Origin of the sequence: Teichococcus oryzae, from assembly GCF_008386565.1 — a bacterium.
In the GTDB taxonomy this organism is placed as follows: Bacteria; Pseudomonadota; Alphaproteobacteria; order Acetobacterales; family Acetobacteraceae; genus Pseudoroseomonas; species Pseudoroseomonas oryzae.
The window spans coordinates 112,932-169,924 of record NZ_VUKA01000003.1 but is presented as its reverse complement, the minus strand read 5'-3'; the positions used below and the strand labels follow the sequence as shown (position 1 = coordinate 169,924).

Genomic DNA, 56,993 nt, shown 5'->3' with positions numbered 1-56,993 from the left:
AGCGTGGCCCATTGTTCCGTGCCGCGCCCCGGCGGCGGCACGCTGGACCTGAACGAGGCCATGGTGCGCTCGGGCTACGCCTTCGACTGCCCGCGCTTCTCCGATGGCCGCTATGCCGCGGCCGAGGCGGCGGCGAAGCGCGAGAAGGCCGGCGCCTGGGCCGGGCGGTTCGACTATCCCTGGTCGCACCGCAAGCGCTCCGGGGCCTGCGACCGCTGATGCGCTGGCGCGCCTGGCTGCGGCGGGCCGTGCTGCTGCTGCTGGCCGGGCCGCCGCTGCTGATCCTGTTGTTCCGCTTCGTGCCCGTGCCGATGACGCCGCTGATGCTGATCCGCGCCGCGCAGGGCCATGGCTTCTCCAAGGACTGGGTGGCTTATTCCGAGATGGCGCCGGCACTGGCCCATTCGGTGATCGCCGCCGAGGACAACACCTTCTGCGGCCAGTGGCTCGGCTTCGACATGCCGGCCCTGCAGGGGCAGATCGCCGCGGCGCTGCAGGGGGAACGGCCGCGCGGCGCTTCCACCATCACCATGCAGGTGGCGAAGAACCTGTTTCTGTGGCCGGGGCGCGACCCGCTGCGCAAGGTGCTGGAAGCCTGGCTGACGCCGCAGGTGGCGCTGCTGTGGCCCAAGCGGCGCGTGCTGGAAGTGTATCTCAACATCGTCGAGTTCGGCCCCGGCACCTATGGCGCCGAGGCGGCCTCGCGCGATTTCTTCAACCGGCCGGCGGCGCGGCTTTCCTCGGCCCAGGCGGCGCAGCTGGCGGCCGTGCTGCCCAGCCCGCTGAACTGGTCCGCCGCCGCGCCCGGCCCTTATGTGCGGGAGCGCGCCGGCACCATCCGCCGGCGCGTCGGCCAGCTCGGGCCCTTGCTGGATTGCGCCGGCTGAGGCGGCTCAGGCGCGCTCGACCCGCGCCAGCAGGCAGCCCGGCCGGGCGGTGTGGATGTTGACGAAGCGGGTGCGCGGATCGTCCAGGGCGCGGGCCAGCGGCGCCTCGGCCTCCCGCCCGGAACAAACCTGCCCCAGATCGTAGAGGCATTGGTCCTCGGCATCATAGGCGCGCACGGACACCAGCGGGTTGGCGCGGATGATCGGCGCCACCTCGTCCGCCATGTCGTAGCGCGGGCAGGGATCGGCATGCAGGAAGACCGGGCTGGGCGTCCAGTAGATGCCGCGCGGCGCCGGCAGGTCATAGGAGCCGAGCAGCATGGCCTCCCCGGCTTTGGCGAGTTGCAGGCAATGGCGGCAGGGGAAGCCGCCATTGCCGTCCGCGGTGCGGCGGCGCAGCGTGTTGCCGCGGTCATCCTGGCCGGTGCGGCGGAAGCGTTCGGCGGTGGCGGTGTCCACGGGGATGCAGCGGAAGCGGGGCATCGGGTTCTCCTTTGCCGCCATGCTGCCGGGGGGAGGGGCAGTTCCGCACTCCGCCGCTTGCTCGGCAATCCCAGCGGGGCCTTCAGGCGCGGCGCAGCGCCCGTCGCACGGCCCACAGCCCGGTCAGCAGCAGCACCGCCAGGATGCCGCCATAGAAGGCGCCGCCGGCTTTTCCGTCAGGTCGCAGCATCTCGCCCAGGGTGGTGGTGAGCAGGGCCAGCATCAGCGCCGAGAAGCCGCCCCAGGCGCCGGCCAACAGGGCAGGGCTCGGGCGCAGCGCGGCGAGGCCGAGGCACAGCGCCACCGCCACCTCGTCCAGCGCCTCGATGGCGCCGCCGGTCATGGCGCGGCGGGCGATCTCGCTCCCCGCCAGCAGCACCGCCATGCCGGCGGTGAACAGCCGGAACGCGCGCACTCAGACGCGCATCGGCATCAGCACGTAGAGCGCCTCGGGCTTCGCCGCGTCCACCACCACGGTGGGCGCCGAGCCGTCGGCGAAGCGGAACTCCACCTTGTCGGCGATCTGGTCGGTGATGTCGGCGAGGTAGCGGGCCTGGAAGCCGATCTCGATCGGGCTGGAGCCATAGGTCACGGCGCCGCCATCCAGCTCCTCCTCCGCCTGCCCCTGGTCGGGGGATGAGGCGGTCAGCGTCAGGCTGTCCGGCTTGATCGACAGCTTCACCGGGCGCGAGCGCTCGGAGGAGATGGCGGCGACGCGCGCCACCGCCTCGGCGAAGGCGCGCTTGTCCACCGTCATGATCTTGTCGTTGCCGCGCGGGATGACGCGCTCATATTCGGGGAAGGTGCCGTCGATCAGCTTGCTGGTCAGGTGGACGGAACCGAAGGCGAAGCGGATCTTGGTGTCGGACAGGCGCACCTGCACCGGCTCGCTGGTTTCATCGGCCAGCTTGCGGATCTCGTTCACCGTCTTGCGCGGGATGATGACGCCGGGCATCCCGGCGGCGCCTTCCGGCAGCGGCTCCTCGATGCGGGCGAGGCGGTGGCCGTCGGTGGCGACGGCGCGCAGCACGGGCTGGCCCTCGGCCTCCGTCGCATGGACGTAGATGCCGTTCAGGTAGTAGCGCGTTTCCTCGGTGGAGATGGCGAACTTCGTCCGGTCCACCAGCTCGCGCAGCATGGTGGGCGTGATGTCGAAGCCGTGCGGCAGCTTGCCCTCGGTCATGGAGGGGAAGTCCTCGACGGGCAGCACCATCAGGGAGGTGGCGAAGCGGCCGGCGCGCAGCGCCAGCGGCGCATCGCCGCCGGGATGGTCCAGCTCCACGCGGGCGCCGTCCGGCAGCTTGCGGACGATCTCGTACAGCGTCGCCGCCGGGGCGGTGGTGCGGCCGGCGCGCGCCACCGTCACCTCCGGCACCGCCTCGACAATGGCGATCTCCATGTCGGTGGCGGTCATGGTCAGGGTATTCTCCTGGGCCGCCAGCATGACATTGGCCAGGATGGGGATGGTGTTGCGCCGCTCCACCACGCTTTGCACATGCGCCAGCGCCTTGAGCAGCACCGCCCGGTCCACCGTGAATTTCATGGCTTCAACACCCCCGCGCGGAAAAGGGCGCGGCCCGCACCGGCCAAGCGCCCCGAATCGGAAAAACAGTTGCCCTGTCTACCAGCGCGGCGAAGGCCAGGAAAGGCCGCGCCCCTCAGAAAGGCCAGCAGGCGCAAGGCTTTCGCGGAACTCTCCGCCGCCTGCGGGGTTTTTCCAGCGCCATGCAAGAGCAATCCCGCCTGCCCCTCGATCTTCCCCGCACCGCGAAGCGCCGGCCGGCCGCGACCGATGGCGCGCAGCGGAAGCGAAGCAAAGGCGCCGACGCGCAACCGCAGGACGAGCTTCCCACGGCCCAGGCGGAGCCCGCGGAGGCCGCCCGCGCCCGCCTGTCGGACGAAACGCCGGCCGAGGCGCGGGGCGATGCCGGGCATGACCGCCGCCCGGCCGATCATGCCGCCCTGCCGCCGGTGATCCCCGCCCCCTGGGCGGAAGGCCGCGCCCCGGTGCTGGGCGAGGGGCCGCTCGACGCGCCGCTGATGCTGGTGGGCGAGCAGCCGGGCGACGAGGAGGACCGGGGCGGCCGCCCCTTCATCGGCCCGGCCGGGCGGTTGCTGGACCGGGCGCTGGTGGAGGCCGGCATCGACCGTTCGGCCTGCTACGTCACCAACGCGGTGAAGCATTTCAAATACGTGCAGCGCGGCGCGCGCCGGTTGCACCAGACGCCCGATGCCGGCGACATCGCGCATTACCGCCCTTTCCTGATGCGGGAGATCGTGCATGTCGCGCCCGGCCTGCTGGTGGCGATGGGGGCCACGGCGGCGCAGGCCCTGCTGGGTCGCAAGGTCGGCATCATGAAGCTGCGCGGCCAGGTGCTGTCCGGCCCCGGCGGCATGCCGATCCTGCTGACCGTGCACCCCAGCTTCCTGCTGCGCCTGCCGGACCCGGACGCCAAGCGCGCCGAATACGGGCATTTCGTGCATGATCTCGGCGTGGCGCTGCAACGCGTGCCCGAGATCCGGGCGGGCTGACAGGCGGTGTTCGCGCAGGGCCGCTGGCTGAACCCGCCGCGGCAATGGTCCCTGGCGGCGCGAGGCCTGTCGGTCACCACCGACCACGGCACGGATTTCTGGCGGGAAACGCATTACGGCTTCATCCGCGACAACGGCCATTTCCTGGGCTGCGACACGCCGGGCGACTTCACCGCCAGCCTCCGCATCCGCGCCCGGTACGAGGCGCTGTACGACCAGGCCGGCATCATGCTGCGGCTCGGCCACGATCGGTGGATCAAGGCCGGCCTCGAATGGTCGGATGGCGTGGCGATGCTGGGCAGCGTGCTGACGCTGGATCGGTCGGACTGGGCCACCGGACCCTTTGCCGGCGATCCGGGGGATTTCTGGCTGCGGGTGACGGTGGCGCGGGGCGTGCTGCGGTTGCAGGCCTCCGCCGACGGGCGGCATTGGCCGCTGGTGCGGCTTTGCCCCTTTCCGCAGGCGGAGCGGTATCAGGTCGGGCCGATGTGCTGCACGCCGGAACGCGCCGGGCTCCGGGTGCTGTTCTCGGACTTCGCCCTGTCGGCGCCGCTGGGGCGCGACCTGCACGACCTGTCCTGAGGGCGTTCAGCGCGGGGCGTGGCGGTCCAGCACCGCGTCGGGCAGTTCCATCACCCGCCCGGCCCAGGTCCAGAGCAGCCAGCATTCCACCCGACGCTCCGGGAACACCTGCCGCAACAACCCGCGATAGGCCGCCATCTGCCGCAGGTAGAGCGGATCGACCTGCGCCACATCCTCCGGCGGCGGGCGGTTGGTCTTGTAGTCCAGCACCACCACGCGGTCCGGCTGGATCAGCATGCGGTCCACCTGCCCGGCCAGCGGGTGCCCGGCCAGCCGGCCGGCGATCGGCGCCTCCGCCAGGGAGTCCGGGCCGAAGGCGTCCGCGAGGCTGGGATGGCGCATCAGCGACAGCACCTCGCGCGCCGTGGCCTCCTGTTCGGCGCGCGGCAGGCCATGGCCCGGGCGCGACAGGAAGCGCAGCGCCACCGCTTCCCGCTCGGCATCGGGCGTGTCGGGCAGGTGCTGCAACAGGGCGTGGATCAGCCGGCCACGGCGGAACCGCTCACCGGTCGGGTCGTTGCGGCCATGTGGCGCGGCGGTGGGCGTCTGCTCCTCGCCCGGCAGGGCGGAAGGGGAAAGCATCAGCGCCTCGCTTTCCGGCGGCGCGGGGCGGCCGATCCATTCCGGCAAGGGCCCATGGACATCCCCCGCCACATGCGGGGCATCGGAGCGCGGCGCGGCGGATTGCGGGCTGTCCAGCCAGCGCAGGGGGCCGCTGAAGCTGGCGAGCGGCGGGGCGTTGAACGAGGCCGGCTCGAACGGCGCTTCCCGGGCGCCCTCCAGGCGGGTGAAGCCCTGCGCCACCAGGTCGTACCAGGAGCCCGGCTTCGGCTCGCCCCAGGCGCAAACCAGCAGCCGGTCCTCGGCGCGGGTCAGGGCGACGTAGAGCAGCCGGTTCTCCTCCGCGTCGCGCGCCGCGCCGTCGCGCTCCATCAGCGTGTTCCAGGCGGGGGCGAAGAAATCCTTGCGCGAGCGCGGCGCCCAGAGCGGCAGGGCGGGCGACACCGCCTCGTCCCAGCGCAACGGCTTCTCGCCGCGGCCGCTGCCCACATCGGGCAGGATCACCACCGGCGCCTGGAGGCCCTTGGCGCCATGGGCGGTCATCAGCCGCACCGCGTCGACGCCGGATTCCGCTTCCCGCTTCACCTCGGCGCCGCCGCGCCGCAGCCAATGGACGAAGCCCTGCAGCGAGGGCGGGTAGCGCGCCTCGAAGGTCAGCGCGGCGTTCAGCACCTCGTCCAACGGGTCGGCGGCGTCGGGGCCGAGCCGTTCCAGCATGCGCGCCCGCCCGCCATGCTCGCCCAGCACCTCGGCCAGGATGGTGTGCGGCGTGGCGAGGTCGGCACGGTCGGACAGGTCGGCCAGCCATTCGGCGGCGCGGCCCGCGGCGGTGTCGCTGCCGCGCTGGGCCATCACCCGCCACCACAGCGGCTTGGCGCCGCGCGTGGTGGAAAGGGTGAACAGCTCCGCCTCATCGACGCCGCAAAGCGGGCTTTTCAGCACGGCGGCGAGTTGCAAATCGTCCTCCGGCAGCAGCAGCACGTCGCACAATGCCAGCAGGTCCTGCACCGCGATCTGCTCGATCAGCCGCAGCCGGTCGAGCCCACCCACCGGCACGCCGCGCGCCTTCAGGGCGCGCACCAGCAACGCCGAGAACGCCGTGCGGCGGCGCAGCAGCACCAGGATGTCACCCGGGCGGATCGGCCGGTCGCCGCGCGCGGGGAGGCGTTCCTCGCGGATCATGCGGGCAATGCGGGCGGCCAGCGATTCGGCCAGCAGCGCCATGGCGTTGGCCTCGGCCACCGGCTCGTCCGGCACCTGCCAGGGTTCCAGCTCCGCCTTGTCGGGCGGGGCGAGGGGCGGCCAGATCTCCACCAGGCCGGCCTCGCCCTCGCGGTCGGCGCGGTGCGCCAGGATGCCGTCCCCGCCGATCACGCCGCGCCGCGCCGCGCCGTCGGAGAACACCGCGTCCACCAGCGCCAGCACGGGCGCGGTGGAGCGGAAGGACACGTTCAGCGGCACCGAGGTGAACTGCGCCTCCGCCTCGGCCACGGCCTGGGCGAAATGCTGTTCCCAGCGCGCGAAGCCGGCGGCGTCGGCGCCCTGGAAGCTGTAGATCGACTGCTTCTCGTCCCCCACGGCGAAGATGGTGCGCTGCGTGCCGTCCTCGCGCGTGCCCTGGCCGGCGAAGAACTCCTCCGCCAGCCGCGCGGCGATGTCCCATTGCGCGGAATTGCTGTCCTGCGCCTCGTCGAGCAGCAGGTGGTCGAGCCCGCCATCCAGCTTGTACAGCACCCAGGCGCTGCCGGGATCCTGCAGCAGGCGGCGCGCAGCCTGGATCAGGTCGTCGAAATCCACCGCGCCGATGCGGCTCTTGCGCGCCGTGTAGCCATCCAGCACCGGCTGGGCGAGGGCCAGCAGCGCCAGCGTCGCGCGGTGCAGCCGCCAGGCCTTGCGCGCTTCCTCCACCTCGCGGACGCGCTCGGCTTCCTCGGCCAGCAGGGACTGGCATTCGGGATGGTTCCGGCCGAGGCCGCCCTTGGTGGCGAGCGATTTGCGGCAGGTGCCCTCGGCGGTCAGGAAGATCGCCGACCAGTCCTCCCACCGCGCCACGCGGGATTCCACCGGCAGCGCCACCCAGGCGCGGATCAGCGCGCCGCGCCGCTGGTCGTTCTCGTTGGAGCTGCCGGCCAGCATCCCGGCGGCGCGCACCATGGCGGTGTCCACCCGGGCGCAGGCGGAATGCAGGGCTTCCTCCTCCTGCCCGTCGCGCGGCAGGCCAAGGCGGCGGCGCAGCGCGGCGTCGCAGCCGGCCAGCCCGCCGGAAGCGCGGATCGCCTCGGCCAGCTTCTCGCGCTCGGCCACCAGGGTGCGCAGCGTGTCGGCGAAATCCTCCGGGGAGCCGAGGCCGGCCATGGCCTCGATGGCATCGAGCGGCAGTCGGCCGGAGGACAGCGCCGCCTCGCGCGCCTCGGCCAGCATGGCGTTGGCATCGCTTTCCTCCACCAGCCGGAATTGCGGCGGCAGGCCCGCTTCCAGCGGAAAGCCGCGCAGCAGCGATTGGCAGAAGGCGTGGATGGTGTTGATGCGCATGCCGCCCGGCAGGTCCAGTACGGCGGCGAACAGGCCGCGGGCGCGGCGGCGCAGCTCGGCATCCGGCGCCTGGCCGGTGAGCGCGAGCAGGCTGCGGTCGAGATCCATTTCCTCCGCCACCGCCCATTCGCCGAGGCGGCGGGCGAGGCGCGTCGCCATCTCGGCGGCGGCGGCCTTGGTGAAGGTGAGGCACAGCAGGCGGTTGGGCCGCGCGCCGGGGCGCAGCAGCAGGCGCAGCACCCGGTCGGTCAGCACCTTGGTCTTGCCCGAGCCGGCCGAGGCACCCACCCAGGCGGAGAACAGCGGATCGGATGCGCGGCGCTGCGCGTCCTGCGCGGCGGCTCGCGGGGAAAGGGTGGTGCTCATTCGTCGCCCGCCGTGCCCCATTCGGCGACGCGCGCCAGATGGTCGTGGTCGGAGCGTTGCGGGGTGCGGCGCGGATGCGGCCGCGCCACGAAGCGCCTGCGCTCCAGCAGGAAGCCGCGCACCAGCGCTTCGGTGTTGTCCAGCGCATCGGCGGCCAGCGCGCCAGGGTCGCCCTTCACCGGCTTCACCTCGCCCGGCGTGGCGCCGCCGGTCAGGCGCCAATAGGTCAGGGCGGAAACCGGGCGCGCGGGCACGGCGCGGCCGGGCCGCTGGAAGCCGCCGGCCGCCGCGATGGCCGCTTCCAGCGGCATCTGCGGCGCGCGGCCTTCCTCCACATCCTTGTTCCCGGGCGGCGTCCCGGTCTTGTAGTCGATGATGGCGAGCGTGCCGTCGGCCAGCTCGTCGATGCGGTCGGCGCGCACCTTGAGGTCCACCGCGCCGCCGGCGATCGACAGGCGGCCGGGCATCTCGGCATGGCGGCGGCGGATGCGCTCGCCGGATTGCGCGGCGTCCTCCTCCGCCACCACGAAGCCGCCGATGCGGCGCAGGCGCGGGCGCCAGAAGGCCAGCAGGCCGGGGCGGGCGGCGGCCTCGGCCAGGGCTTCCTCGGCCGCCTCGTCGAACCATTCGCGGGCGAGCGCGGTGCCGGGCCAGCCGCCGGGCGTTCCGTCCAGCCGCTGCGTCCAGCGCGCCATGGCGTCATGCACCAGCTGGCCGTAATCGGCGGCGCCGACCTCGGCGTCGAGCGGGTCGAAGGGGCTCAGCTTCAGCACGCGGCGGGCGTAGAAGCCGTAAGGGTCGGCCATCAGCTCGGCGACCTCGGTGACGCTGATCTCGCGCGGGCGGGCCTCGGGCGGCGGGGCGGGGGCGGGGCGGGGGCAGGGGCGCACCGCGTCCGGCATGTCGAGCCGCGAGGCCCAGAGGGTCGCCGGGCTGCGCGGCAGGGACAGGCCGCTGCCCGGCGTGTTGCGGCGCGGGTCCCATTGCCCGGCCAGAAAGGTTTCCAGCCGCGTCAGCCAGCGCGAAGGAACGGTGGGCGCGCCCGCCCGCTTGCGCGCGCGGGACAGCACCACGCACGGGGCGGAGGAAGCGGCCAGCATGAAATCGGCGGCGACGCGGCCAATGCGCGCCTCGGGCTCCGGCAGGCCGAAATCCTTGCGCATCGGCCGGCTCATCCAGGGCCCCGGATCGGTGGCCTGCGGCCAGACGCCTTCCTCCAGGCTGCCCAGCACGGCGAGGTCGAAATCCTGCAGCCGCGCTTCCAGCAGGCCGAGGATGGCGATGCGCGGATGCCGACCGCCTTCCTTGCCGCGGCTCATGCGCACGCTGGGCGCGGCGGGGCCGGCCAGCAGCGCGTCAAACAGCGCGGGCCAGCCGGCGCCGCCCATGGGCGGCAATTCGCGCAGCGCCGGCGGCAGGTTGGCGAGGTGCACGGCCAGCGGCTCGCCTTCCTCCCCGGCGTAAAGGCGCATGCCGCCGGGGCGGCTGTCGGTGGACGCCAGGCGCTCGGCGGCGGCCAGGTGGCAGGCGAGCAGGTCGGCGGGCGGCCGCGCCGGGCTGTCCGGCAGCTCGGCGAAGCCGTCCAGCGCCGTGTCCAGCGCATCAAGCAGGGCGTTGACGCGGGCCAGCAGGGCGGCGTCGCGCTCGCGGCGGAAGGCCTCGGCGGCGCGGGCGCGCAGGCCGGGCAGGCCGGGGGCGGGGCGGGGGCCGCGCAGGGCGCGCCGCTCCAGCAGGCGCACCGCCTCCATCCAGTCCTGCCGGGCCATGCCGCCGGCGGCCAGAGGATGCTTCAACAGGGCCAGCAGCGGCACGGGCGCGAAGCCCTCGGCCACCGCCTGGGCCATCAGGCGCAGAAAGGCGCCGGTCGGCGTTTCGCCCAGCGGCTGGCCGGCGGAATCATCGGCCAGCACACCATGCCGGGTCAGCTCGGCGGCGACGCGGCGGCCCAGCTCGCGGTCGGGGGTGATCAGTGCGGCGCGGGCGCCGGGGGTTTCCAGCGCCTCCCGCAGCAGCAGGGCGATGGCCACGGCCTCGGCCTGCACATCCGGCGCCTCGATCAGCGATAGGCCCTGAAGCGCCGGCTGCCAGAATTCCGGGCGGCGCTTCAGCCAGGCCTCGATGCCATGCGCCGGGCGCAGCGAGCAGCACAGCAGCTCGGCCCGGCGGTGCAGCGCCGGGTCCTCGGCGCCGAGGCCGGGCCACAGGACCAGGTCGTCCGGCGTCGCGTCCATGGCGGACAACAGCCGCACCTGCCCGGCCAGCGGATGGGTCGGGCTTTCCTCGATGGCTTCCCAGAGCTGCGAGGAGGTGACCTCCCCCGCGCCATGCATCACCACCGCGCCATTCGGCATGTGGGCGACCACGCGCAGCAGCTCGGCGGCGGCGGGAATGGTGCCGCCGGCGCCGATGCCGGCGGCGATCACCGGATGCTCGGGCGGCGTCTCGCGCCACAACGCGGCCTGCGCCTTCAACGCGGCGACGCGGCGCGGGCCGATATCCATCAGCCCCTGTTCCCGCAGCCACGCTTCCCAGGCATCCAGCACGCCGCGCAGAAAGGTCAGCGTCACCTGCCAGTGGGTGGCGAATTCCTCCGGCACCAGCTCGGACAGCTTGCCGTCGTCGCAGCCTTCCAGCGCGGTTTCATCCATCAGCTCGGCCAGGGCGGCGGCGAGGCCCCAGGCCTGTTCCGGCGTGTTGGGGCCGCCGAAGCGCGCCGGCAGGCGCAGCACCATCGCGGTCAGCGCCGCCTGCCGCCGCGCCGCGTCCACGGCCGGCGGCAGGTCGAGCAGGATGGGGAGGGAAAGCTCGTCGGCTTCCTCGGTGGACAGGCCGGACAGGGCCCGCATCCGCGGCAGCAACAGGGTCTGGCCGTTGGCCTGTTCCAGGAAGGCCTCGCGCAGTGCCAGGGCGGCGCGGCGCGTCGGCAGCAGGATGGTGGTGCGGGAGAGGGCCAGCGGGTCATCCGTGCCGACCATTCCCAGCACGCCGCGCGCCAGACAGGGCAGAAAGGGCTGGTGCGCCGGAATCTCGTAAAGCCGCATGGGCGCGCAGCATAGCGGGGCCGCCCGGCCCGTGCCAGCGTTTCCGCTTCGTTCCCACCTTCTTCGTTGCCTATGAGAATGAATTGCATTAATCGGACGGCCTCGCCGTTCCCAGGATGCCCAGCCATGCCCCATGCTTCCCGCGCCCTCCGGCGCGCTTCGCTGCTGCTGTGCGCCACCGCGCTCTGCGCGCCCGCATGGACCCGGGCGCATGCCCAGGGGATCGGCAGCATGCCCGAGGCGGGCGGCGCGCTGGTGCTGCCGGAGATCAGCGTGGAGGCGCAGGGCGAGCGCGCCCTGGACCCGATCCGCGGCTATGTCGCCAGCCAGCAGATCACCGGCACCAAGACCGACACGCCGCTGATCGAGAACCCGCAATCCATCTCCGTCATCCCGCGCGACCAGATCGACGCGCGGCAATCCCAGACGCTGGGCGAGGCGCTGCGCTACACCGCGGGTGTGCGCGGCGAGAATTACGGCACCGACAGCCGCACCGACTGGTTCCAGCTGCGCGGCTTCAACGCGCAGGACAACGGCATCTTCCTGAACGGCCTGCGCTACAACACCGGCTATGCCGGCTCGATGTTCGAGACCTATGGGCTGGAGCGCTACGAGGTGCTGCGCGGCCCGACTTCCGTGTTGTACGGCCAGATCGCGCCGGGCGGCCTGGTGAACATGGTGCAGCGCCGGCCGACCGATTTCGAGCAGGGCGAGGTGCGCCTGATGGCCGGCAGCAACAATCGCTGGCAGGGCCAGGGCTTCGCCAGCGGCAAGCTGACCGAGGATGGCTCGCTGCTCTACGGCTTCACCGGCCTTTTGCGCGATTCCGACACCACCGTGGACAATGTCGAGGATGACCGCATCTTCGTGGCGCCCACGGTGACGTGGCGGCCAACCGACAACACCTCGCTCACCGTGCTCGGCTACTACCAGCGCGACCGCACATCGGGGAACCAGTTCCTGCCCTATGAGGGCACGGTGACGCGCACGCCGTTCGGCCGCATCTCCCGCAACCGCTTCACCGGCGAGGAGGATTTCGACCGCTTCAACCGCACCCAGTGGGGTGTCGGCTACGAGCTGTCGCACCGCTTCAACAATGTCTGGTCGGTGCAGCAGAACCTGCGCTACGCCGAAACCGAGATCCGCTGGGACCAGGTGTATGGCGGCGGGCTGGCGGCCGACCAGCGCTCGCTGAACCGCTTCGCCTACCGCGCCAACATCAATGTCGGCACCTTCCAGGTGGACAACCAGGTGAAGGCCGAGTTCACCACCGCCGGCATCCGCCACACCCTGCTGGGCGGCTTCGACTACAGCCAGGTGAACTACCGCAACGCGCAGTATTTCGCGAACGCTGCGCCGCTCGACCTGTTCGCGCCGGTCTATGGCAGCCCGATCCCGGCGCTGACCGCGCCCTATGACAATGTCCGCCAGGTCAACACGCAGTACGGCCTGTACCTGCAGGACCAGATCCGCTTCGACCGGCTGGTGGTCACCGCCGGTATCCGCCAGGATTGGGCTTATTCCGACATCGACGACCGCGACGCCGGCGGCGTGCGCAGCCGGCAGAACGACCAGGCCTTCACCTGGCGCGCCGGCATCCTGTACCTGACCGATGTGGGCCTCGCGCCCTATGCCAGCTATGCGCGCTCCTTCCAGCCGCAGATCGGCACGGACACCACCGGCGTCGCCAAGGGCTGGGAGCCGCTGGAAGGCGAGCAGTACGAGATCGGCGTGAAGTTCCAGCCGGAGGGCGTGCGCTCCTTCGTGCAACTGGCGGCCTTCCACCTGACGCAGCAGAACACGCTGACGCCGGACCCGAACAACCCCTTCGACCAGGTGGCGGTGGGCGAGATCCGCGTGCGCGGCGTCGAGCTGGAAGGCGTGGCGGAGCTGGGCAGCGGCGTCAGCCTGGTGGGCAGCGTGACGCTGCTGGACCCGGAGATCACCCGCAGCAACACCGCCGCCGAGGTGGGCGAGCGGCCGGCCGGGGTCGCCAAGACCAATGCCGGGCTGTATGGCGAATACAGCTTCGCCGCCTTCTCCGGCCCGCTTTCCGGCCTGACTCTGGGCTTCGGCACGCGCTATCTCGGCAACACCACGGCGACCGCGGGGGGCAATGTGGTGCCCTCCACCACGCTGTTCGACGCGGCGATGCGCTATGATTTCGGCAAGATCAGCGAGCGGGCGAAGGGGCTGAGCTTCAACCTCACCGCCTCCAACCTCGCCGACACGCGCTATGTGTCGCGCTGCTCCGGCGATAGCGGCTGCTTCTACGGCAACCGGCTGAACGTGCTGGGCAGCCTGGCCTATCGCTGGTGACCGGCGGGCGCCGCGGGGTTTCGCGGCGCTAACGCCCTCTTAAGAATTGCGCCCTAGGATCGTGGCTCCACCCCGGAGCCTGTCCGATGAGCGACGCTGCCCTGCCTTCCCTTCCGCGCGGCCTCGCCGCAGGCGGGCCCCGCCCGTCCTTCGCGAAGGGGCTGTTCATCGGCCTAGGATTGAGCGTGCCGCTCTGGGGCATGATCGGGCTGGCGGCGCGGCGCATCTTCTTCTGAGGCGGGGCGGCATCACCACATGGTCTGGCTGGCACGCTCCGGCCAGCTCCGGTCGTAATCGTCGCCGCCAACGCGGCCGGCGCTGAGATCGGCCAGGATCTGCCCCGGCGTCGGCAGGGCGGACGGCGCGACCTGCCGCGCCGCGTCCCACAATCCCGCGCGGATGATGGCGCGGGCGCATTGGAAGTAAACCTCGCGCACCGCCACCACCACCACGCTGCGCGGCGCCTTGCCTTCCACGGCGAGGCTTTCCCGCAGCGCCGGGTCGTCGTCGATCTCCGCCTCGCCATTGACGCGCAGGGCATTGCCGCTGCCGGGGATCAGGAACATCAGCGCCACGCGCGGGTCGCGGATGATGTTGCGCAGGCTGTCGATGCGGTTGTTGCCGCGCCGGTCCGGCAGCAGAAGGGTCCGTTCGTTCCGGATGAACGCCACCTGGCCACGGTCGCCGCGCGGCGAGCAATCCAGCCCTTCCGGTCCCACCGTGGCCAGGGCCAGGAAGGGCGCGGCCTCGATCATGCGGCGATAGGCCGGGGTGATGCGGTCGGCGACCTTGGCGGTGGATGCCTCGCCCACGCTGTTCAGCGGTCCGTAGATCGCCTCCAGCGCCGCGATGCTGCGGATGATGGCCATGGCGATGTCCTTGCCGCCGGTTCCCTGCCGGGAAGTATAGGCCGGCTTTCCGCGCCCCGGAAACAGGCGCGGACGTGACCGTTGCGTGTCAGCTCCCGTCCCGCAGCAAGGCCGCCAGGGAATGCATGATGGCGGCCGTGGCGCCCCAGATGTAATGCCGCGCATGCGGCCACACGGCGAAGGAGCGGCGCTCCCCCTTCCAGATGGCGGTGCGGGTTTCCGGCAGGGCCGGGTCGAGCAGCGAGGCCAGCTCGTATTCGAAGGCCAGCTCCACCTCGTCCGGGGCGGGCGTCAGGTTCAGCGGCGGCTCCAGCAGGGCCAGGACCGGCGTGATGTGGTAGCCCGTGCCGGTCACCAGTTCGGGCAGCCGCCCTGTCACCCGTGGCAGGCGCGGGTCGAGACCGATTTCCTCCGCCGCCTCGCGCAGCGCCGTCTGCTCGGGGGTTTCCCCCGGGTCCATGCGCCCGCCCGGAAAGGCGACCTGGCCGGCATGGCTGGACAGGGCAGCGGCGCGCAGGGTCAGCAGCAGCGTCGGCACGGGGTGAAGCACCACCGGCACCAGCACGGCGCTGGCCTTGCCGGCCGGGGCCGTGTTGCCGGCCGGCAGGCGCGCCGGATTGGCGAGGCGCCGGGCCACCTCCGCCGCATCCAGCGTGACGGCGAGGGAGATGGAGGCCCCGCTCACTCCGCCGCCGCGCCGATCGACGACTCGTCCGGCATCTCGTCGATCGGAAAGAACACGCCCTCGCTCCAGACGCCCAGGGTTTCCCGGCCGCCCAGCACCTCCGTCTCCGCCAGGGCCACCAGCTCATAGAAGACGGCGCGGTTGATGCGCGCCTCCAGCCCTGGCCGCACCATGATGTAGGGGCTGGGCTGCCGGGTGCGGTGGTCGATGCTGACGCGGATCGGATGGTCGGCGTCGGCCGTGACCATTTCATCCAGGTTGGTGCGGAAGGTCAGGCATTGCCGGCCCTCGCAGCGGCGCCAGAACACCTCGACGGCGACAAAGGGGGCATCCTCCACCGTGATGCGGCCACGCTCCACCGGGGTTTCCAGCCAGTAGGAGCCGTCCGGCTCGCGCCGCAGCACGGAGGAGAACAGGCAGACCAGCTCCTTCCGGCCGATCGGGCTGCCCTTGTAGTGCCAGGTGCCGTCGCGGGCGATCCGCATGTCGAAATCGCCGCAATCATGCTTGGGGCGCCCATTGGGCGCCGTCCCTCGGGGCGGCGCCTTTGGGGTCAGGCAGCCTGCGCGGCCGGGGCCATGGCTGCTGCCGGATTGTTTCAATGCTTCGTCCACACGCCCGACGGGCATAGGCTTCCCCTTGCAGGCTATACGCGAGGCCCTGGCGGACTGGCCAGATCGGCCCGCCCCCCAATGTATCGGCATGTATATAAGGAGGCCTAGGGGCATGGTTGAAGTGGTGGACCACAGCGAACCCAACATCCTTCCCAATGTCCTGCTGGCCGAGGTGGAGGCGCTGGGCGCCCGCCTGGCCCGGGTGCGGGAAGCAGTGGGCCGCGTGATCTTCGGCCAACCCGCCGTGGTGGAGCAGGTTCTCATCTCCATCCTGTCCGGCGGCCATGTGCTGCTGGTGGGCGTCCCCGGCCTCGGCAAGACCAAGCTGGTGGAAACGCTGGGCACCGTGCTGGGCCTGGATGAAAGCCGCGTCCAGTTCACCCCGGACCTGATGCCGGCCGACATCCTGGGCTCCGAGGTGCTGGAGGAGGGAGCCGATGGCCGCCGCGCCTTCCGCTTCATCAAGGGGCCGGTGTTCTGCCAACTGCTGATGGCGGACGAGATCAACCGCGCCTCGCCCCGCACCCAGTCGGCGCTGTTGCAGGCCATGCAGGAGAAGAAGGTGGCGATCGCCGGCCAGGCGCACCCGCTGCCCAGCCCCTTCCATGTCCTGGCGACGCAGAACCCGATCGAGCAGGAAGGCACCTATCCGCTGCCCGAGGCGCAGCTCGACCGCTTCCTGCTGGAGGTCGAGGTCACCTATCCGGATGAGGAGGCCGAGCGCGCCATGCTGCTGGCCACCACCGGCGCGGCCGAGGCGCGGGCGGTGAACGCCATGAGCGCGGCCGAGCTGGTGGCGGCGCAGGCCTTGATCCGCCGCATCCCGGTTTCCGCCCAGGTGCTGGACGCCATCCTGAAGCTGGTGCGCGGCGCCCGCCCCGAAACCGCCGGGCTGCCGATGATCCGCCAGCACCTGGCCTGGGGGCCTGGGCCGCGCGCGGCCCAGGCGCTGATGCTGGCGGCGCGGGCGCGGGCGGTGCTGGATGGCCGCCTCGCCCCCTCGGTGGAGGATGTGATCGCCCTGGCCGATCCGGTGCTGCGCCACCGCATGGCGCTGAACTTCGCCGCGCGCGCGGATGGGATCAGGCTGCAGGACGTGATCGGCGCGCTGAAGACCAGCCTTGGCTGAGCCGCGCGCCGTGAAATCCTCCCCAGGGGCCTCCCCGCATGGGGCGGCGCTGCGCGCAGAGGCCCTGGCCGGGCGGCTGCCACCCCTGGTGGTCGCCGCCGAGCGCGTCGCCGCCACGGTGATGCAGGGCGTGCATGGCCGCCGCCGCGCCGGGCAGGGCGATGCCTTCTGGCAGTTCCGCCCCTATGCGCCGGGCGATTCGGTGAACCGCATCGATTGGCGGCAAAGCGCCAAGTCGGACCGGCTGTTTCTGCGCGAAACCGAATGGGAGGCGGCGCAAAGCGTGGCGCTGTGGCGCGACGCCGGCCCCACCATGCACTGGCGCGGCGATGCCGGCCGGCCGGAGAAGGGCGAGCGGGCGGAGCTTCTGCTGCTGGCGCTTGCCTCGCTGCTGCTGCGGGGCGGCGAGCGGGTGCGGCTGCTTGGCGACCGGCGCGCCTATGCCGGGCGCGGCGCCATGGCCGCCCTGGCCGAGGCGCTGGGCCGCCACACCGCCGCCGCGGCGGATGACAGCCTGCCGCGCCATGCCCGCGCCGTGCTGTTCGGCGATTTCCTGCAGCCGCTGGAGGAAACCCGCGCCGTTGTCGCCGCCCTGGCGGCGCGCGGCGTGCGCGGGCACCTGCTGCAGGTGCTCGACCCGGCGGAGGAAACCCTGCCCTATGCCGGCCGCGTCCGCTTCGAGGGCCTCGCCGCCGAGCAGCCCCTGCTGCTGCCCCGCGTCGAGGGCGTGCGGGAGCTTTATGCCGAACGCCTGGCCGCGCATCGTGCCGGGCTGGGGGCGATCGCCGCCGCCGCCGGATGGCGCTTCGCCACCCACCGGACGGACATCCCGCCCGAGGCGGCGCTGCTGGCGCTGTGGACGGCCCTGGCGCCGGGCAAGGGATAGCACCATGTCCCGCAGGATGAGCGCATGAGGATCTCCAGGGCATGATGGCCTCCGCATGATGACCTTCGGCCCGGTCGGCTTCGTGGTGCCCTGGCTGTTGCTGGCCCTGCCGGCCCTGCCGCTGATCTGGTGGCTGCTGCGGGTGACGCCGCCGGCGCCGCGGCGCCAGTCCTTTCCGGCGCTGCGCCTGCTGCGCGACCTGCCGGCGCCCGAGGAAACCCCGGCCCGCACGCCCTGGTGGCTGCTGGTCCTGCGCGTCCTGGCGGCGGCGCTGATCGTGCTGGGGCTGGCCCGCCCGGTCTGGGGGCCGGGGGCCGGGGCGGCGGGGGATGGCCCGCTGCTCGTGGTGGTGGATGATGGCTGGCCGGCGGGCGCCGACTGGCCCGCCCGCATCGCCGCCGCCCAGGCCGCGCTCGACGCGGCGGCGCGCGAAGGCCGCCGCGCCGCGCTGCTCGCCACCGCCCCGCCCGAGAATGCCGAGCCGATCCGCCCCACCGCTCTGATGCCGGCGGAGGAGCTGCGCCCCCGCCTCGCGGCGCTGCGGCCGAAGCCATGGGCACCCGACCGCGCCGCCGCGCTGGCCGCGCTGGAGGCCTGGCGACAGAACAATGCCGGTGGCTTCTCGGCGCTCTACCTCGCCGATGGCGTGGAGCATGCGGCGGAAGGCGATGGCTTCACCCCGCTGGCCCAGGCGCTGGCCGCTGCCGGCCCGCTCACCGTGGCGCGGGCCGAGGGGCGCCCCGCCCGCCTGCTGCTGCCGCCGCGCGCCGAGCCGGACCGGCTGCACCTCGCCCTGCGCCAGACCCCCGCCCCGGCGGCGGGGGAGGTGGCGGTGCTGGCCCGCACCGGCGATGGCCGCGCCCTGGCCCGCGCCGCCATCCCCCTGGCCGCCGGCGCGACGCAGGGCGAGGCTTCGCTGGACCTGCCGCTGGAGATCCGCAACCAGGTGACCCGGCTGGAGATCGAGGGCGAGGACACGGCCGGCGCCGCCGTGCTGCTGGACGAGCGTTTCCGCCGCCGCCCGGTGGGATTGATCGGCCCGTCCGAGCAGGGCGCCGTGACGCCGCTGATCGGGCCGCTCTTCTACCTGGACCGCGCCCTGGCCCCCTATGCCGAGCTGCGCCAGGGCAGCATCGAGCAGCTCCTGTCCCGCCAGCTGGCGGTGATGGTGTTGGCCGACCGCCCGGTGGCGGACGGGGCCGAGCGCGACGCCCTGGCCCGCTGGGTGGAGGGCGGAGGCACGCTGGTCCGCTTCGCCGGCCCCCGGCTGGCCGAGAACCCCGACCCGCTGCTGCCCGTCCGCCTGCGCGCCGGGGAGCGGCAGCTGGGTGGCGCCCTGTCCTGGGAACAGCCGCAGACCCTGGCCCCCTTCGCCGAGAACTCGCCCTTCGCCGGCCTCGTCCCCCCGGAGGAAGTCACGGTCGTGACCCAGGTGCTGGCGGAGCCGGGGCCGCTGCTCTCCGGCCGCAGCTGGGCGCGGCTGGCGGACGGCACGCCGCTGGTCACCGCCGAGGCACGCGGCGCCGGGCGGATCGTGCTGTTCCACGTCACCGCCAATGCCGAATGGTCGAACCTCCCCTTGTCCGGGCTGTTCATCGACATGTTGCGCCGCGTCGTGGCGCTGTCCTCCGGCGTGGCCGGAGCGGAAGGGGAGGCGCCGCTGGCACCGATCGAGACGATGGACGGCTTCGGGCGGCTCGGTCCCGCCCCGGGCGGCGCCGCCGCGATCCCCGCCAGCCGCCTGGCCGAGACCCGGCCCGGCCCGCGCCACCCGCCCGGCTGGTATGGCGTGCCGGGCGAAGGCGGGGAAAGGCGGGCGCTGAACCTGTCCGCCAGCCTGCCGCCGCCCCGCGCCGCCGCCGCCCCACCGCCGGGCAGCGCCCTGCTGGCCATCGGCGGCGTGCCGCAGGAGCGGGACCTCGGGCCCTGGCTGCTCGGCGCGGCGCTGCTGCTGCTGGCGGTGGACCTGCTGTTGTCCCTGATGCAGCGCGGGCTGCTCGGGCGCGGCGCGCGGGTGGCGGCGCTGCTGCCGCTGCTCTGGCTGGCGGCGCCGGCCGAAGCGCAGATCGCCGACCCGGCCGCCATGCCGCTGGCCACCCGCATCGGCTATGTCGCCAGCGGCGACCCGGCGGTGGACGACGCCGTCCGCATGGGGCTTCAAGGCCTGTCGGACTACGTCAACCGCCGCACCGCGGCCGCCCTGGCCGAGCCGGTGGCCGTGCGCCCCGGCCAGGACGACCTGTCCGTGCTGCCGCTGCTCTACTGGGCGGTGACGGTGCAGGCTGCGGATCAGGGCGCCGCCGCGCTGGAGGCGCTGAACGTCTATATGCGCCAGGGCGGCATCATCCTGTTCGACACCCGCGACGAAGGCTCGGGCGAGGGCTATTCCCCGGGGGCGCGCGAAGCCTTGCAGCGCCTGACCCGCGGCCTGGACATCCCGCCCCTGGCGCCGGTCTCGCCTGAGCATGTGCTGACCCGCGCCTTCTACCTGCTGCCGCCCGAGCTGCCCGGCCGCTTCGCCGGCGGCCAGGTCTGGGTGTCGCGCAACGAGGACCGGGCGAATGACAGCGTCAGCCCTGTCATCATCGGCGGGCATGACTGGGCCGGCGCCTGGGCGGTGGATGGGCGCGGCGTCAATCCCTTCGCCGCCATTCCGGGCGGCACGCGGCAGCGGACGCTGGCCTACCGCTTCGGCGTCAACCTCGTGATGTACGCGCTGACCGGCAACTACAAGGGCGACCAGGTGCATGTTCCGGCCATCCTGGAAAGGCTGGGGAATTGAGCGCCATGCCCGCATCCGGCCCGCGGCCGTAAAGGAGCGAACCCATGCGCCAGGCGATCGCCGGCCTCGATTTCGCCCCCATCCTGCCGCCCTGGCTGCTGCTGGCGCTGGGTGCGGTGGCGCTGCTGGCGCTGGGCGTGGCGCTGTGGCGCCGGGCGCGCGGCACCGGCTGGCGGGCGCTGTCCTTCGTCGTGCTCCTTCTGGCCCTGGCCAATCCGCGGCTGGTGGAGGAAACGCGGGAAATCCGCCCGGACATCGCCCTGCTGGTGCAGGACCGCAGCGATTCGGCGCGCATCGGCCCGCGCGCCGCGCAGCTCGACGCGGCGCGGCAGGCGATCGAGGAAGCAGCCTCCCGCATCCCCGACCTGGAATTGCGGGTGGTGGACCTGCCGGAAGGCGGGCAGCAGGGCACGCGGCTGTTTTCCGCCATCGACCGCGCGCTGGCGGACATTCCGCGCGCGCGCCTCGCGGGCGTGATCGCGCTGACCGACGGGCAGGCGCATGACGTGCCGGCGCAGCCTTCCTTCGAGGCGCCGTTGCACCTGGTGCTGCCGGGCCGCGCCGGGGAGACCGACCGCCGCATCCGTGTCATCGAGGCGCCGGGCTACGGCATCGTCGGCCGTGACGTCGAGCTGCGCGTGGCGGTGGAGGATCTGGGCGCCACCCAGCCCGGTGGTGCGGTGCGGCTGACGCTGCGCCGCGACGGCGCGCCGCCTCGCGTGGAAAGCGTGCCCGTTGGGCGGGAACACCGCATCACCCTGCCGGTGGAGCGGGGCGGCCCCTCCGTCATCGAGCTGACCGCCGAGGAGCGGCAGGGCGAGGTGTCGCCGCTCAACAACCGCGCGGTGGTGACGGTGAACGGCGTGCGCGACCGGCTGCGGGTGCTGCTGGTGTCCGGCGAGCCGCATTCGGGCGAGCGCACTTGGCGGCGGCTGCTGAAGGCCGACCCGAATGTGGACCTTGTCCATTTCACCATTCTCCGCCCGCCGGAGAAGGACGACCTGACGCCGCTGAACGAGCTGGCGCTGATCGCCTTCCCGGTGCGGGAGCTGTTCCAGGTGAAGCTGCGCGAATTCGACCTGATCGTGTTCGACCGCTTCTCCAATCGCGGCATCCTGCCGCCGCTTTACCTGCGTAACATCGCCGATTACGTCCGATCGGGCGGCGCGCTGCTGATGTCGGCGGGGCCGGAATTCATCGGCGCCGGCAGCCTGGCCGCCACGCCGCTGGGGCAGGTCCTGCCGGCCCGCCCCTTGTCCGGCCAGGCGGCGGTGGCGGAAGGCGCCTTCCGCCCGCATGTCACCGCGGCCGGCGCCCGCCATCCCGTCACCGAGGGGCTGTCCGGCGCCAACCAGGGCAATGCCCAGGCCTCCTGGGGCCATTGGTACCGCCACCTGCGGGCCGAGCCGCAAAGCGGCGTCACGGTGATGGACAGCCCGGATGGTGCGCCGCTGCTGCAGCTCGACCGGGTGGGGGAAGGACGTGTCGCCCTGCTGCTGTCGGACCAGATCTGGCTTTGGTCGCGCGGCCATGATGGCGGCGGGCCGCAGGCCGAGCTGCTGCGCCGCGCCGCCCACTGGCTGATGAAGGAGCCGGAACTGGAGGAGGAGGACCTGACGGCCCGCATCGAAGGCGGTATGCTGCAGGTCACGCGCCGCTCCGTCGAGGCGGGGCCGCCACCCGAGATCACCATCACCGCGCCGGACGGCACCACGCGCCGCGCCCGTGCCGAGGCCGGGCCGGGTGGCCGCTCCGTCCTGGCGCTGCCCGCGGGCCAGCCGGGCGTGTGGCAGGCCAGCGATGGCCGCCGCAGCGCCTTCGCCGCCGCCGCAGCAGCCAACCCGCCCGAGATGGCGGATCTGCGCGCCGATGCCGGGCGGGCCGCCGCCGTGACCGGGGCCACCGGCGGCAGCGCGCACTGGCTCGGCACCACGGAGCGTCCGGCGGTGCCGGAACTGCGCCGGGTCGCGGCCGGCCGCGACGCCGCCGGGGCGAGCTGGATCGGGCTGCGCCGCAACGAGGACCATCTGGTGACCGGCATCGCCGCCCTGCCGCTGCTGCCGCCCTGGCTGGCGCTGCCGCTGGTGCTGGGGCTGGCGCTGGTGGCCTGGCGCCGGGAAGGGCGCTGAGGCCGCGCCATGCCGGCGCGACCGCCACTTGGCCGCCATGTTCCGGCGCTTATCTGAGTGTTCCTGGAGGAATCTGATGATGCGCCGCCTGATGCTCGCCTTGCCTGTGGTGCTGGTCGCCGCCTGCGCCACCGGCCCGACCCTCGATCAGCAGCTTGCCACCTTTATCGGCCAAAGCGAGGGGGATGTGGTGGCGCGCCTGGGCGTGCCGGTGCGCACCTATGAGGTCGAGGGGCGGCGTTTCCTGCAGTTCGAGCAGCACCGCACCATCCTGCTTCCCGGCGATCCCTGGGGCTATGGCGGATGGTATCGCCGGCCATGGATGACGCCTTCCACCTATGCCGTGGAGCGCTGCGACCTGACCTTCACCCTGCGCGCCGGACGGGTCGAAAGCTATGCCGCGCGCGGCGAGGGCTGCCGCTGAGCACCTCGCCACGGTTCCCTTTCCGCCGGGTTCTGCTTTAAGAAGTCGCCATGCGCTCCTCCAGCACCGTTCCGCTCCTTGTTGCCGGCCTTCTGGGCCTGACCTCGCCCGTCCTGGCGCAATCGCCACTGGATGGCGGGCTGCGCGGGCCGATCACGCCGGATGCCCCGGCGGCGGCGGCCCGGCGGGATGCTCCGGCGCTGCCGGGCCTGGCCGCGCGCAGGACGCCGGCGCCGATCCCGGCCGAGCCCGGCCAGAACCTCGGGCCCAATGACGCGCTGTTCGACGCCATCGACCGGGGCGACCTGGGGGCCGCGCGGGACGCCATGGCGCGCGGCGCCGACCTCAACGCGCGCAATGCCCTGGGCCTGACGCCGCTGGAATCCTCGGTGGACCAGAGCCGCAGCGAGATCACCTTCTTCCTGTTGTCGAACCGGCCCATGGTGGTCGGGGCGCCGCCGCCGGCCCCGGCCAGCTCGGCGGCCGCGCGCAACGTGCCGCTGGCCGCGCCATCGCCGCAGATGATGCCCGGCCGCGCCGCCGCCGCGCCGCGCCCGGCGCCGCAGGCGGTGGCCCCTGCCCGGGCCGCCGATGGTGGAACGCCGCGCCCCGACAAGGGCTTCCTTGGCTTCGACGCGGGCCGCCCCAGCGGCGGGTGAACCCGCCGGGCCGCAACCAATGCGGCCGCCCCGGCCTTTCTTTCTGATGGCCGGCCCCCGCTCAGGGCGTCCTCGGTCGGCCGTAGCGGGAGAAGGAGCCGGATCATGGCCTCGCCACGGCTGCGTCGCGTCATGCTCTGGACCGGAGTGCCAGTGCTGGCCCTGGTGGTGCTGGTCGCGGTCTGGTCCTGGGCTTGGTTCATCCCGCTGGTCGAGCGGCAGGCCAGCGCGGCGCTGGGCCGGCCGGTCACCATCGGGGATCTCGATGTCGATCTGGGCCGGGTGACCGAGCTGGTGGTGGGCGATCTGCGGATCGCCAGCCCCGAAGGCTATCCGGACGACCAGCCCCTGGCCATCGTGCCGCGGCTCGCGGTGCGGATCGATGTGGCGGAGTTCATCCGCAGCCGCCGCATCGTGATCCCCGACATCACGGTTGACCAGCCGATGGTGAACCTAATCGCCCGGGCGGAGCGCGACAACAACTACACCTTCGGCAGCGGCCGCGCCGATGCGGACGGTCAGCCCCCCGCGGACGGCGCCCCGTCCGCCTTGCCGGAGATCGGCGCATTGCGCGTGCGGGACGGGCGGGTGCATGCGCAGCTGGCGCCGCTGCGCTCCGACATGCAGCTGCGGGTGGAAACGCGGGAGCCGGAAGGGCAGCCCGCCAGCCTCCACGTCACGGCGGAAGGCCGCTATGCCGACCAGCCGATCACGGGCGAGCTGGTGGGCGGCGCGGTGCTGTCCCTGCGGGACGAGAACAGCCCCTGGCCGATCCGGCTGAATCTCGCCAACGGGCCGACCGAGGTGGCGCTGGATGGCACGGTGAAGGACCCGCTGCGCTTCGGCGGCGCCAATATCCGGCTGGATTTCGCCGGCCCCGACGCCGCCCTGCTGACGCCGCTGACCGGGGTGCCGATCCCGGCCACGCCGCCCTATCGCCTCGCCGGAAAGCTCGACTACGCCGATGGCGCCATCCGTTTCAGCGACATCGACGGCAAGCTCGGCAACACCGATATCAACGGCACCATCGCCGTGGTGCCACGCGATCCGCGCCCGGTGGTGAATGCAACCCTGAAATCCCGCCGGGTGGATCTGGAGGATCTGGCGGGCTTCATCGGCGGCGCGCCGAAAGGCAAGCCGGAACCCGCGCCCAACCGTGGCCGGGTGCTGCCGGATACCAAAGTTAGCGTGCCGCGGCTGCAATTCGCCGATGTCCACCTGACCTATGACGCCGGTCAGATCCGCGGCCAGGCCATGCCGCTCGACAACATGCATGTGAAGCTCGACATCGTGGATGGCGCCATCGCCGTGCATCCGCTGCGCTTCGGCGTCGGCCAGGGCCGCATCGACAGCCAGTTCGACCTGTCCCCGGCGGGCGAGGCGCTGGCGCTGAAAGGCAAGGTGGATTTCCAGCGCGTCGACCTGTCGCGGCTGATGGGCGTGACGCCGATGGGCGAGGGGCAGGGCGCCATCGGCGGCAGCGCCCGGATCGAGACGCGGGGCCGCAGCCTCGCGGAAATGCTGGGGCAGGGCGATGGCGGGCTGACCCTCGCCATGGCGGGGGGCAACCTGTCCGCCCTGCTGGTGGACCTGTCGGGGCTGCAGATCGGCAACGCCATCCTTTCGGCGCTGGGCCTGCCGAGCCGCACCCGGGTGCAATGCTTCATCGCCGACATGGCGCTGCGCCGCGGCACGGTGTCCACCAGGACGATGCTGATCGACACCGAGGATTCGCTGATCTCCGGCCGCGGCGAGATCGACCTGAAGGCGGAGAAGCTCGACTACGCGCTGCGCACCGAGGCCAAGCATTTCACCGTGGGCTCCCTGCCCACCGACATCCTGCTGCGCGGCACCTTCAGCAACCCGGTGGTGCGGCCGGAGGTGCTGGAGCTGGGCGCCCGCGCCGGCGCCGCGGTGGGGCTCGGCATCATCGCCCTGCCGCTGGCCATCCTGCCCACCATCCAGCTTGGCATCGGCGAGGACAACCGGTGCGAGGGGCTGGTGCGCCGGGCCAAGTGAGGCCCGCCTTCCGAACCCCGCCGCCCGGTCATTGCGGGGCGCGCAGATGCTCCTGCAGCCGCGGCATCAGCTCCACCAGGTTGCAGGGCTTGTGCCGGGCATCGAGCTGGAAGCGCAGGATGTCGTCCCAGCCATCCTTCACCGCGCCGGAGGAGCCGGGCAGGGCGAACAGGTAGGTGCCGCCCGCCACGCCGCCGATGGCGCGGGACTGGATCGTCGAGGTGCCGATCTTCGCGTAGCTGAGCATGCGGAACAGCTCGCCGAAGCCCTCGATCCGCTTTTCCAGAACCCGGTCGAAGGCCTCAGGGGTCACGTCGCGGCCGGTGATGCCGGTGCCGCCGGTGGTGATGCCGACATCCACCGCCGGATCGGTGATCCAGCCGCGCAGCACCGCCTCGATCTCGCCCGCGTCATCGCGCACCAGGGCGCGGGAATGCAGCCGGTGGCCGGCGGCGGCGACCCGCTCGGCCAGGATCTGCCCGGATTTGTCGGTGTCCAGGTCGCGTGTGTCGGAAACCGTCAGCACCGCGATCGACACCGGGATGAAGGGAAGGGCTTCGTCGATCGGCATGGCGTGTCCTTTCGCTGCGGAAGGAGGGCATCTTCACCCTTCCGCGCGATTCCGCCAGACCGGGTGGCCCTAATCTTCCCCGGCCAGCCGGGTACAGCCGCGCCCGGCCCGCTTGGCGGCGTAAAGCGCGGCATCCGCCGCCTCGATCAGCGTTTCGGCTTCCCGCGGCCCGTCCAGCCCGGCATTGCTGGCGATGCCGGCGCTGAAGGACACGGTGAAGCGGGAACTGTCGGTCTCGAAGGGCAGGGCGGTGAAGCGCCGCCGCACCTGGTCGATGGCCGCCCGCGCCGCCTCCGCCTCCGTGCCCAGCAGCAGCACCGCGAACTCCTCGCCGCCATAGCGGCCGATCACGTCCGTGCGGCGCAGCCGCTTCTGCAGGCTGCGCGCCAGGGAGCGGATCACGCGGTCCCCCATCAGGTGGCCGTGCTGGTCGTTGATCTGCTTGAAATGGTCGAGGTCGAGCAGCGTCAGGCTGACAATGCCGCCTTCCCGCCGGCATCGCTGCAATTCCAGGCTCAGCCTTTCCTTGAAGCGGCCATGGTTGAGCAGCCCGGTGAGGCTGTCGCTTTCCATGATGGCGCGCAGCGCCCGCGCCCGCTCGGCCCGCAGCCGGACCACGGTGGCGAGCCGCCCCAGATCCACCGGCTTGACGATGAAATCGTCGCCCCCCAGCCGCCGCGCCTGGATCTGCCGCGCCGCATCCTGCTCGGCCGAAAGAAACAGCAACGGCAGCGACATGTGGCGCCGGGTCTGGCGGATCACCCGCGCCAGCTCGATGCCATCGATGTCGGGCATCTGCAGATCCATCAGCACCAGGTCGGGCGTGACGCTGGCGATGGCGTCCAGCACGCGGGAGGGGTCGCTGATGGAGGTCGCCTCCATGCCCGCCTGCCGCAGCGCCATGGCATAGGTTTCCGCCAGCACCACGTCGTCATCCACCACCAGGATGCTCAGGCTGGCTTCGCGGCGATGGCCGGCGAACTGATCGAGCCAGTCGGCCAGCTCGTTGGTTTCCAGCGGCTTGGGGACGATGGCGTTCACCCCGGCGCGGGCGGCGGCCAGCCGGGCCTCGAAGCCGGTTTCCTCCGACAGCAGGATCACGGGGCAGCGCGTGGCGAGGCCACGGGCGATCCGCAGCGCATCCGGCAGCGCCGCGTCCAGCACGGCCGTGGCCATGCGCTGCTCCGGGGGAGGCAGCGCCTCGCCGCGCAGCACGGCATAGCCCAGATTGCTGATCAGCGCGGCGAGGCCGGGCTGCACGGCCTCGTCGGCGCAGACCAGCACCGGGTCGGCGGCCTCGCCGGGCGCGGTGAGGGCCGGCGGCGGCTCGTCGATCGCGCCGGTGCCGGCTTCCAGCGCGGCGGTCAGGGCGGCGACCAGCTTGTGCGCCTGGTTCACCCTTTCCCCATCCGGGACGGCGCTGTCGGCGAGGCCGGTCAGCACCAGCTCCAGCGGCGCCGCGGCGGCGGACAGGGCGGGGAAGCCGAAGGTGCCGCCGGCCCCGGCCAGGCGATGCGCGCCCGAGGCCAGCTCGCTGATGCCGGCGCGGGTGGCGGCGTCCCAGGGGCGGAGGGTCAGGGCCTTCCAGGCGGTGGTCAGGTCGGCGACGCGCTCGGCCAGGCGGCGCACGCCATCGGCCCGCATGCGCCGCAGCGCATCCCGGGCCTCGGCTTCCATGGAGGCCGAATCAATCATGGCGCCGCTCCCAGATGGCACGCACGCTGGCGGAAAGGGTCATCGGATCGAAGGGCTTCGAGATCACGTCCAGGCCACCCAGCGCCTTGTAGCGCTCCACCTCCTGCGGCTGCACCTTGGCGGTCATGAAGATCGCCGGCACGGCGCCGAGCCCGGGCAGGGCGCGCAGCCGTCCCAGCGTGGTCGGGCCATCCATGCCGGGCATCATCACATCCAGCAGGAAAAGCTGCGGCGCGAAGCCCGGCGCCTTGTTCAGCGCCTCCTGGCCGGAGGCGCAGGCTTCCAGGGTGAAGCGGCCCACCGCCTTCAGCGCGAAGCCGGCCAGGGTGCGGATATCGGCATCGTCCTCGACGTAAAGGACGCGCTCCAGCGTGATGCTCATTCCGCGGCCTCCGCCCGGCTCGGCCGCGCCTCGATCAGGTGGCGGATGGTGTGGTGCAGGGTTTCGTTCTCCGTGCGGCTTTTCACCAGGGCGGCCGCGACGCTGCTCGCGGTCTGCGCATCGGGGTCGCTGGCCGAGAAGATCAACACGGGTGGCGGCGGGTGCAAGGCGCGGATGTCCGGCAGCAGTTCCAGCCCGCTGCCATCGGGCAGGCCGAGATCGATCACCACAAGGGCGAAGCGGGCATCCCCGGCCAGCGCCGCCCGCGCCTCGGCCAGGTTGCGCGCCGGGACCATCCGGGCCTCGTCGCCCATCACGGCGGCCACCACACGCCGGATATCGTCGTCATCCTCCACATGCAGGATGTCGGCCGGGCCGCCGCTGGCGCACAGCGCCTGCCGCAGCGCGTCGCGCAGCCGGCCCTGGTCGATCGGCTTGTCCAGCCAGTCCGCGACACCCACGGCATCCCCGCTCAGGCTGCGGCGCCCGTCATCGGCGGTGGCGGAAATCACCACCACTGGCAGGGTGCGGCCATCGGGGCGCTGGCGCAGGCGGCGGAACAGGGAGATGCCGTCCTCGTCGGGCAGCATCAGGTCCAGCGTCAGGGCATCAAAGGATTCGCGGTCCAGCGCGGCGAAGGCCTCGGCCGCGTTGCCGGCGATGCAGCCATCCCAGCCATCCCGGTCGAGCAGCATGCACAGCAGCCGCGCCACATCGGCATCGTCCTCGATGATCAGCACGCGGCGGCGGCGGCCCGGCTCCCCGGACGGCACACGCGCGGGCTCCACCAGCCGGGGCAGGGTGAAGAAGAAGACGGTGCCGCCGCCTTCGGCCTCCCCGAAGCCGACCTGGCCGCCATGGTGCTCCACGATGGCGCGGCTGATCGACAGGCCGAGGCCGGTGCCGCCCTTCTGGCGCACATCGGAGGAATCCGCCTGGGCGAAGCGCTGGAAGATGCGGGGGCGGAACTCGGCCGGGATGCCCGGGCCATGGTCGCGCACCCGGAAGGTGGCGTTGCCGGAATCCACCTCCAGCGAAACCTCCACCACGCCGCCGGCCGGCGAGAACTTGGCGGCGTTGGACAGGAGGTTGGCCAGAACCTGCTGGATGCGCTGGACATCGGCATACACGGCCGTGTCGGTGGCCTGCCGGATCTCGAAGCGCACGCCGAATTCCTCGCCATAGGCGCGGTTGGCGGTGACCGCCTGCTCCAGCAGCTGGCGGGCGGAAACACGCTCGCGGCGGAATTCCAGCCGGCCGGCCTCGATCTTCTCGATGTCGAGGATGTCGTTGACCAGCAACGCCAGCCGCTCGGAATTCTTTTGCGCGATGTCGAGCATTTCGCGCGCCTGCTCCGGCAGGGGGCCGGTCGCGCCGCCGGTGACCAGCCCGAGCGCGGCGCGGATCGAGGTCAGCGGCGTGCGCAGCTCATGGCTGACGGTGGAGATGAACTCGTTTTTCATCTCGTTCAGGCGGCGCCGCTCGGAAATGTCCCGCAGCACGCACACGCAGCCCGCCTCGCCATCCTGCTCGTACCGGCCGACCGACAACTCGGCCGGGAAGCTGGAGCCATCCACGCGGCAGGCCTGGACCTCGCCCTGGCTCCGGCCGAAGACGGGGATCAGCGTTTGCACCGGGCAGCCCAGCAATTGCCCGAGCGGCTGGCGGAACTGCTCGGCGGCGGCGTTGTTGGCCAGGCGGATGCGGTTCGCGCCATCCACCAGCAGGATCGGGTCCCGCGCATGGTCCAGGATGGATTGCAGCCGGCTGCGGCTGGCAGACAGGGTGGCGTTGTCCGCTTCGGCGGCGCGTTTTGACGCTTCCAGGAAGGCATAGCGGGCGGCGTTGCTCTGCTGGTAGCGGTGCAGCAGCCAGAGCAAGCCGATACCCAGCAGCAGGGTGACGCCGAACAGCCCCGCCATGATCAGGCGCGCCTGCTCGGCCCGGCCGGAATAGGCCTGGTTGACCTGGGCGAGGTGGTTGCGCTCCCAGGTGGTCATGCGCTCGATCAGCTGAAGCAGCCCCTGCCGCTCGGCGGCGCTTTCGCGTACCAGCATGGGAAGGTCGAGGCCCACATCGCCGCGGCCGGCATAGCGCATGGTTTGTTCCAGCCGTGTCATCATGGCGGAGGAACGGCGGGCAAGCGTCTCGACCGTGGCGGCCTGCTCCGGCACTTCCCGGACTTCCTCCCGCAGGCGGACGAGCCCGGCCTGCAACTGGGCGCTTGTCTGGTAGTAGCGCTCGCGGGAAGGGCCGGGGTCGCCGTACAGCATCAGGTTCCGCGACACCACGGCCTGGAACAGCATGCCGCGCAGGTCGAGCAGCAACTCCACGACTTCCTGGCTTTGCGCCACGGCGAGGCGCTGCACCTTGGCGTCCTCCATGACGCGCAGCGCCAGCGTGCCGCCGCCGCCGAACAGGCCCAGCAGCAATGCCGCCACACCCAGGGTGAGAGGACCGAAGCGACCATGCGAAGTTGCCATTGTCCCCCCTGAGCTTTTCCCGAAGTGGAATTGGCGCGGGGCAATTCTCCCCTGCCGGCCATAAAGCCGGCCTGAGAGCAATTCACACTTCTATGATCTCAATGCAACCACGATCATTCGATTGCATTGAATCGCGCAGGAGTAGAGGGCGGCAATGCGCCCTCCCGTTCAGCGGGCGGCGGTTCGGGTGGCGCCACGCGGCGCCTCGGGGCGCAGAGTCGTGATGGCGGCGGCGCCCCGGAAGCGCGGGAACTCGCCCTGCGCCATGTCGTCCAGACTCGGCGAAGGCAGGCCGAGGCGGCTGGCATAGATCCAGGAATAGCTCAGCACGCGCTGCACGAAGTGGCGCGTCTCGGCCACCGGGATCGATTCGATGAACAGAAAGGGATCGTCCTGATGCCGCACATTGGGTGCCCAGCGGCCGACATTGCCGGGCCCGTTGTTGTAGGCGGCCAGCAGCCGGATCAGGTTGCCGTCCACCACCTCCCGCGCGGTCAGGTGGTGCAGGTAGCGCTGGGCCAGATCCAGCGACAGGGCGGGATCATGCAGTCGCCGCACGCCCGAGCCGTTCAGGCTGTTATCGCCGGAGATATAGGCGGCGGTGGCGGGCATGATCTGCATCAGCCCGCGCGCCCCGGCCGGCGACACCGCCTTGGGGTCGAACCGGGATTCCTGCAGCGCCAGGCCATAAAGCAGCGCCGGGTCCACCTGGAAGCCGCCCGCGGGTTTCAGCGGCGGCAGCGGGAAGCGGTCGTAATCACGCGGGCGGCCGTCATTGGTCTGCACCAGTCCGGCAACCTGGGCCGCGAGGTCGGTCAGCCCGGCCTGGCTGGCCACCGTCAGCACCGCGCGGAGCAGGGAAGGATTGCCCTTGGCGATCGGCCAAAGCCGGCGCAACTCGCGCTCGGCCCGCTCACCCTGGCCGATCTGCAGAAGGGCCAGCGCACGCCAGCCCGCGGCTGTTTCGGCCAGCACGGCGCCATCGGCGGCGCCGGCGGTGTCGCGCTCCCAGGCGAAGCCTGGGCTGAGGCCCAGCACGCGGCGGGCGATCAATCCGTAGAAGGTGCGCGGCTCCTGCGCCGCCTGCAGCATCCAGGGCACATAAAGCTGCGGCCGGCGGGTGCGGATGGCGGCACGCGCCGTCCAGAAGGCCGCGGCGGCGCGCAGGGCGGGCGTGGTGCCTTCGGCGCGCGCGGCGGCCTCGAACTGCCCCAGGGCCAGCTCGGGCCGGCCACTGCCCCAGGCCGCCAGGCCCGCCAGATAGGCCGGCTGCGCCAGATGCGGGTTGCGCCGGGCGAGCCTGGCGGCGAGGCGATAGGCTTCCTCGTCCTGCCCGGCCTGGAACCTGGCCCGCGCCGCCTCGACGCCGCTCACCGCGTCGCGGCTGGCACTGGCCGGGGTGGTGGCATTGTCTTCCGGCGCGAGCTCGATATCGGCCGGCAAGGATTCGTCGATCGGCGCTGGCGGCTGCGGCGCGTCCTTGGGCAGGCGGTGGCGCAGCATCTCATGCACCGCGCCGGCATCGGGCAGGTCGGAATGGCGCAGCAGCCAATCATGCAGCGCGGCCAGGTCCGGCGGCGGTGCGCCCGGGCGCTGCCACCGATCGGCCAGCACATGGCCGAGCAGCCGCCGGTCCTCCAGGCGCCGCGTCTCGGCCTCGGCGGCGGCGAAGTCGCCACGCTGTTGCAGCGCGAAGATCTGCGCCAGCCGCGCCGCGTCGGAGGGCGCGAGCGGTTGCGGCAGACCGGGCACGCCGCCGAGGGCGGGACGCGGAATGCTCATGGCCTGTTCCACAAGGCCTGACGAATCGGAAAGGGCCGTGGAATGGCTGGCCCGCTCCAGGGTGACGGTCTCTCCGGCCCGTTGCGCCATGGCCGGGACCTGAGCCCCGACGCACAGCGACGCCGCCCATCCCAGGCCAAAGGCCAGGGCGGGTGTGCGAAGGGCCATGGTGCAGATCGCTCTCATGGCAATTCAGGCGTTAACGAGCCATGCCGGATGGGGCAACTTCAAAGGGAGAGACGAATCCCGAATTTTTGGACGGCTTCATGGGATTCCAGGCGCTTATAGCCTTCGGTTGCATCACGAAACCGTTATGCCGGATGAGTTGATAGAGGATGGCCATCCAGTGCGCGGCGCAGCAACAGCAGGTCGGCCCAGGCATCCCGCTTGGCCGCCGGATTGCGGAGAAGATAGGCCGGGTGCCAGCTTGCCATCGCGGGCGTGGCCGGGATTTCCAGGGTGTCGTCGCCAGGCAACTCGTGCCAGCGGCCCCGCAGCCGGGTGATGCCTTCCCGCCGCCGCAGCAACGCCTTGGCCGAAACGCCTCCCAGCATCAGGACGTGCCGGGGGCGGACCAGGGCAATGTGGCGTATCACCATGGGGAGGAACAGGTTGACCTCGGCATCCGTCGGGTTGCGGTTGCCGGGGGGGCGCCAGGGCAGGATGTTGGTGATGTAGACCGCCTGCGCCGGGTTCTGCTGCGTCCGGTCCAGCCCGATGCTGGCCAGCATCCGGTCGAGCAACTGGCCCGATGCACCCACAAAGGGCCGCCCCAGGCGATCCTCCTCCGCCCCCGGGGCCTCGCCGATGAGCATCAGCGGCGAGGCGGGATTGCCATCGGCGAAAACCAGGTTGGTGGCGGTGTCCCGCAGCGGGGTTTCCAGGCCGCGCACCGCTTCCCGCAGCGCTTCCAGGCTGCCGGCGGCGGCGGCCAGGGCATGGGTGTCGCGCAGCGCGGGGATCAGGGCCGGCGCCATGGGCGGCGGGGCGCGCCGTGCCGCCGCCGCGCGGGCGGGAGCCGGCTGCGCGGGAGCGGCACCCGGCGCGGCTGCCGCTTCCGGGGCCTGGCGTTCCGGGGTGGCGGCCAGCCGGTCCAGCGGCGCGTCCAGCAGGGCTTCGTCGGCGCCCCATTCCAGTTGCAGCCGCAGCGCCGCCAGAAGGATGGCCGATGACGGCTCGGATTGCGGGAGGGGGGGCTGCGCGGCGATCATCTCGGCCCAGATATCAGGGCGGTGAAGGGTTCCGCGCAAGCACCGATCAGGCTAAGGCCGGATAGGGAAAGTGGTCTGCTGCTTCGCACAACCATGGGAGAGGAACAAAGCGTGAGTGAACGCGAGAGCATGGAATTCGATGTGCTGGTGGTCGGTGCCGGCCCATCCGGCCTGGCGGCGGCGATCCGGCTGAAGCAGCTCTCGCCGGAAACCTCCGTTTGCGTGGTGGAGAAGGGTTCCGAGGTCGGCGCGCACATCCTGTCCGGCGCGGTGATCGAGCCCCGCGCGCTGGACGAACTGATCCCCGACTGGCGGGACGATCCGCCGGAGCTGGCGACACCGGCCGCCGAGGACAGCTTCATGTTCCTCACGGAAGCCAAGGCCTACAAGCTGCCGACGCCGCCGCAGATGCACAACCACGGCAATTACGTGGTGAGCCTCGGCAATCTGTGCCGCTGGCTCGGCGCCCGGGCGGAAGCGCTGGGGGTGGAGATCTATCCGGGCTTCGCCGCGTCCGAGACCATTATCGACAATGGCGTGGTGAAGGGTGTCGTCGCCGGGGTGATGGGAATCACCCGGGAAGGCGAGCAGGGACCGAACTACCAGCCCGGCATGGAACTGCGCGCCCGCTACACCCTGTTCGGCGAAGGCTGCCGCGGCTCCCTCACCAAGAAGCTGGAAGCGCTCTACGGCCTGCGCGAGGGGGTGCAGCCGCAGACCTACGCGCTCGGCATCAAGGAGCTGTGGGAAATCCCCAAGGAGCACCATACGCCGGGCAAGATCTGGCACTCGGTGGGCTGGCCGCTGAGCAGCGACACCTATGGCGGCGCCTGGCTGTACATGCTGGGCGAGAACCTGGTGTCGGTGGGCTTCGTGGTGGGGCTCGACTACCCCAACACCTGGTTGTCCCCCTTCGAGGAGATGCAGCGCTTCAAGACCCATCCCGAGGTCCGGAAGATGCTGGAAGGGGGCAAGCGCATCGCCTATGGCGCCCGCGCCCTGAACGAGGGCGGGCTGCAATCCATTCCGCGCCTGGCCTTTCCGGGCGGCGCGTTGATCGGCGACGGGGCCGGCTTCCTCAACGTGCCCAAGATCAAGGGCACCCACACCGCCATGAAGTCCGGCATGCTGGCCGCCGAGGCCGCCGCCGCCGCCATGGCGCAGGACGCGCCGCCGCCGGTGCTGTCCGCCTATCCCGAGGCGCTGCGCCAGAGCTGGGTGTGGGAGGAGCTGACGGCGGTGCGCAACATCCGCCCCGGCTTCGCCAAGTGGGGGCTGTATGGCGGCATGGTGAACGCCGCGCTCGACACCTATGTGTTCCGCGGCAAGGCGCCCTGGACGCTGTCGCACCATGCCGACCACAGCGCCACCAAATCCGCCAACAACAGCCGCCGCATCCCCTACCCGAAGCCGGACGGCAAGCTGACCTTCGACCGGCTGTCCTCGGTGTTCCTGTCCAACACCAACCATGAGGAAGACCAGCCGCCGCATCTGGTGCTGAAGGACCCGTCCGCCTGGAAGGGCGTCAACTGGGACATCTATCGCGCGCCCGAAAGCCGCTACTGCCCCGCCGGGGTTTATGAGGCGGTGGGCGTCGAGGAAGGCCAGCCCAGGCTGGTGATCAACGCGCAGAACTGCGTCCACTGCAAGACCTGCGACATCAAGGACCCGTCGCAGAACATCGACTGGAAGACGCCGGAGGGAGCGGGCGGGCCGAACTATATCGGCGGGATGTGAAGGGCCCTTGCTGCCCCCGGTGGCATGAGGCGGCTGGCGGAAATGGCCCGCCGCCTCATCAAATGCTTTGGCGCATGGCGTGAGAAGCCACAAAAGCGGAAAAAATATGGCAAAGCCGGGTAGGAATGCTGCCCCCGGCGCCTGTATGTATCCTTTATTCATAACTAAATAAGATTCTGACGTCAGTCTGACGGCAGCCTAGTACCGTGCCCACGCCATGGCGGGGTCTGCCAGTCTTCGGCGGGCCGCTCTTCACCTCGATGAAGTCTGAGTCCTGTTTCGCATGAACATCTCCGTCTCGCCCGCCGATCTCATGCCCGGTGATCCCGCGCATACCGATCCCAATACCATCTGGCTGCACCCTGCCTTCTGCCGCCTGGGCCTGCCCCTGCTGCCTGCGCAGGGAAGCTGGCAGCGCGGGGCGGATGGCGTGGAGATCGCACTGGAAGCCGCGGAAGATCAGCCGGTTCCTTCCGGCTGGTGCCTGCGCCTGCTGCTGATGCATCTCTGCGACAGCGCCGTGCGCGGGGGTGATGCCGCGGTTGAGCTTGGCGCCGATCTGGAGGCCCTGGCCACCCGCCTCGGCGTGCCGGCCACGGCGCCGGTGCTGGAGGAGGTGCGCACCCAGCTGGAACGGCTGCTGCAGGCACGCCTCACCGTGGCCGAGGACGGGCAGGCGCCGATCGGCGTGCTGGACGCGCGCGGCCGTGGGCGGCAGGCCGCCTGGCGGCCCCGCCTCCGCCTCAATGCGCGCTTCCTGGCCAGCCTGCTGCGCCAGGCCATCCCGCTGGACCGCCGCGTCGTCGCCACCCTGGCGGCCGAGCCGCTGGCCCTGGACGCGCATGGCTGGATCCGCAGCCTGCGCCAGTCCCAGGCCGCCGGCACCACCACGACCACCAGCTGGGACGGCCTGTGGCAGCGCTTCGGTGCGCCCGGGCAGGACATGCCCGCCTTCCGCGCCGCCTTCGAGGATGCGCTGCGCATGGTCTTCGCGCTGGACTTCTCCATTTCCCTGGCGGCGGACGAGGAAGGCGTGACAGTCGGCGAGGCGGCGCCTTCAGCCACTGCCGAGGCCGCGCCAGCCGCCGAGGCGCCTGCTGCCCCGGCGGCCCCTCCCGCACCGTCCCCCTCGCTGTCTCCTGCGCCCACCCCTGCCGCCGCTCCGGCAGCCGCGCCGCCACCTCCGCCGCCCGCCGCCCCGGCCGGGCGGGCCACGCCGCCGGCCGCCGATGGCGCCGCGTCGCAGCCGCGCCGGCTGGGCGACAATGTCAGCCTTCGCCAGTCCTTGACCGGCCTGCCCGTGGTGGTGTGGCTGCGCCGCGGCACGGGCGCGGAGCCGCCGGTGATCGGCGTCACGCCCGGGCCCCGGATGGAGCAGGACCGCCTCACCGTGCTGTTGCTGGAGCCGATGCTGATGCAGGTCAGCGGCGGGCTCAACCAGCGCGAATTCGACCTGGTCTCCTCCTGGGTGGCCATCAACCGGGACCTGATCGACCAGTTCTGGGAAGGCGCGCTGGACAGCTTCGAGGCAGTCGCCAGCCGGGTGCGCAAGGCGCCGGCCACCAACTGGCGCCTGGCCTGAGGCCAGGGCCCCCGGGGCTGGAACTCCTGAAAGGCGGCGGCGCCCTGCCGCCCCGGCGTGAAGCGCGTGTCAGCCCGCCGGCCGGAGGGAGCGGCAAGGGCGTGACCCCGCCGCGCGGCCCTGGAAATGGCCGCGCGAATCCCCGGGCCGCCGCCCATGGGCGCGCGGAAGCGTTTCCCGCAAACGCGAAAAGGGCTTAGGCTCTCCCTCATGGTCACCTTCGTTCAACCGCGCCGTTTCGCCCTCTTGGCCGCCGCCATGCTGGCCGGTTGCGCGGCGGGAGGGGCACCCGGCGCCGGCACCGTAAGCGGCCCGGCTCCCCGTCCCACCGCGGCCGGCGCCTATCTGGCGGGCCGCCTCGCCGCCGCTGAAACCGACACCGCCGCCGCCGCCGACCAGATGCTGCAGGCCCTGAGGCTCGCGCCGGATGAGCCGGAAATCCTCACCCGGGCCTTTCTGGCCACGGTGATGGATGGCCGGCCCGATGCCGTGCGGCTGGCCCGCCGCCTGCCGCAAAGCGAACTGGCCAACATGCTGCTGGCGGGCTCCGACGCGATGGCCGGACGCTGGGACCGGGCCGAGGCAAGGCTGCGGGACATGCCGCGCACCGGGGCCGCGCAGGTGCTGCAGCCGCTCCTGCTGGCCTGGGCGCAGGCGGGCGCCGGCCGCACCGAGGCGGCGCTGGCCACGCTGAAGCCACAGGTCGAGGGCAGCCGGCTGCGCGGCCTCGCCGCCCTGCACGCCGCCATGATCGCCGATATCGGCGGCCGCCCGCGCGAGGCCGAGCGGCTGGCGCGGCTGGCCCTGGCCGAGAGCCCCGAGGGCAATCTGCGCATGTTGCAGGTCATCGCCGGCATCCTGGACCGCTCCGGCAAGCCGGAGGAGGCCGCCAAGCTGGTGGACACCATCACCCAGGGTGGTGACGACATGGCGCTGCTGAACACGCCCGCGACGCGGCGGCGCCTGCTGCGGGAACGCGCCGTGACCTCCGCCGTGGAAGGCATGGCCGAGGCCGAGCTGGCCCTGGCCGGGGCGCTGCGCGGCCAGGGGGCGCCGGAGCTGACCCTGCTGCTGGCCCGCCTGTCCCTGCGCCTGCGCCCCAACTTCACCCCCGCCCTGCTGATCGCCGCCGATTCCATGGCGGAGGAGAAGCACCCGGACAGCGCCCTGGCCCTGCTGCGCCAGGTGCCGGATGACGATGCGCTGGCGCCCATCGTGGCGCTGCGCCGGGCCACGCTGCTGGATCGGCTGGACCGCCCGGATGAAGCGATCGCCGCCCTGCGCAGCCTGGCGCGGGAGCGGCCCGATGCCATCCAGCCCGCTGCCCGGCTGGGCGACCTGATGCGCGGGCGCGGCCGCTTCGCCGAAGCGGCCGAAGCTTATTCGGATGCTCTGGCCCGGGTGGGCGAGCCAGCGCCGCAATACTGGCCGCTGTTCTATGCCCGCGGCATCGCGCTGGAGCGCAGCGGCCGCTGGGATGCGGCGGAAGCCGATTTCCGCCGCGCCCTGCAGCTCTCGCCCGAGCAGCCTTATGTGCTCAACTATCTCGGCTATAGCTGGGTGGAGCGCGGCACCAATTTGGTGGAAGCCCGCCGCATGCTGGAGCGCGCCGCCGAGCTGCGCCCGCAGGATGGCAACATCGCCGACAGCCTGGGATGGGCGCTGTTCAAGCTGAACGACCTGCCGGACGCGGTGCGCTGGCTGGAAAAGGCGGTGGAGCTGGAATCGCGCAACAGCGTCATCAACGACCATCTGGGCGATGCCTACTGGGCCATGGGCCGGCGCCGGGAAGCCGAGTTCCAGTGGCGCCGCGCCCTGGCGCTCGACCCCGAGCCGGATGAGGCGCCGCGCATTTCCGCCAAGCTGCGGGAACGGCAGGCCGGGTCGCCGCCGGCCGGAACCGCGCGGTGAGCGAACTGGCGGAAGCGGCCCCCGCCAAGGTCAACCTGTTCCTGCACATCACGGGCCGGCGCGACGATGGCTATCACGAGCTGGACAGCCTCGCGGTGTTCGCGGGGACGGGCGACGTGCTGCGCTTCGCCGCGGCGCCGGAGCTGACCCTGGCGGTGGAAGGGCCGGAGGCCGCGGCCCTGTCGGCCGAGCCGGACAATCTCGTGCTGAGGGCCGCGCGCCTGCTCGCGGAGGCGGCGGGGATGCGGCCGCATGGCGCGCTGCGGCTGGAAAAGCACCTGCCGGTGGCTTCGGGCATCGGCGGCGGGTCGGCCGATGCGGCGGCGGCGCTGCGGCTGCTGAACCGGGCCTGGGGTCTTCACTGGCCGGAAGAACGATTGAGGCCGATGGCGGCGCGGCTGGGGGCCGATGTGCCGGTCTGCCTGTCCTGCCACGCGGCCCGCATGGGTGGCATCGGGGAGGTGCTGAGGCCAGCGCCCGCTCTGCCCATGGCCGGGATGGTGCTGGCCAATCCGCGCCGGCCGCTTTCCACCCCGGCGGTGTTCCGGGCCCGCACCGCCGGCGACTTCTCGGCGCCGGCCATGCTGCCCGCCGGCTGGAGCGGGGCCGGTTCCATGGCCCGGGATCTGGCCGCCTGCCGCAACGACCTGGAGCCGCCCGCCCTGGTTCTCTGCCCCGAGGTGGAAACGGTGCTGGCCGCCCTGCGGGGCCTGCCGGGCTGCCTGCTGGCACGGATGAGCGGCTCCGGCGCCACCTGCTTCGGCCTGTTTCCCGACCCCGCCGCCGCCGCGGCGGCGGCCGCCCTGTTGCCCGAGGCATGGTGGAGGTGGGGAGGGGGCTTTACGGAAGGGGTGCGCTCGCCTTATTCAGCGGCAGAGCCTGCTGGGGCGTAGCCAAGCGGTAAGGCAGCGGTTTTTGGTACCGCCATTCCCAGGTTCGAATCCTGGCGCCCCAGCCAATTTCCATTGGCTTCGACTCCCTCCCTTTCGGCCTGATGAAAAAACGCCGCGCGGCTATCCGGCGTCCCGCGCCAGCCATGCGAGCGCCGCCTCTGCCAACGCGTCCGCATCGCCACCGGAATCGAAAACCCGCCAGCCGGGCGGCGGCCGGATCGCAGCGGCCAGCTGGGCCCGCACCACGGCCGGCGTGGCATCCGAGGCATCCCCGCGCCGCGCCGCCACACGCTCCACCAGCACGTCCGGGGGTGCTTCCAGCCAAAGGCCCTCGAAGCGGCGGCCGGCCTGGCGCGCTGTCGCCTCCATGGCGGCGCGTTCCTCCGCGCCAAGGAACGCCGCATCCGCCACCACGGTGCTGCCCGCTTCCAGGCACAGGCGGGCGGTGTCCGCCAGCGCGGCATATATGGCGGCCCGTGCCTCCGGGGTGTAGGCCGTGGCGGGCAGGGGCTGCTCCGGCGGGCATCGCGCCATCCGCTTGCGCAGCATGTCGCTCCGCAACAGCCGGGCGCCCGGGGGCGGCGCCAGCCGGGGTGCCAGCCGGGCGGCCAGCCGGCTCTTGCCGGTGCCGCTGAGGCCGCCAATCGCGACCAGGCGCGGCTCCCGCGGCCGCAGCAGGTCGAGCGCCAGCGAAAGATAGGCGCGCGCATCCTGCAGCAACGCATCCTGGCCGGTGCGCCGCGCTGTGGCGGCGGTCACCTGGGCACGGATGGCCGCCCGCAGCGACAGGAAAAGCGGAAGGGCGGCCAGCCCCCCATCATCCCTGGTCCGGTCGAGGTAGCGGTTGAAGATCTGGTTGCCTTCCGAATGCAGGCCGCGATCCGCCAGATCCATCAGCAGAAAGGCGAGATCGTAGAGGATGTCGGTGCTGGCGAGGTCCGGATCGAACTCGATCGCGTCGAACAGGGTGGGGACGCCGTCGAGGACGCAGATGTTGCGCAGGTGCAGATCGCCATGGCAGGCCCGCACCTTCCCGGCGTGGCGCCGTTGCTCCAGCAGCGCCGCGTGGTCGCGCAGGGCGGCGCAGGATTGTGCGATCCAGGCTTCCACCATCTCCGCCGCGAAGCCATGCCCGGCTTCGGGGCGAAGATTGTCCACGGTGATGGCGCGGGCCCGGGCGATGCCGGCATGGCCGCCCTGCGCGGGCCGTGTGGGCGCCTGCTCATGCGCCTCGACGATCCGGTCGGCCAGCATGTCCAGCAGGGCAGAGGACAGGCCCTGCCGTGCCGCCAGGTGGTCGAGCTGCGCATCGGCCGCGAAGCGCCGCATCACCAGAAGCCAGTCCACCGCCTCGCCCTCGCCATCCAGCCGCAGCGTTCCATCGGGGGCGCGGTGGATGGCCAGTACCTCCCGGTAAAGATCCGGCGCAAAACGGCGATTGATGAACAGTTCCGCCTCGCAGGCGGCGCGGCGCTTATCCGGCGTGCCGTAGTCGAGATAGCTGTAGCGGACCGCCCGCTTCAGCTTGAAGGCGCGATCGCCCGACAGGAACACGATGGAAGCATGGGTTTCCACCAGTTCCGGCGTTCCGGGGCCGAGGATGCCCGGCCGGCGCAGGAAGTCGATCACGGCATGCTGCGGTTCGGTGTCCGGCAAGGCGAGGTCTCCGGCTGAAGGGCCGGCGGGCCGGCGGCCCACCCCGGCGAGGATGAGGCCGGAGCGATGGCAAGGGCAAGCCGGCCAGGGCGGCCGGGCCGGCCAGTGCCGGGGCCGGCGCGACATCGCGGGAAACCGCTCGTTGCGGGCATGAGTTGCTGCCGAGGAACGCCGACACCGCGCCGGCCCGTCGCGTCGTGACCGTCCGGCGGGTTCCAGGAATCCGCCGCCCACAGAATCAGCGCCGCCTCGATTGCGGCCGGGGAGAAGCAGCATGGACCCATCCAACCGTAAGTTGGCCGGCCTCGCCGCCAGCGTCGGGCTGGCCGCGGCCGGCGTGAAGCCGCGCCGGCGCGGCACCGATGCAGGCGCCGCAGGCTCCGGCGCGGGCGGCCAGGCCGCTGATCCCCATGGCAACCACGCCCAGGCACCGCAGGAACTGCCGGCCCGCGGCTGGTGGGAGGTGGCGAAGCGCACCGCCCTCCAGGTGTCCGAGGATCGTGTTCTCACCGAAGCCGCGGGCATCACCTTCTATGGCCTGCTGGCCTTGTTTCCGGCGCTGACGGCCCTGGTGTCGCTTTACGGCCTGGTGGCCGATCCCAACACCATTACGCAGGAATTGCAGCAGGCATCCGGCATCCTGCCGGCGGGCGGCATGCAGATCATCGAGGAGCGCACGCGCAACCTGGCCTCGCAACAAACCGGCGCGCTCGGCTTCGGCGCGGTGGCGGGCATCCTGGCGGCGTTGTGGAGCGCCAATGCCGGCACCAAGGCTTTGTTCGATGCCTTGAACATCGTCTACGAGGAAAAGGAAAAGCGCAGCTTCCTGTGGCGCACGGTCGTCACCATGAGCTTCACCCTGGCGGGCATCCTGTTCCTGATGCTGGCGCTCGCTTCGGTTGTCGTGCTTCCGGTGGTGCTGAACTTCATCGGCGGCGGCGGCGTGCTGGAATGGGCGCTGCGCCTCGGGCGCTGGCCGCTGCTTCTGGTGATCGTCACGCTGGCGCTGTCCTGCATCTATCGCTACGGCCCGAGCCGGGAGCGCGCGAAATGGCGCTGGGTGAGCTGGGGCGGGGCATTTGCCGCGGTTTCCTGGGTGATCTTCTCGATCGCCTTTTCCTGGTACGCGGCGAATTTCGGCAGCTACGACGAAACCTATGGCTCGCTCGGCGCGGCGATCGGCTTCATGACCTGGCTCTGGCTTTCCGCCACCGTTGTGCTGGTGGGCGCCGAGCTGGATGCGGAGCTGGAGCGGCAAACCGCCGCCGACACCACCACGGGGCCGGAACGTCCGATCGGCCAGCGCGGCGCTACCATGGCCGACACCGTCGCGGATGGCCCGAAGTGAACAGAATCGAGTCTCGCGCCGTCAACTGCGCAACTAGGCCTATCCCTCAATCATTCCGGACAGGCACGACGGATGCGCGCCTCGCCTGGGTGCGCACGATATCCGTCATCCCGCGGCACTGACCGCCGCCCGACGACCATCAGGAGATGGACATGGAACCTTCCAATCCGGAAACGAACCGACCGCCGGGCCCGTCTTCGACCACGCCTGGAACATCCGCCCAGACCCCTCCCCTGGGTGGCACGCGCAGCATGAATGAAGGCTCCACCACTGCGACCGATGTGAAGCAAGCGGCGCGGGACCTTCAGGCGGAAGGCAGCCGCGTCGCGCAAGATGTGGCGGAGGAGGTCAAGACCGCGGGCCGCGACGTTGCGGATGCCGCGCGCAGCAAAGCCGAATCCATGGCGGAGCAGGGCAAGGAAGCGGGAGCGCAGCAGGGCGAGGGGCTGGCCCAGGCCGCGCGGCGCATTGCCGATGACCTGCAGGAACGCTCGCCAGAGATCGCGCAGCATGTGCGCAGCGCGGCGGACAGCATCGAAAGCATGGCGCAATCCCTGCGGCAACGCAGCGTTGGCGATCTGATCCAGGAAATGAACGGCTTCGCGCAACGGCAGCCGGCGGCGTTCTTCGGCGTCGCCATGCTGGCTGGCTTCGCCGCTGTGCGCTTCGCCAAAAGCTCCTCCAGCATGTCGGGTTATTCCGGCATGTCGCACGGCGCCACGGCCCGCACCGCGCCGGAACGGGCGCCGGGATGGACAGGCCAGCCGACGCAGGGCGAGTTCAAGCCGGCGACATTGCCGGCCGCCACGCTGGGCGGCGCCGCGGCGCACCGGCCGGGCACCGCGATGCCAGGCAGCATGCCTGGTCCCGACACAGGGAGGGTTTGATGTCGCTCGACACCCAGAAATCCGTTCCGGACCTGCTGGCCGACCTGGTGCAGCAATCCTCCAGCCTTGTGCGCAAGGAAGTGGAGCTGGCGCGCACCGAGGTGGGTGAGAAGGTGTCCCGCGTCGGTGCCGGCGCGGCCTCGATCGGCGTCGCCGCGGCGCTGCTGATGGCGGGCGTGGTGATCCTGTTGCAGGCGGCGGTCGCGCTGCTGGTCAGCTTCGGCCTGTCCACACCGCTGGCCGGGCTGATCGTCGGCGGCGTCGTCGCCATCGTGGCCTACATCCTGCTGCGGAGCGGGATCAACCGCATCAAGGCGGACAGCCTGATGCCGACGCGCGCCGCGGAGCAGATTTCCCGCGATGCAACGATGGCGAAGGAGGCCGTGCGATGAGTGACCGCCAGCATGACAACCGCTCCACCGCCGAGATCGAGGCCGATGTGGAGCGCACCCGCGCCGATGTTTCGCAGACCATCGAGCAACTGCGCGAAAGCCTTTCTCCCGGCCAGATCATGGATCAGCTGGTGGATTACGCGCGCTCCTCGGGCGGGGCGGAATTCACCCGCAACCTGGGCGCGTCGGTGCGCGACAACCCTCTGCCGCTGCTTCTTGTGGGTGCGGGCATCGGCTGGATGATGCTGTCCAACCAGAACCGTTCGCACGGCACGGTGCATCGCGAGGTTTATCCGGGCCGGACGCCTTTGCTGCCCTACGACAATGCGCCCCGGAGCCCCTATACCGATCTGCATTCCGGTCCTTCCACCACCGACCGGATTTCCGGCGCCGCCGGGCAGGCGGCGGAAACCGTGCGCGGCGCCGCGGACAGCGCCGGGTCGGCGGTGCGTTCGGCCGCGAATGCGGTGCGGGACGCGGTCACGGGTGCCGCTTCCGCGGTTTCGGCCCAGGCTTCGAGCCTGGGGCAGCAGGTGTCGGACCACACATCGGCTGCCGGCGACGCCATGCGGATGCGCAGCCATGATGCGCGAGATGCCGCGTCGCGTGGGCTGGACACGGCCTATGGGCAGGCGAACTATCTGAGCAGCCAGATGCGCGACAGCTGGAACCGCGCGGGGCCGGCGCAGCCGCTGATCATCGGCGGCGTCGGATTGCTGATGGGCGCCGCCCTGGCGGCGATGCTGCCGCGCACCCGCACCGAGGACCGCCTGATGGGCGAAACCAGCGATGCGGTGCGCCAGCAGGTCGCCGAGGTGGCGCAGCAGCAATATGAGGAAGCCAAGTCGGTCGTCACCGAGCGGGCGGGCGAGGCGGCGGACGCGCTGAAGCAGAACAAGGATGCGGCTTCCGGCCTGCCCGATGCGGCGCGGAACACCTTGCACGGCGTGGCCGACGCGGCCGTCAAGGCAACCCGGGACCTGAGCGATGTCGCCAAGTCCGGTGTCGAGGACAAGAAGGATTCGGATGCAGACCGGAAGCCCGTGCAGCACGCCGGCCTGGGCAGCACCGCGCCGGGCTCCCCGGGCGGCGCGCCGCTGAAGCCCTGAGCCAGACCAGAATAACGGAAACAGGAAATACTGATGGCACAGCTTGAAGAGATGATGGTGGACCAGCTGAAGGACGCCTTCAGCGCCGAGAAGCAGGCCATCCAGGCCATGCGCAAGATGCTGCGCAAAGCCTCCGACCCGAAGCTCAAGCAGGGGATCGAGGCGCATATCGAGCAGAGCGAGGAACAGCGCGAGCGGGTTCAGCAGGCGCTGGAGAAGCTGGGCGCCCGGCCGGGGCGCAAGGTGTGCGAGGCCATGCGCGGCCTGGTCGAGGAAGCGCAGCATGAAATGGAGGAATACGACAAGGGCCCGGTGCTGGATCTCGTGATGGTCGCCAGCCAGCAGCGCATGGAGCATTACGAGATCGCCGCCTATGGCACCATGGTCGAGCTGAGCAAGGCCCTGGGGCAAAAGGATGTCGCCACGCTGCTGGCCCAGACGCTGGCGGAAGAGAAGCGGCAGGATGAGCTGCTCACCGAGGTGACGCGCGCCGACATCCTCCCGGCCGCCCTGGCCGAGGCGAAGGCGGGCTGAGCGGAACGCCAGCCCGGGCATCTGAACAAAGCCAACAACAGGAAAGACATCTTATGGTCACCATGGTTGGAACCGAGAGCACCTTCGGGAAGCTGGTGCAGAACCTGCTGCTGCTGGAACACGATGCCATCGCCGCCTATGAATCCACCATCGAGCGGCTGGAGAATGCGGAAGCGAAGCGGCAGATCGCCTTGTTCAAGGGCGACCACGACCGGCATGTGCAGGAACTGGAGCGCATCGCCACCAGCCTTGGGCAGGCCGTGACGGAAGGCGGCGACATCAAGCAGCTGCTGACCACCGGCAAGGTAGCCATGGCCAGCATCCTGGGCGATGCCGCCATCCTCAAGGCCATGCGCACCAACGAGGAAGACACGGTCACCGCCTATGAGCGCGCGGCCAAGCATCCCGAGGCCACGGCGGAAGCGCGCCAGATCTTCGAGCGCGCCCATCAGGACGAGCTGCGGCACCGGCAGTGGATGGAGGAAGCCTCCAGCCGCCTCTGACATCCTTGCATCCGCAACCGACACCGAGCGGCCGTTCCGGAGCACCGGAGCGGCCGCTTCCTTCGGCGGGCATGTGCTCCCGCCATCCCGCCATGGAAGCCGAGCCGGATGCGCTTCTGGCCGCCCGCCTGGTGGAGCGGGCCACCGAACAGGGCGGCGCCGGCGTCATCCATCTCGCCCGTTCCGAAGCGCGGGCCGCGCGCCTGCACCGCGCCGCCCTGGCCCTCGCGCCGGAGGTGGAGGTGCTGCTGCTTCCCGCCTGGGACTGCCTTCCCTATGACCGGGCCTCGCCCTCGCGCGCGGTGATGGGCGCGCGGATGGCGGTTCTGGCGGCGCTGTCCACGCCGCCCGGCGGGCCGCGCCTGCTGATCGCCAGCCTGCCCGCGGCCCTGCAACGCCTGCCGCCGCCTTCGGCGCTGAACAGCCTGACGCTGCGGCGCGGCGATCCGCTCGATCCCGCCGTGCTGGAAGCGGAGCTGCTGCGCCTCGGCTTCCACATTGACGCGCGGGTGGATGAGCCGGGGGAGGCGGCTTTGCGCGGCGCGGTGCTGGACCTGTTCCCCGCCGCGCCCGATGCTTTGCCCTGCCGTATCGAGCATGAAGACGGCCGCATCACCGCCCTGCGCCACTACGACCCGCTCACCCAGCGCGGCACGCAGGAAATCGAGGCGGTGACGATCGGTCCCGCTTCCGAGATCGTGGCGCCGGCCGATGTCGGGCTGCCCTTGCCGATCGGGGCCGAGCACGGGCTCGCCGGCTTCCAGGGCGAACTGACCTCGGTGTTCGCCCTGATGCCGGAAGCCGTGCTGGTGCAGGAGGCCGAGGTGGAGGCGCAGCGCCGCGGCCATGCCAGGGAGGCCGCCGAAGCATTCCGGGCGCGGCTCGCCCTCGGCGTGGGGGATGCGGAGGATGCCGTCGCGCCGCCGCCCAGCGAACCCTCGGCCCTGTTCCTGGATGATGCCGCATGGCGTGAGGCCTGTGCCGGCCGCGCCGTGCTGGTGCTGGAGAAGGCACCGGAGGACCCGCCCGGCGAGTTGCCCGCCCTGGCCTCGGCCCCAGAGCCGGAGGAAGCTTTCCTCGACCTGCTGGAGGAAGCGCGGGAGGCCGGGCTGCGCATCGCTCTGAGCGGCCCACCGCGTGCCGCCCGCGCCCTGGCGCGGCTGGCCGCCGAAAGGCTGGGGGAGCCGGCGCGGCTTTCCGGCTGGCTGGCCCTGCGCGATGCCGCGCCAGGCAGCTTCGGCCTGCTGGACGGCACCCTGCCGGCCGGGTTCCGCACGGCGGAGGCGCTGGTGGTCGCGCCCGCCGATGTGCGGCCATCCCTGGCGCGGCCACAGGAAGCCCCGCTGCCGTCGCTTGCCCTGGAGGCCGGCGCGATGCAGCCCGGCGATGCGGTGGTGCATCTGGAGCACGGCCTCGGCGCCCTGCGCGGGGTGGAAACGCTGGAGGTGGATGGCGTCACCCGGGATTGCCTGCGCCTGGATTATGCCGGCGGCGCGACCGAGCTCGTGCCGGCGGACGAGATGGACCGGCTGTGGCGCTACGGCGCGGAAGCGGAAAGCGTTTCGCTGGACCGGCTCGGCGGGGAGGCTTGGCTGGCCCGCCGCGCCGAGGTGGAGGCGCAGATCGCCGAAACCGCGCAGGCGCTGCTGCGGCGGGCGCAACAGCGCGATGGCCGCGCCGCGCCCACCCTGCGCCCGCCGCGCGCCGCGATGGAGCGTTTCGCGCGTGGCTTCCCCCATGCCCTCACGCCCGACCAGCTTTCCGCCATCGCCGACACCCTGCGCGACTTGGCCTCCGGCCGGCCGATGGACCGGCTGGTCTGTGGCGATGTGGGCTTCGGCAAGACGGAGGTGGCGATGCGCGCCGCCGCCGCCGCCGTGCTGTGCGGCTACCAGGTGGCGGTGCTGGCGCCGACCACCGTGCTGGTGCGGCAGCACCTGGAGTCCTTTCGCCGCCGCTTCGCGGGGCTCGGCGCCCGGGTGGAGGCGCTGAGCCGGCTCAGCGCCCCGGCCGAGGCGCGCGAAACCCGCGCGGGCCTCGCCAGCGGCGCGATCGACATCGCCATCGGCACCCAGGCCCTGGCCGCCAGGGATGTGCGGTTCGCGAAGCTCGGCCTGGTGATCGTGGATGAGGAACAGCGCTTCGGCGCCCGGCAGAAGGCCATGCTGCGCCGCCTCGGCGAACGGGGCGGGAAGGGGGAGGCCGCGCACAGCCTGGCCATGACCGCGACGCCGATCCCGCGCACGCTGCAGGGCGCGCTGATCGGGTTGCAATCCTTGTCGGTGATCGCGACGCCCCCGGCCCGCCGCCAGCCGGTCCGCACCTTGCAGGTGCCGGCCGATGACGCCGTGATCCGGGAAGCGCTGCAGCGCGAGCAGCGGCGCGGCGGGCAAAGCTTCATCGTTTGCCCGCGCATCGCCGATATCGCGCCGCTGCGCCAGCGCATCCGCCGGCTGCTGCCGCGGCTGAAGCTCCTGGAAGCGCATGGCGACATGCCGGCGGAGGAGATCGACGCCGCCATGGTCCGTTTCGCCGATGGCGGGGCGGATGCGCTGCTGTCCACCAACATCGTCGAAACCGGGCTCGACGTGCCGCGCGCCAACACCATGCTGGTCTGGCACCCGGACCATTTCGGCCTGGCGCAGCTGCACCAGCTGCGGGGCCGCGTCGGGCGCGGGCGGCCACGCGGCACCATCCTGCTGCTGCGGGACCCGGAGGCACCGCCCGGCGCCGCCGCCGCGCGCCGGCTGAAAACGCTGGAAGCGTTCGACCGCGTCGGTGCCGGCTTCGCCATCAGCGCGCGCGACATGGATCTGCGCGGGGCCGGCGACCTGCTGGGGGAGGAACAGGCGGGCCACCTGAAGCTGATCGGCATCGGGCTGTACCAGCACCTGCTGGACCGGGCGCTGCGGCAGGCGCGGGGCGAGGCGGTGGAGGAGGCGGCACCGCCGGAGCTTGCGGTCGGCATCAGCACCGGCATCCCGCGGGACTACATCGGCGATGACGCCCTGCGTGTCGAGGCGCATGTGCGACTGGCCGAGATCCTGCGCGATGACGACCACGCGGCGCTGGAGGATCTGGCGGCCGAGATCGAGGACCGGTTCGGCCCGCCGCCCGAGCCGGTGCGGCACTGGCTGGCCCTGGCCGGGCTGCGGCTGCGCTGCCGCCGCCTGGGCGTGCGCCGCCTGGAAGCGGGGCCGCAGGGCGTGGCGGCACAGCTGGACGGGGAGCGGCTGATCCTGCGCGAGCCGAGCGGAACGCCCGCCGAAAGGCTGCGGCTGTTGTTGCGGCTGCTCGACAATGTGCGCCGGCACCGCCGCAAGGCGCGCCGGGAAGCGGAAGCTTCAGCGACCGATGCCCCCGCCGCGCGTTGAAGCTCTACGGAATGCCCGGCACCGCCGGGCCAGCGAAGGAGGAATGCCCATGGTGGACACCACGCTGCTGCGCGAGGGGATGCCCCTGCTGAGCCAGGAGGGCGAGCTGATCGGCCGGGTCGAGCGGTTCGAGACCGGCCATGTCAGCCTGCTGGGGGTGGATGGCCGGCGCGGCGTCCTGCCGCTGTCGGAGATTTCCAGGGTGGAGGAGGACAAGGCCACCTGCCAGCTCCGGCACGCGGACGCGCTGCGGCTCATGAACAGCCCGGCCGGTGGCCGCCACACCGAAGCCTGAAGAAAAAGAGGAACCGATTTCATGCTGATGCGCAATTCCGCCCTGGTGCTGCTGCTGTCCCTTCCCCTCGCCGCGCCGGCCTGGTCCCAGGGCACGCTGGGGCAGGAGGTCGCCCCGAACCAGACCCAGGGCGAAACCAGCAAGACGCGCCCCGACCAGTTCCGGGACGAGGCGCCGCAACAGGCCCTGGACAGCCTGCAGGAATATGCCCGCGTGCTGGGCGAGGCGCGGGGGCGACTGGAGGCGGCGCTGGGCCGCAGCGGCGAGCAGCCTCCGGCCAACCAGCAGAACGCGATGACGCCGGCCTGGATGGACCTCAAGACGGCGGCTCAGAATGCCTACCAGACCGTGCGGCGGGCGCCCGGCGGCTTCCGCGGCGAAGCCACCTACAGCGACGCGGAACGCCAGTTGCGGCAGGAGCTGAACGCCATCGACCAGGCGACCGGGCCGGCCAATATCAGCGGCCCGGTCCGCAACATGCTGTCGCAGCTGGAGCGCCTGCAACAGGAAGTCGGCCGCCGCGCGGGGTAAAGCCCTGGGGCGGCCGACCGTCCATTGGCGGTCAGGCCGCCGCCGGGTAGTCCGTGTAGCCACGCGCGTCACCACCATAGAAGGTGGCGTGGTCCGGCTCGGCCAGCGGCTTGCCGGCGCGCAGCCGCTCCACCAGGTCGGGATTGCTGATGAAGGCGCGGCCAAAGGCGATCAGGTCGGCGCGGTCCTCGCGCCGCGCCCGCACCGCCAGGTCGAGGTCATAGCCGTTATTGGCCATGTAAAGGCCCTTGAAGGCCCGCCGCAGCGCCAGGAAGTCAAAATCCGGCGCCACGTCGCGCGGGCCGCCGGTGGCGCCCTCCACCACATGCAGGAAGCCGAGGTTGAAGCGGTTCAGCGCCTCCACCGCCGGGCCGAACACCGCCATCGGGTTGCTGTCGGCGATGTCGTTGGCGGGGCTGACCGGAGAGATGCGGAGCCCGACGCGCGTGCTGTCGAACACGGAGGTCACGGCCTCCACCACCTCCATCAGGAAGCGGATGCGGTTCTCCACGCTGCCGCCATAGCGGTCGGTGCGCCGGTTGGTCTTGTCGCGCAGGAACTGGTCGATCAGGTAGCCATTGGCGCCATGGATCTCCACCGCGTCGAAGCCGGCGCGCTTCGCCACCTCGGCCGCATGGCGGTATTGCGCCACGACGCCCGCGATCTCGTCGGTTTCCAGGGCGCGGGGCGTGACCAGCGGCTTGAAGCCGGCTTCGGTGAAGGCCTGCCCCTCGGCTGCGATGGCGGAAGGCGCCACGGGCAGCGCGCCGCCTTCCTGCAGGTCGGGATGCGAGATGCGGCCGACATGCCAGAGCTGCGCCGCGATCCGGCCGCCCTTGCCATGCACGGCGTCGGTCACCAGCCGCCAACCGGCTTCCTGCTCGGGGGAATGGATGCCGGGGGTGAAGGCATAGCCCTTGCCCTGGCGCGAGATCTGCGTGCCCTCGCTGATCAGCAGCCCGGCCGAGGCGCGCTGCGCGTAATATTCCGCGTTCAGCGGGCCCGGCACGTCGCCCTTTCCGGCACGGCTGCGGGTCAGGGGCGCCATCACGACGCGGTTCGCCAGGGTGAGGGCGCCCAGGGAAACGGGCTGGAACAGGTCGGCGGTGTCGGCGGGTCGGCTCATGGAGGCGTTCTCCTTTCGGATGTCGCGATGCAACATGGGCTGCCCGGCCCGCTGCGCGAGGGCCCGGCCCGCATGGCCACCATGCGCAGGGCGCGGCGCGGGGCGCGAAACTCTGTGTAACGCCGCTCATCCGAAGCGGCTCCTGCCGCGTTGAAGCGGAGACATTGCCAGTAATTCATCCGGCCGGAGCCTGCATGACGCGACCCATCCTGCTTTCCCTGGGCAGCATCAACGCTGATTTCCAGTTGCGCACCGATGCGCCCCCGGAGGCGGGGCGCACCGTCATGGGATGCGATTTCGTCCGCCTCGGCGGCGGCAAGGCGGCCAATGTGGCGCTGCTGGCGCGCCGGCTGGGCCATCCGGCGGAGCTGATCGGGCGGGTCGGGGATGACGACCTGCGGGAACAGGCCCTGGCCCCGCTGCGCCGCGCCGGGGTCGGGCTTGGCGCGGTTTCGGTGGCGCCGGGCCAATCCACCGCCGTTTCCATGATCTGTGTGCTGCCGGATGGCGGCAAGACCATCGCCCTGGCGGGCAATGCCAATGATGCCTGGGATGCGCCCGCCCGCGAGGCGGGCGAAAGGGCGGTGGCCGCCGCGCCGGACGGCTCGGTGCTGGTGGCGGATTGGGAGGTGCCGCCGGACGTCGTGGCGGCGATCCTGGCCACGGCATGCCGGAAGGGCCTGCGCGTGGTGCTGGACCCGTCGCCATCCGAGCGGATGCGCCCCGAATTGTTGCGGGGCATCGCCGCCATGGCGCCCAATGCCTCCGAAGCCGGCAGCCTGGCAGGCCTCAAGGTGGAAGGGCCGGAAGATGCCGCCCGCGCGGCGCGGCACCTGGCCGGGCATGGCGTTCCCCTGGTTTGCGTCAAGCTGTCCGATGGCGGCTGCGTGCTGCTGGAGGGCGGGCGGCTGACCCATGTGCCGGCCGTGCCGGTGGAGGTGGTGGACAGCACCGGCGCCGGCGACGCCTTCAGCGGCGCCCTGGCCGTGGCCCTGCTGGAAGGAAAGGACGCGGTCGCGGCGGCGGCCTTCGCCGTGACGGCCTCGCATCTCGCCGTCACCGCCTATGGCTCGCAGGAAGCTTATCCGGACCGGGACCGCATCGGCGAATTGCTGCCGCGGGTGCAGGCGGGCATCCGCGCCATGGCGGCGTCCTGAGATGCCGTTCGAGCCGCCGGACGGCACCGCCTATACGGGCTTCGACCCCGCGGATGAGGGCCGGCGCGAGGTGCTGCTCGCCCTGGCCAATGGCTGGCTGAGCCTGCGCGGCGCCGCCTGCTGGGCGGAAGCCGATGATATCCATTATCCCGGCACCTATCTGGCCGGCCTGTATGACCGCCTGCCCGACATCATCGAGGGCGAGCGGATCGAGAACGAATCCCTGGTCAACCTGCCCAACGGCCTGCTGCTCACCTTCCGCCCCCTGGGCGAGCGGAACTGGTTCACGCCGGGGGAGGTGCGCATCCTGCGCTACCGCCATGCGCTGGATGGCGGCACCGGCGTGACGCGGCGCGAGCTTTTGTTTGAGGACCGCCAGGGCCGCCGCACCGCCCTGGCGGAGGAACGGCTGGTCAGCATGGCCGATCCGCATCTGGCCGCGCTGCGGCTGGAGATCGCGCCGCAGAACTGGTCGGGCGAGATGGAGATCCGCTCGGCGGTGGAAGGCGACGTGATCAACGGCAAGGTCGGGTGCCTGCGTCCCTTCGCCAGCCGCCACCTGGAGGCGGTGCGGCCGGAAGCGCGGGACGGCATCCTGCTGGTGGCGGCGCGCACCCGCCAGTCGCGGGTCGATGTCGCGGTGGCGGCGCGCACCGTGCTGGACGGCGCGGAGCCCCCGCGCCGCGTCGCCCATGGCGCCTGCCGCGTCAGCGAAACGCTGCGGGCCGCCACCGGGCCGGACCGGCCGCTGGTGGTGGAGAAAACCCTTTCGGTGCATTCGGGGAAGGGGGCCGTGGCGGCGGCGATGGCGGAGTTGCGGGGGGCGCCGCCTTTCGCGCTTCTCCGCGCCAGGCACGAGGCGGCCTGGGCGCCGTTGTGGTCGCGCATCGGCGTCATGGCGGAACCCGCCGAGCTGGGCTGTGCGCTGCGGCTGGCGGCCTTCCGCATCCTGCAAACCACCTCCGCGCACAGCGGCGGCCTGGATGTGGGCTTTCCGTCGCGCGGCTGGCAGGAAGCGTATCGCGGGCAGATCTTCTGGGACGAAACGCTGGTGCTGCCCTTCCTGTCCAGCCGCGCGCCGGAGCTGGCGCGGCAATTGATGGCGTATCGCCATGCGCGGCTGCCGGATGCGCGCGACAATGCCGCCGCCGCCGGCCTGCGCGGCGCCCTGTTCCCCTGGCGCAGCGCCAGCGATGGCGGCGAGCACACGCCGCGCTTTCAATGGAACCCGCTGTCGCGCCATTTCCTGCCCGATCACACGCGGCTGCAGCGCCATATCGGCGCCGCCATCGCCTTCAACGCGATGCACTACGCCATGACCACGGGCGATGACGGCTTCCTGTTCGGCGAGGGGGCGGAGATCATCCTGGAGGTGGCGCGGTGCTTCGCCAGCCTCGCGCGCCTGGATGAAGCCAGCGGCCGCTTCAGCATCGAGGGCGTGGTGGGTCCGGACGAGTTCCATGTGCAATATCCCGGCGCCGCCTCGCCGGGGCTGCGCGACAATGCCTACACCAATGTCATGGCCGCCTGGACCCTGGCCGCCGCCCTGGAATTGCTGGAACGCATGCCGCCTGGACGCGCCACGGCGCTGCGCCGCGGGCTGGGGCTTGAGGAGGCCGAGCTGCGGCACTGGGACCATGTCAGCCGGCGCCTGCGGCTGGTGTTCGATGCCAATGGCGTGCTGCTGCCCTTTGACGGCTTCGACCGGCTGGAGCCCTTCGATGCCGACGCCTTCGCCGAGGCGCATCCGGGCGAGCGCCCGGATCTCGGGCTGGAGAAGATCGGCGACGACATCAACCGCTACCAGCTGGCCAAGCAGGCGGATACGCTGATGCTGCCCTACCTGCTGTCCCATGGCGCGCTGGAAGGAGTGATGGAGCGCCTCGGCTACCGGATGGACCGGGCGCAATGGCTGCGCACGGCACGGCACGACCTGGACCGCATGTCCCATGATTCCAGCCTGTCGGAACTGGCCTGCGCCGGGGCGATGGCGAAGCTGGACCCCGCCCTGTCCTGGCGCGCCTTCACCCGCACCCTGCGCGCGGAGCACGACCCGTCCGGCCCCACCGCCTCCGGCGATGGCGCGCATCTGGGCGCCATGGGCGGGGCACTGGATGTGCTGCAGCGGCATTACCTGGGCTTCGGCCTGGACTGGGACGGCATCATCCTCGACCCCGCGCCGCCGCCGGAGCTGGAGCGGGCGCATCTGTCGCTGCGCTGCCGCTTCGGCGCCTTCACCCTGGACTGGCGGGACGGGCTGCTGTGCCTGCGGGCCGATGGGGGGAACGGGCAGGCCGTGAAGGTCGTGCATCCGGGCGGCACCCATTGGCTGCGGCCCGGGGAAACGATCCGGGTGCGGCGGCCGGAAGCCGGTCTGGCGGCGGCGGACTGAGCGCGGGCCGGCGGCAACAATGGGCGGGGCGCCGTGTTCCCGCAACAGGGCTGGGAGAGGCGGAATGGCGCAGGATGATGGCTTTGACCTGATTGTTCTCGGCTCCGGCACCGCCGGCACGGGCGTGGCGCGGCGCTGCCGCGCGGCGGGCTGGCGCGTGGCGCTGATCGAGAGCCGCGAATTCGGCGGCACCTGCGCCCTGCGCGGCTGCGAGCCGAAAAAGACCTTCTGGACCCTGACCGATGCCATGGAGCGCGCCCGCCGCCTGGCGCCGCACGGTGTCGTGGGCGGGGAAGCGGTGGCGATGGACTGGGCGGCGGCGCAGCGCTTCAAGCGCAGCTTCACCGATCCGGTGCCGCAGCGGCGGGAGGAGGACCTCGAACAGGCCGGCATCGTCGCCCTGCAGGGCCAGGCCCGCTTCACCGCGCCGGATGCGCTGGAGCTTGGCGGGCGCCGCCTGGTGGCGCGGCACGTGGTGATCGCGACTGGCGCCCACCCGGCCCGGCTGCCGATCGAGGGCGCCGAACTGATGGCCACCAGCGACGACTTCCTGGCGCTGGAGGCGCTGCCGCCGCGCCTGCTGCTGCTGGGCGGCGGCTACATCTCCTTCGAGATCGCCCATCTGGCGGCGCGCGGCGGCAGTCAGGTGCGCATCCTGCAGGCCGACCGCACACCACTGGCGCCCTTTGAGCAGAGCCTGGTGGAGCGGCTGGTGCGGCGCAGCCGCGACATGGGCATTGCCGTGGAGCTGGAAGCTGAGGTGTCCGCCCTGCGCCGCGTCGCCGACGGGCTGGAGGTGATCTGCCAGGATGGCCGCACTTTCCAGGCCGAGATGGTGGTGCACGGCCTGGGCCGCCGCCCGGCGCTGGAGGGGCTGGGGCTGGAAGCGGCCGGCGTGACGGTGGAGAAGGGCCGGCTGGTGCTGGACGCGCATCTGCGCAGCACCAATCCGCGCATCTTCGCCGCCGGCGATGCCGCCGCCCAGGGCCCGGCGCTGACGCCGGTGGCCAGCCACGATGCCCGCGTGGTGGCCTCCAACCTGCTGGAAGGATGCCGGCGGCGCACCGACTATTCCGTGGTGCCGAGCGTGGTGTTCACCATTCCTTCCCTGGCCAGCGTCGGCATGACGGAGAAGGTCGCGAAGGAAGCCGGCGTCGCTTATGAGCTGCGGGAAGGCGACATGGCGGATTTCATGTCCATCCGGCGCACCGGGGAGCCGGCGGCGGCCTACAAGATCGTGCTGGAGAAGGGTGGCGGACGCATCCTGGGGGCGCATCTGCTCGGGCCGGACGCGGCAGAGGTGATCACCTTGTTCGGCTTTGCCATGAAGGCCGGCATGGATGCGGCGGCGCTGTCGGAGCTGATGACCGCCTATCCCTCCGGCGCTTCCAACATTTCCTCCATGCTGGGCTGAGCATGTTCGACGCCATCATCGTCGGCGGCGGGCCGGCCGGGCTGAGTGCCGCGCTGCTGCTGGGGCGGGCCCGGCGCCGGGTGCTGCTGGTGGATGCGGGGGAAGGGCGCAATGCGCGCTCCCACGCCATCCATGGCTTCCTGACCCGTGAGGGCACACCCCCCGCCGAGTTCCGGCGCATGGCGCGGGAGGAGCTGGGCCGCTACCCCTCGATCGAGTTGCGCGAGGGCGTGGTGCGGGAAGCCAGGCGCGCGGAACACGGCTTCACCGTGACCATGGAGGGCGATGTGCTGGAAAGCCGCGCCCTGCTGCTGGCCACCGGCCTGGCTGATGAACTGCCCGGCTGGCCTGGGCTGGACGCGGTGTATGGCACGGATGTCTGGCACTGCCCTTACTGCGACGGCTATGAGCGGCAGGATGAGCCCATGGCGGTGCATGGCGCCGGGCATGACGCGGTGCGCCTGGCGCTGGAGGTGCGGAACTGGACCGGCGACCTGGTGGCCTGCACCGACGGCCCGCTCGGACGGGC

Annotated in this window: 46 protein-coding genes and 1 tRNA gene (2 of these 47 cut by a window edge); 31 read left to right on the top strand and 16 right to left on the bottom strand. The window is 71.9% G+C overall.

From position 1 onward, the window contains the following. Window positions 1-219 carry the end of a thermonuclease family protein gene (locus F0Q34_RS09450; protein WP_161600816.1) on the top strand. Its footprint begins 378 nt before the window's first position, so 219 of the gene's 597 nt are visible here — the last part of the coding sequence; its start codon lies beyond the left edge, outside the window; its stop codon occupies window positions 217-219. After that, on the top strand, window positions 219-887 hold the full coding sequence (mtgA, locus tag F0Q34_RS09445) for a monofunctional biosynthetic peptidoglycan transglycosylase (protein WP_149811958.1): 669 nt from the start codon (window positions 219-221) through the stop codon (window positions 885-887). Before F0Q34_RS09450 ends, mtgA begins: the two co-directional genes overlap by 1 nt. A gap of 6 nt (window positions 888-893) precedes the next feature. Here the strand turns inward: mtgA and F0Q34_RS09440 are convergent, their stop codons facing one another. From F0Q34_RS09440 to dnaN, 3 genes are all read right to left on the bottom strand, one after another. Further along, the gene (locus F0Q34_RS09440; RefSeq protein WP_149811957.1) at window positions 894-1,370 is read right to left on the bottom strand and encodes a DUF1203 domain-containing protein; all 477 of its coding nucleotides are present in this window, start codon (window positions 1,368-1,370) and stop codon (window positions 894-896) included. 82 nt (window positions 1,371-1,452) lie between these two features. Then, window positions 1,453-1,785: a hypothetical protein gene (locus tag F0Q34_RS09435; protein ID WP_149811956.1), complete on the bottom strand. Its 333-nt coding sequence runs from the start codon at window positions 1,783-1,785 to the stop codon at window positions 1,453-1,455. Then, window positions 1,786-2,913, bottom strand: coding sequence for a DNA polymerase III subunit beta (gene dnaN, locus F0Q34_RS09430; RefSeq protein ID WP_149811955.1), 1,128 nt, complete (start codon window positions 2,911-2,913; stop codon window positions 1,786-1,788). It abuts the gene before it with no gap. A 182-nt stretch (window positions 2,914-3,095) separates the two neighbouring features. Between dnaN and F0Q34_RS09425 the strand changes: the two genes are divergently transcribed. Both F0Q34_RS09425 and F0Q34_RS09420 read left to right on the top strand, forming a co-directional pair. After that, window positions 3,096-3,902 carry a UdgX family uracil-DNA binding protein gene (locus tag F0Q34_RS09425; RefSeq protein WP_149811954.1) on the top strand — a complete coding sequence of 269 codons (807 nt, stop codon included), beginning with the start codon at window positions 3,096-3,098 and terminating at the stop codon, window positions 3,900-3,902. A gap of 6 nt (window positions 3,903-3,908) precedes the next feature. Further along, the gene (locus F0Q34_RS09420; RefSeq protein ID WP_149811953.1) at window positions 3,909-4,484 is read left to right on the top strand and encodes a DUF1349 domain-containing protein; all 576 of its coding nucleotides are present in this window, start codon (window positions 3,909-3,911) and stop codon (window positions 4,482-4,484) included. A 6-nt stretch (window positions 4,485-4,490) separates the two neighbouring features. Here F0Q34_RS09420 and addA read toward each other — a convergent pair whose 3' ends face one another. Continuing rightward, entirely contained in the window at window positions 4,491-7,943 is a 3,453-nt protein-coding gene (gene addA, locus F0Q34_RS09415; RefSeq protein WP_149811952.1) for a double-strand break repair helicase AddA, read from the bottom strand. Then, window positions 7,940-10,984, bottom strand: coding sequence for a double-strand break repair protein AddB (gene addB / locus F0Q34_RS09410; RefSeq protein WP_149811951.1), 3,045 nt, complete (start codon window positions 10,982-10,984; stop codon window positions 7,940-7,942). The genes addA and addB overlap by 4 nt, the downstream gene beginning before the upstream one ends. Window positions 10,985-11,110: 126 nt before the next feature. Between addB and F0Q34_RS09405 the strand changes: the two genes are divergently transcribed. After that, complete coding sequence (locus F0Q34_RS09405) at window positions 11,111-13,303, top strand: TonB-dependent siderophore receptor (protein WP_149811950.1); 2,193 nt, start codon at window positions 11,111-11,113, stop codon at window positions 13,301-13,303. A gap of 86 nt (window positions 13,304-13,389) precedes the next feature. After that, complete coding sequence (locus F0Q34_RS21770) at window positions 13,390-13,539, top strand: hypothetical protein (protein WP_161600815.1); 150 nt, start codon at window positions 13,390-13,392, stop codon at window positions 13,537-13,539. Window positions 13,540-13,551: 12 nt separating this feature from the next. Here the strand turns inward: F0Q34_RS21770 and F0Q34_RS09400 are convergent, their stop codons facing one another. The 3 genes from F0Q34_RS09400 to F0Q34_RS09390 form a co-directional block, all read right to left on the bottom strand. Further along, a complete protein-coding gene (locus F0Q34_RS09400; protein WP_149811949.1) occupies window positions 13,552-14,172 on the bottom strand; it encodes a pyridoxamine 5'-phosphate oxidase family protein in 621 nt (206 codons plus the stop codon). An 88-nt stretch (window positions 14,173-14,260) separates the two neighbouring features. Continuing rightward, window positions 14,261-14,857, bottom strand: coding sequence for an NUDIX hydrolase (locus tag F0Q34_RS09395; protein ID WP_149811948.1), 597 nt, complete (start codon window positions 14,855-14,857; stop codon window positions 14,261-14,263). Further along, window positions 14,854-15,459, bottom strand: coding sequence for a DUF1285 domain-containing protein (locus F0Q34_RS09390; protein ID WP_456316241.1), 606 nt, complete (start codon window positions 15,457-15,459; stop codon window positions 14,854-14,856). The genes F0Q34_RS09395 and F0Q34_RS09390 overlap by 4 nt, the downstream gene beginning before the upstream one ends. Before the next feature lie 124 nt (window positions 15,460-15,583). Between F0Q34_RS09390 and F0Q34_RS09385 the strand changes: the two genes are divergently transcribed. The 7 genes from F0Q34_RS09385 to F0Q34_RS09355 all read left to right on the top strand — a co-directional run bounded on the left by F0Q34_RS09385 (window position 15,584) and on the right by F0Q34_RS09355 (window position 25,499). Then, window positions 15,584-16,600 (top strand): AAA family ATPase, encoded by a 1,017-nt coding sequence (locus tag F0Q34_RS09385; RefSeq protein WP_149811946.1) that lies wholly within the window; start codon window positions 15,584-15,586, stop codon window positions 16,598-16,600. After that, on the top strand, window positions 16,593-17,486 hold the full coding sequence (locus tag F0Q34_RS09380; protein ID WP_241665409.1) for a DUF58 domain-containing protein: 894 nt from the start codon (window positions 16,593-16,595) through the stop codon (window positions 17,484-17,486). Before F0Q34_RS09385 ends, F0Q34_RS09380 begins: the two co-directional genes overlap by 8 nt. A gap of 55 nt (window positions 17,487-17,541) precedes the next feature. Next, entirely contained in the window at window positions 17,542-20,268 is a 2,727-nt protein-coding gene (locus F0Q34_RS09375; protein ID WP_174242018.1) for a DUF4159 domain-containing protein, read from the top strand. Window positions 20,269-20,312: 44 nt separating this feature from the next. Beyond that, entirely contained in the window at window positions 20,313-22,397 is a 2,085-nt protein-coding gene (locus tag F0Q34_RS09370) for a hypothetical protein (RefSeq protein ID WP_149811945.1), read from the top strand. Between the two features lie 76 nt (window positions 22,398-22,473). Beyond that, a complete protein-coding gene (locus tag F0Q34_RS09365; protein WP_149811944.1) occupies window positions 22,474-22,821 on the top strand; it encodes a hypothetical protein in 348 nt (115 codons plus the stop codon). Window positions 22,822-22,871: 50 nt separating this feature from the next. Continuing rightward, a complete protein-coding gene (locus tag F0Q34_RS09360) occupies window positions 22,872-23,480 on the top strand; it encodes an ankyrin repeat domain-containing protein (RefSeq protein WP_149811943.1) in 609 nt (202 codons plus the stop codon). A 105-nt stretch (window positions 23,481-23,585) separates the two neighbouring features. Then, window positions 23,586-25,499 carry an AsmA family protein gene (locus tag F0Q34_RS09355; RefSeq protein WP_149811942.1) on the top strand — a complete coding sequence of 638 codons (1,914 nt, stop codon included), beginning with the start codon at window positions 23,586-23,588 and terminating at the stop codon, window positions 25,497-25,499. A 28-nt stretch (window positions 25,500-25,527) separates the two neighbouring features. Here the strand turns inward: F0Q34_RS09355 and moaB are convergent, their stop codons facing one another. From moaB to F0Q34_RS09325, 6 genes are all read right to left on the bottom strand, one after another. Beyond that, window positions 25,528-26,070, bottom strand: coding sequence for a molybdenum cofactor biosynthesis protein B (moaB, locus tag F0Q34_RS09350; protein ID WP_149811941.1), 543 nt, complete (start codon window positions 26,068-26,070; stop codon window positions 25,528-25,530). 69 nt (window positions 26,071-26,139) lie between these two features. Then, window positions 26,140-27,765: a diguanylate cyclase gene (locus tag F0Q34_RS09345; RefSeq protein WP_149811940.1), complete on the bottom strand. Its 1,626-nt coding sequence runs from the start codon at window positions 27,763-27,765 to the stop codon at window positions 26,140-26,142. Then, complete coding sequence (locus F0Q34_RS09340; protein WP_149811939.1) at window positions 27,758-28,147, bottom strand: response regulator; 390 nt, start codon at window positions 28,145-28,147, stop codon at window positions 27,758-27,760. The genes F0Q34_RS09345 and F0Q34_RS09340 overlap by 8 nt, the downstream gene beginning before the upstream one ends. Further along, complete coding sequence (locus tag F0Q34_RS09335) at window positions 28,144-30,630, bottom strand: ATP-binding protein (RefSeq protein ID WP_149811938.1); 2,487 nt, start codon at window positions 30,628-30,630, stop codon at window positions 28,144-28,146. Before F0Q34_RS09335 ends, F0Q34_RS09340 begins: the two co-directional genes overlap by 4 nt. Window positions 30,631-30,798: 168 nt before the next feature. After that, window positions 30,799-32,580: a lytic transglycosylase domain-containing protein gene (locus F0Q34_RS09330; RefSeq protein WP_241665408.1), complete on the bottom strand. Its 1,782-nt coding sequence runs from the start codon at window positions 32,578-32,580 to the stop codon at window positions 30,799-30,801. 143 nt (window positions 32,581-32,723) lie between these two features. Beyond that, window positions 32,724-33,662, bottom strand: coding sequence for a uracil-DNA glycosylase (locus F0Q34_RS09325; protein WP_241665407.1), 939 nt, complete (start codon window positions 33,660-33,662; stop codon window positions 32,724-32,726). 90 nt (window positions 33,663-33,752) lie between these two features. On the opposite strand from F0Q34_RS09325, the gene F0Q34_RS09320 reads away from it, so the two are divergent. From F0Q34_RS09320 to F0Q34_RS09300, 5 genes are all read left to right on the top strand, one after another. Beyond that, entirely contained in the window at window positions 33,753-35,360 is a 1,608-nt protein-coding gene (locus F0Q34_RS09320) for an electron transfer flavoprotein-ubiquinone oxidoreductase (protein WP_370751191.1), read from the top strand. A gap of 283 nt (window positions 35,361-35,643) precedes the next feature. Further along, window positions 35,644-36,942, top strand: coding sequence for a replication initiation protein (locus F0Q34_RS09315; protein WP_149811935.1), 1,299 nt, complete (start codon window positions 35,644-35,646; stop codon window positions 36,940-36,942). Between the two features lie 210 nt (window positions 36,943-37,152). Beyond that, complete coding sequence (locus tag F0Q34_RS09310; RefSeq protein ID WP_149811934.1) at window positions 37,153-38,853, top strand: tetratricopeptide repeat protein; 1,701 nt, start codon at window positions 37,153-37,155, stop codon at window positions 38,851-38,853. Next, window positions 38,850-39,746 (top strand): 4-(cytidine 5'-diphospho)-2-C-methyl-D-erythritol kinase, encoded by an 897-nt coding sequence (locus F0Q34_RS09305; protein WP_149811933.1) that lies wholly within the window; start codon window positions 38,850-38,852, stop codon window positions 39,744-39,746. Before F0Q34_RS09310 ends, F0Q34_RS09305 begins: the two co-directional genes overlap by 4 nt. After that, window positions 39,737-39,811: transfer RNA gene (locus tag F0Q34_RS09300), tRNA-Gln, on the top strand. The genes F0Q34_RS09305 and F0Q34_RS09300 overlap by 10 nt, the downstream gene beginning before the upstream one ends. A gap of 55 nt (window positions 39,812-39,866) precedes the next feature. Here F0Q34_RS09300 and F0Q34_RS09295 read toward each other — a convergent pair. Then, window positions 39,867-41,402: a bifunctional aminoglycoside phosphotransferase/ATP-binding protein gene (locus F0Q34_RS09295; RefSeq protein WP_149811932.1), complete on the bottom strand. Its 1,536-nt coding sequence runs from the start codon at window positions 41,400-41,402 to the stop codon at window positions 39,867-39,869. A gap of 274 nt (window positions 41,403-41,676) precedes the next feature. On the opposite strand from F0Q34_RS09295, the gene F0Q34_RS09290 reads away from it, so the two are divergent. From F0Q34_RS09290 to F0Q34_RS09255, 9 genes are all read left to right on the top strand, one after another. Further along, window positions 41,677-42,750, top strand: a complete 1,074-nt coding sequence (locus F0Q34_RS09290) for a YihY/virulence factor BrkB family protein (RefSeq protein WP_149811931.1) — start codon at window positions 41,677-41,679, stop codon at window positions 42,748-42,750. Window positions 42,751-43,001: 251 nt separating this feature from the next. Next, window positions 43,002-43,637, top strand: coding sequence for a hypothetical protein (locus F0Q34_RS21765; protein WP_161600814.1), 636 nt, complete (start codon window positions 43,002-43,004; stop codon window positions 43,635-43,637). Next, on the top strand, window positions 43,637-44,029 hold the full coding sequence (locus F0Q34_RS09285) for a phage holin family protein (protein WP_161600813.1): 393 nt from the start codon (window positions 43,637-43,639) through the stop codon (window positions 44,027-44,029). The genes F0Q34_RS21765 and F0Q34_RS09285 overlap by 1 nt, the downstream gene beginning before the upstream one ends. After that, complete coding sequence (locus tag F0Q34_RS09280) at window positions 44,026-45,138, top strand: DUF3618 domain-containing protein (RefSeq protein WP_149811929.1); 1,113 nt, start codon at window positions 44,026-44,028, stop codon at window positions 45,136-45,138. The genes F0Q34_RS09285 and F0Q34_RS09280 overlap by 4 nt, the downstream gene beginning before the upstream one ends. A 33-nt stretch (window positions 45,139-45,171) precedes the next feature. Beyond that, complete coding sequence (locus tag F0Q34_RS09275; protein WP_149811928.1) at window positions 45,172-45,672, top strand: YciE/YciF ferroxidase family protein; 501 nt, start codon at window positions 45,172-45,174, stop codon at window positions 45,670-45,672. Window positions 45,673-45,725: 53 nt separating this feature from the next. Continuing rightward, window positions 45,726-46,175, top strand: coding sequence for a DUF2383 domain-containing protein (locus F0Q34_RS09270; RefSeq protein ID WP_149811927.1), 450 nt, complete (start codon window positions 45,726-45,728; stop codon window positions 46,173-46,175). Between the two features lie 92 nt (window positions 46,176-46,267). After that, window positions 46,268-49,549, top strand: a complete 3,282-nt coding sequence (locus tag F0Q34_RS09265) for a DEAD/DEAH box helicase (protein WP_161600812.1) — start codon at window positions 46,268-46,270, stop codon at window positions 49,547-49,549. A gap of 49 nt (window positions 49,550-49,598) precedes the next feature. Then, entirely contained in the window at window positions 49,599-49,844 is a 246-nt protein-coding gene (locus F0Q34_RS09260; protein WP_149811925.1) for a hypothetical protein, read from the top strand. A gap of 21 nt (window positions 49,845-49,865) precedes the next feature. Beyond that, window positions 49,866-50,375, top strand: coding sequence for a hypothetical protein (locus F0Q34_RS09255; protein ID WP_149811924.1), 510 nt, complete (start codon window positions 49,866-49,868; stop codon window positions 50,373-50,375). Window positions 50,376-50,406: 31 nt separating this feature from the next. On the opposite strand, the gene F0Q34_RS09250 is transcribed toward F0Q34_RS09255, so the two are convergent. Beyond that, window positions 50,407-51,501: an alkene reductase gene (locus F0Q34_RS09250; RefSeq protein WP_149811923.1), complete on the bottom strand. Its 1,095-nt coding sequence runs from the start codon at window positions 51,499-51,501 to the stop codon at window positions 50,407-50,409. 194 nt (window positions 51,502-51,695) lie between these two features. Between F0Q34_RS09250 and F0Q34_RS09245 the strand changes: the two genes are divergently transcribed. From F0Q34_RS09245 to F0Q34_RS09230, 4 genes are all read left to right on the top strand, one after another. After that, the gene (locus F0Q34_RS09245) at window positions 51,696-52,658 is read left to right on the top strand and encodes a ribokinase (RefSeq protein ID WP_149811922.1); all 963 of its coding nucleotides are present in this window, start codon (window positions 51,696-51,698) and stop codon (window positions 52,656-52,658) included. 1 nt (window position 52,659) lies between these two features. Further along, the gene (locus tag F0Q34_RS09240) at window positions 52,660-55,050 is read left to right on the top strand and encodes a glycoside hydrolase family 65 protein (RefSeq protein WP_161600811.1); all 2,391 of its coding nucleotides are present in this window, start codon (window positions 52,660-52,662) and stop codon (window positions 55,048-55,050) included. Window positions 55,051-55,114: 64 nt separating this feature from the next. Beyond that, entirely contained in the window at window positions 55,115-56,464 is a 1,350-nt protein-coding gene (locus F0Q34_RS09235; RefSeq protein WP_149811920.1) for a dihydrolipoyl dehydrogenase family protein, read from the top strand. Between the two features lie 2 nt (window positions 56,465-56,466). Beyond that, a protein-coding gene (locus F0Q34_RS09230; RefSeq protein ID WP_149811919.1) for an NAD(P)/FAD-dependent oxidoreductase crosses the window boundary here: on the top strand, window positions 56,467-56,993 show its 5' portion. Its footprint extends 367 nt past the window's final position; 527 of the gene's 894 nt are visible here — the first part of the coding sequence; its start codon is at window positions 56,467-56,469; its stop codon lies off the right edge, out of view.

What these genes read in the sequence shown, in the direction of transcription:
- F0Q34_RS09345 (WP_149811940.1), bottom strand. Translation starts at nt 27,765, where the DNA reads ATGATTGATTCGGCCTCCATGGAAGCCGAGGCCCGGGATGCGCTGCGG.
- F0Q34_RS09265 (WP_161600812.1), top strand. Translation starts at nt 46,268, where the DNA reads ATGGAAGCCGAGCCGGATGCGCTTCTGGCCGCCCGCCTGGTGGAGCGG.
- F0Q34_RS09330 (WP_241665408.1), bottom strand. Translation starts at nt 32,580, where the DNA reads ATGGCCCTTCGCACACCCGCCCTGGCCTTTGGCCTGGGATGGGCGGCG.
- addA (WP_149811952.1), bottom strand. Translation starts at nt 7,943, where the DNA reads ATGAGCACCACCCTTTCCCCGCGAGCCGCCGCGCAGGACGCGCAGCGC.
- F0Q34_RS09440 (WP_149811957.1), bottom strand. Translation starts at nt 1,370, where the DNA reads ATGCCCCGCTTCCGCTGCATCCCCGTGGACACCGCCACCGCCGAACGC.
- F0Q34_RS09270 (WP_149811927.1), top strand. Translation starts at nt 45,726, where the DNA reads ATGGTCACCATGGTTGGAACCGAGAGCACCTTCGGGAAGCTGGTGCAG.
- dnaN (WP_149811955.1), bottom strand. Translation starts at nt 2,913, where the DNA reads ATGAAATTCACGGTGGACCGGGCGGTGCTGCTCAAGGCGCTGGCGCAT.
- F0Q34_RS09310 (WP_149811934.1), top strand. Translation starts at nt 37,153, where the DNA reads ATGGTCACCTTCGTTCAACCGCGCCGTTTCGCCCTCTTGGCCGCCGCC.
- F0Q34_RS09235 (WP_149811920.1), top strand. Translation starts at nt 55,115, where the DNA reads ATGGCGCAGGATGATGGCTTTGACCTGATTGTTCTCGGCTCCGGCACC.
- F0Q34_RS09255 (WP_149811924.1), top strand. Translation starts at nt 49,866, where the DNA reads ATGCTGATGCGCAATTCCGCCCTGGTGCTGCTGCTGTCCCTTCCCCTC.
- F0Q34_RS09370 (WP_149811945.1), top strand. Translation starts at nt 20,313, where the DNA reads ATGCGCCAGGCGATCGCCGGCCTCGATTTCGCCCCCATCCTGCCGCCC.
- moaB (WP_149811941.1), bottom strand. Translation starts at nt 26,070, where the DNA reads ATGCCGATCGACGAAGCCCTTCCCTTCATCCCGGTGTCGATCGCGGTG.
- F0Q34_RS09285 (WP_161600813.1), top strand. Translation starts at nt 43,637, where the DNA reads ATGTCGCTCGACACCCAGAAATCCGTTCCGGACCTGCTGGCCGACCTG.
- F0Q34_RS09250 (WP_149811923.1), bottom strand. Translation starts at nt 51,501, where the DNA reads ATGAGCCGACCCGCCGACACCGCCGACCTGTTCCAGCCCGTTTCCCTG.
- F0Q34_RS09320 (WP_370751191.1), top strand. Translation starts at nt 33,753, where the DNA reads ATGGAATTCGATGTGCTGGTGGTCGGTGCCGGCCCATCCGGCCTGGCG.
- addB (WP_149811951.1), bottom strand. Translation starts at nt 10,984, where the DNA reads ATGCGGCTTTACGAGATTCCGGCGCACCAGCCCTTTCTGCCCTGTCTG.
- F0Q34_RS09275 (WP_149811928.1), top strand. Translation starts at nt 45,172, where the DNA reads ATGGCACAGCTTGAAGAGATGATGGTGGACCAGCTGAAGGACGCCTTC.
- F0Q34_RS09375 (WP_174242018.1), top strand. Translation starts at nt 17,542, where the DNA reads ATGATGACCTTCGGCCCGGTCGGCTTCGTGGTGCCCTGGCTGTTGCTG.
- F0Q34_RS09245 (WP_149811922.1), top strand. Translation starts at nt 51,696, where the DNA reads ATGACGCGACCCATCCTGCTTTCCCTGGGCAGCATCAACGCTGATTTC.
- F0Q34_RS09240 (WP_161600811.1), top strand. Translation starts at nt 52,660, where the DNA reads ATGCCGTTCGAGCCGCCGGACGGCACCGCCTATACGGGCTTCGACCCC.
- F0Q34_RS09365 (WP_149811944.1), top strand. Translation starts at nt 22,474, where the DNA reads ATGATGCGCCGCCTGATGCTCGCCTTGCCTGTGGTGCTGGTCGCCGCC.
- F0Q34_RS09400 (WP_149811949.1), bottom strand. Translation starts at nt 14,172, where the DNA reads ATGGCCATCATCCGCAGCATCGCGGCGCTGGAGGCGATCTACGGACCG.
- F0Q34_RS09385 (WP_149811946.1), top strand. Translation starts at nt 15,584, where the DNA reads ATGGTTGAAGTGGTGGACCACAGCGAACCCAACATCCTTCCCAATGTC.
- F0Q34_RS09355 (WP_149811942.1), top strand. Translation starts at nt 23,586, where the DNA reads ATGGCCTCGCCACGGCTGCGTCGCGTCATGCTCTGGACCGGAGTGCCA.
- F0Q34_RS09405 (WP_149811950.1), top strand. Translation starts at nt 11,111, where the DNA reads ATGCCCCATGCTTCCCGCGCCCTCCGGCGCGCTTCGCTGCTGCTGTGC.
- F0Q34_RS09335 (WP_149811938.1), bottom strand. Translation starts at nt 30,630, where the DNA reads ATGGCAACTTCGCATGGTCGCTTCGGTCCTCTCACCCTGGGTGTGGCG.
- F0Q34_RS09315 (WP_149811935.1), top strand. Translation starts at nt 35,644, where the DNA reads ATGAACATCTCCGTCTCGCCCGCCGATCTCATGCCCGGTGATCCCGCG.
- F0Q34_RS09290 (WP_149811931.1), top strand. Translation starts at nt 41,677, where the DNA reads ATGGACCCATCCAACCGTAAGTTGGCCGGCCTCGCCGCCAGCGTCGGG.
- F0Q34_RS09260 (WP_149811925.1), top strand. Translation starts at nt 49,599, where the DNA reads ATGGTGGACACCACGCTGCTGCGCGAGGGGATGCCCCTGCTGAGCCAG.
- F0Q34_RS09425 (WP_149811954.1), top strand. Translation starts at nt 3,096, where the DNA reads ATGCAAGAGCAATCCCGCCTGCCCCTCGATCTTCCCCGCACCGCGAAG.
- F0Q34_RS09280 (WP_149811929.1), top strand. Translation starts at nt 44,026, where the DNA reads ATGAGTGACCGCCAGCATGACAACCGCTCCACCGCCGAGATCGAGGCC.
- mtgA (WP_149811958.1), top strand. Translation starts at nt 219, where the DNA reads ATGCGCTGGCGCGCCTGGCTGCGGCGGGCCGTGCTGCTGCTGCTGGCC.
- F0Q34_RS09360 (WP_149811943.1), top strand. Translation starts at nt 22,872, where the DNA reads ATGCGCTCCTCCAGCACCGTTCCGCTCCTTGTTGCCGGCCTTCTGGGC.
- F0Q34_RS09340 (WP_149811939.1), bottom strand. Translation starts at nt 28,147, where the DNA reads ATGAGCATCACGCTGGAGCGCGTCCTTTACGTCGAGGACGATGCCGAT.
- F0Q34_RS21770 (WP_161600815.1), top strand. Translation starts at nt 13,390, where the DNA reads ATGAGCGACGCTGCCCTGCCTTCCCTTCCGCGCGGCCTCGCCGCAGGC.
- F0Q34_RS21765 (WP_161600814.1), top strand. Translation starts at nt 43,002, where the DNA reads ATGAATGAAGGCTCCACCACTGCGACCGATGTGAAGCAAGCGGCGCGG.